Genomic DNA, 57,671 nt, shown 5'->3' with positions numbered 1-57,671 from the left:
TGCTGACCCGTTGGTTGAACCGTCCGCTGCGCGATCTGACTGTATTGCTGGCGCGCCAGACCTCGATCACCTGCCTGCTCGACGGTTACCGCTTCGAAAAGCTGCAACCGCAGCTCAAGGAAATCGGCGACATCGAGCGCATTCTTGCGCGGATCGGTCTGCGCAATGCCCGTCCACGTGACCTCGCGCGGCTGCGTGATGCCCTCGGCGCACTGCCGCAACTGCAAGTGGCAATGACCGATCTGGAAGCGCCGCACTTGCAACGTCTGGCCACCACCACCAGCACCTACCCGGAACTGGCGGCGCTGCTGGAAAAAGCCATTATCGACAACCCGCCTGCGGTGATCCGTGACGGCGGCGTATTGAAAACCGGTTACGACAACGAACTCGACGAACTGCAGTCGTTGAGTGAAAACGCCGGCCAGTTCCTGATCGATCTGGAAGCGCGGGAGAAAGCCCGCACCGGTCTTTCCCACCTGAAAGTCGGCTACAACCGCATTCACGGCTACTTCATCGAGTTGCCGAGCAAACAGGCAGAATCGGCCCCGGCGGACTACATTCGCCGCCAGACACTCAAGGGCGCCGAACGCTTCATCACGCCGGAACTGAAAGAGTTCGAAGACAAGGCGCTGTCGGCCAAGAGCCGTGCCCTGGCCCGCGAAAAGATGCTCTACGAAGCGCTGCTGGAAGATCTGATCAGCCAGTTGCCCCCGTTGCAGGACACCGCCGGTGCGCTAGCCGAACTGGACGTGCTGAGCAACCTCGCCGAACGTGCGCTGAACCTTGACCTGAACTGCCCGCGTTTCGTCAGCGAGCCATGCATGCGCATCACTCAGGGTCGTCACCCGGTGGTCGAGCAAGTGCTGACCACGCCGTTCGTGGCCAACGATCTGAGCCTGGATGACAACACGCGCATGCTGGTGATCACTGGCCCGAACATGGGCGGTAAATCCACCTACATGCGCCAAACCGCATTGATCGTGCTGCTGGCGCATATCGGCAGCTTCGTACCGGCAGCCAGCTGCGAATTGTCACTGGTCGACCGGATCTTCACCCGGATCGGTTCGAGTGATGACCTGGCCGGTGGCCGTTCGACCTTCATGGTGGAAATGAGCGAAACCGCCAACATCTTGCATAACGCCACCGAGCGCAGCCTGGTGCTGATGGACGAAGTCGGTCGCGGCACCAGCACCTTCGACGGTCTGTCGCTGGCGTGGGCGGCGGCCGAGCGTTTGGCGCATCTACGCGCCTATACGTTGTTCGCTACGCACTATTTCGAACTGACCGTTTTACCTGAAGCTGAGCCACTGGTAGCGAATGTGCATCTCAACGCCACCGAGCACAACGAACGCATCGTGTTCCTGCACCACGTCCTGCCTGGACCTGCCAGCCAGAGCTATGGCTTGGCGGTTGCACAACTGGCCGGCGTGCCAAGCGAAGTGATCGTACGTGCCCGTGAACATTTGAGCCGCCTGGAAGACACGGCTTTGCCACATGAAGCGCCGAAACCTGCGGCCAAGGGCAAACCGGCGACGCCACAGCAAAGTGACATGTTCGCCAGCCTGCCGCATCCGGTACTGGATGAGTTGGCTAAACTGGATCTGGATGACCTGACCCCGCGTCGGGCGCTCGAAATGTTATATGCACTGAAGAACCGGATCTAAGCACTAAAGAAGCGGATATAACGCAAACGGCTTCAAGCTGGTAGAATCTCGCGCGGTTTGGGATGCTGCTGGCTAATAGCCTGGCTGGCAGACATCGCTCCCGAACCTGGCGCCCCCTACCGTGAAGGGGCAACGCTGCCGCCGCCTGAGGAGAAAATTAGAAATGACCTTCGTCGTCACCGACAACTGCATCAAGTGCAAGTACACCGACTGCGTAGAAGTGTGTCCGGTGGACTGCTTTTACGAAGGCCCGAACTTCCTGGTGATTCACCCGGACGAGTGCATCGACTGCGCTCTGTGCGAACCAGAATGCCCGGCCGTGGCCATTTTCTCCGAGGACGAAGTTCCGGAAGAGATGCAGGAGTTCATTCAACTGAACGTTGACTTGGCTGAAATCTGGCCGAACATCACCGAGAAGAAAGAATCGATGCCGGATGCCGAAGAGTGGGATGGCGTCAAAGGCAAGATCAAAGACCTCGAACGCTGATCTGTCACGCGCTCGATAAAAAGGCCCCTTGCGGGCCTTTTTGCTTTTCCGGGGTTTGCCTTTTTACAGGCAAAAAAAAGGGGCGGTTTGACCCGCCCACATTTTTTCCCTATTCCCTGTGTTCCTTTTCATCGTCCTGATGAATCGCTTCCTGCGATGTCCGTTCCCCTCATCCTTGAAGGGCGTGTCTGTCCGTCGACACAACCCAGATACTAAAGAGTTCCCTGCCAAGAGCAATTGCCTCTGGACGCTGAAACGGGCTGTCACAAGCACTTCATACTAGAAAATAACCTTATTAATCATGAAGTTAAAAAACACAGGCTCGCTCAATCGACTTCTTCTGCCGTGTAAAAATAGCGAACACTTACGAAACAGTAAGAAATGACTTACAACAGGAGACTACATCGAGCCGAGTAGCCCCGTGTTAATCCACAAAACAAAAAGCCCCGAACCAGTCGGGGCTTTTCGCGGGCGGTCTATTGAGTGGCTTACTGGAACAGCGATTCGCTCGACAGACCATTCTTTTCAAGGATTTCGCGAAGGCGTTTGAGGCCTTCCACCTGAATTTGCCTGACACGCTCCCGGGTCAGGCCGATCTCCAGGCCTACATCTTCCAGCGTGCTGCTTTCGTGGCCGCGCAGGCCGAAGCGGCGAATGACCACCTCACGCTGCTTGTCGGTCAACTCAGACAGCCACTGATCGATGCTCTGTGACAGGTCGTCATCCTGCAGCAGTTCGCATGGATCGGTTGGACGATCATCAGTGAGGGTGTCGAGCAGGGTTTTATCCGAATCCGGACCCAGCGAGACGTCGACCGAAGAAACCCGTTCATTCAGGCCCAGCATACGCTTGACCTCACCTACCGGTTTTTCCAGCAGGTTGGCGATTTCTTCGGGTGAGGGTTCGTGATCGAGTTTTTGCGTCAGCTCCCGTGCAGCCCGCAGGTACACATTGAGCTCCTTGACCACGTGAATCGGTAACCGGATGGTCCGGGTCTGATTCATGATTGCGCGCTCGATGGTCTGACGAATCCACCAGGTCGCGTAGGTCGAGAAGCGGAAGCCGCGCTCGGGATCGAACTTTTCCACCGCCCGGATGAGCCCGAGGTTGCCCTCTTCGATCAGATCCAGCAGTGACAGCCCCCGATTGACGTAACGCCGGGCGATTTTGACCACCAGCCGCAGGTTACTTTCAATCATGCGCTTACGCCCGGCCGGATCGCCACTCTGCGACAAGCGCGCAAAATGAACTTCTTCCTCCGGGGAGAGCAATGGGGAAAAGCCGATTTCGTTGAGATACAACTGCGTGGCATCGAGTGCCCGCGTGTAGTCGATGTACTTGTGTTGTTTAAGTGAAGCGGAGTGTTTGGATTTGGAACGAACGGAAGGTGGAGCAGCCCCTTCATCATTCGACATCGAATCCGAATCAATGACGGTTTCCATAAGGAGAACCTCATCGTCGATGTCAAACTCCGGCACTTCTTTACTGAGAGCCATTGTTATAGTCCTTTGGTGAGTTCGACCCCAAGCTCAAGCGACGCCTTTATCCTTGGCAGCGCTGGAGCCTGTCCCCTCTACGCGACGGAACAGGCTGGCTTACAAATCAACGTCTTGGCAGGAACTGCAGCGGATCTACAGGTTTACCTTGTCGGCGAATCTCAAAATGCAGTTTCACCCGGTCTGTACCCGTTGACCCCATTTCGGCAATTGTCTGTCCGACCTTGACCTGCTGTCCCTCCCGAACCAACAGCCGACGGTTGTGACCGTAAGCACTTACGTAGGTTTCGCTGTGTTTGATGATGACTAATTCGCCGTAGCCCCTTAAGCCACTCCCGGCGTATACAACCGTCCCATCAGACGCAGCTAAAACAGGCTGTCCCAAATCCCCGGCGATATCAATTCCTTTATTCAAACTACCGTTTGAAGAGAATTTTCCAATCAAGATGCCATTAGATGGCCACCCCCAGCCGGTAGGGGCCGGACCCGCTGGAGGCAGTGGAGCGGGCGCTGACTTACTGGCGACGGACGGTACAGCGCCCGTAGAACCGGTGGTTGTAGTGGTTGTCGTGCCATTTGCCTGGCGCCGGATTACCGTGGTTTTACTCGACGATGAAGGCGAAGAACTGGAGCTGCTCACCACCGCCGTGGACGTTGAACCGGTGCGGCCATCAAAGCGAATTGTCTGACCTGGGTGGATCGTGTACGGCGTAGGAATATTGTTCCGAGCCGCGAGGGCTTTGTAGTCCCAGCCGTAGCGAAACGCGATGGAGAACAAGGTGTCCCCCTTTCGGACTACATACTGCCCAGTCGTCACTGTAGGACGCTGAGCGACCGCGTTGCGATCAACGACTCGAACATTGCTCGATTTGGTGCTGGAGCAACCCACTAGCAAGGTGCTCAAGACAAGGCCAGTCACCAGGCGCTGAAAGCTCGTGTTACCCATACGCTGCGCAATGACTGTGAGACTCACCCGCCGCTCCCTTTGTGGTGGCTGAAAAATTTGAAATGCCAGCTTTCGGCATGAAGTGTTGCCAGTATAACGGGCCGAATCAGCTTTACCTTTAATGTAGCGAAACGGCTTCGCGCACACGTTTGCAAGCTGACAACCTGCTGCGTTTAAACCCTTGCCGCCGAAGTAAGACCAAAGCGAACGAAAGGAATTCAGCGCCTTTGAATATATGCTCAGGCCAGCGGCCCATTGAGCAAAGGCACGAATCGCACAGCACCCAAAACGTGTCGGGAAAAGCCGTGCTCTTCTCGCACGATCAGCATCAGCTGCTGCACTTCGCCCGAGCCCACCGGGATCACCAGGCGTCCGCCCGGAGCCAACTGATCGAGCAACGCTTGCGGCACGTCGGTGGCCACGGCGGTGACGATGATGCCGTTGTACGGCGCCAGTGCCGGCCAGCCTTCCCAACCATCGCCCCAACGGAACACCACGTTGCGCAAGTTCAGTTCAACCAGACGTTCCTTGGCGCGATCCTGCAAAACCTTGATTCGCTCAACCGAGAACACCCGCTCCACCAGTTGCGACAACACGGCCGTCTGGTAACCGGAGCCGGTGCCAATCTCCAACACCTTGTCCAGCGGCCCGGCCTCCAGCAGCAGCTCGCTCATGCGCGCCACCATGTAAGGCTGGGAGATGGTCTGGTTGTGGCCGATCGGCAGCGCGGTGTCTTCATAAGCGCGGTGCGCCAACGCTTCGTCCACGAACAGATGACGCGGCGTGCGCCGGATCACTTCCAGCACCTTAGCGTTGGACACACCCTCTTCGTACAAGCGTTGAATCAGACGCTCGCGCGTACGCTGGGAAGTCATGCCGATGCCGCTACGCATTCTGTCTTCGTGTTCACGAGCCATCAGCGCAGTCCCTCCAGCCAGCCGTCGAGCCCTCTGAAGGCATCGTTGAAGGTGCGATCAAGCTGCAACGGAGTAATCGAGACATAGCCCTGCATCACTGCATGGAAATCAGTCCCGGGGCCGCCGTCTTCAGCATCGCCGGCGGCGGCAATCCAGTAACCGGACTTGCCGCGCGGATCGACCACTTTCATTGGCGCCGCCGCCCGGGCGCGATGGCCGAGTCGGGTCAACTGAATGCCGCGAATATGATCAATCGGCAGATTGGGAATGTTCACGTTGAGCACCGTGCGCGGCGGCAGATCGAGCCCGGCATGGGCCTCGACCAGCTTGCGCGCAAAGTAGGCCGCCGTAGGAAGATTATCCACCTGACGTGAGACCAGCGAAAAGGCGAACGAAGGGCGCTCGAGGAACCTGCCTTCAAGGGCTGCCGCCACTGTCCCGGAATACAACACGTCATCGCCGAGATTGGCGCCGAGGTTGATACCGGAAACCACCATATCCGGTTCGCGCTCCAGCAAACCATTGAGGCCCAGGTGCACGCAGTCGGTCGGTGTGCCATTGAGGCTGATGAAGCCATTGGCCAGGTATTGCGGATGCAATGGACGGTCGAGCGTCAGCGAACTGCTGGCGCCGCTTTTGTCCTGCTCCGGGGCGATAACCACGCATTCGGTGTAATCCGCCAGCGCAGCATAAAGCGCGGCGAGACCGGGTGCGGTTACCCCATCGTCGTTAGAAATCAGAATACGCATGGGCTGTCCGTCTGCCCCACCGGCACCAGATCAACGAGTTCGCGCACCAATACGGTGGCGAAGCATCCGGCCGGGAGGACGAATTCCAGTTGCAGAATGTCAGACTGGGGATAATGCCACGTCAACCCGCCAATGGGCAGTCGCAGGATGCGACGTTCGTGGCTCATGCCGGCGTGAATCAACCAATCACGCAGTTCTGCTTCACGGGCGGTAATCCCCTGTTCCAGATCATGGACAGCGCCAGCGGTCGGAGCGTCACCTTCGCCCCACTGCGGGCCGGTCGGATGCAGATCGAGAATCGCCAGACGCGGATCGCTGCACTCGGCTTCACCGGCCGGGAAAAAGCTGCGGCTATCGGTGAACGCCAACAGATCGCCGACCAGCGCGCGCTGCCAGGTGCCATCAGCGACCCGCGCCGCCAGCACCTGATTGAACAGAAAACTGCGCGCCGTCGACAGCAGGCGCGAACGCACATTTCGCTGCTCTGGCAAAGCCTTGCGCGCCGCCCATGCACGCGCATCGACGACGTTGCCACCGTCATGGCCGAAACGCTGGGCGCCGAAATAATTGGGGATACCCTGTTGGGCGATCAGTTGCAGGCGCTCTTCAATGGCCGCCTTGTCGCCAGCGAACTGGGTCAGACGCAGCGTGAAACCATTGGCCGAATGCGCACCACGTTGCAGCTTGCGCTTATGGCGGGTGCTCTTGAGGATCTTCAGCGTGTCGTTTTCCGCCGCCGACAGATCCGGGTCAGCCTTGCCCGGCAGTTGCACGCTGAACCACTGACGGGTCAGCGCCTGGCGATCCTTGAGCCCGGCGTAACTGACGGTGCGCAACGGGACGCCGGCAGCCTTGGCGATACGCCGTGCGGCCTCTTCAGTGTTCAGACCACGTTTTTCGACCCAGATCCACAGGTGTTCGCCATCGCCGCTGAACGGGATGTCGAGCACCTCATCGACCTGGAAGTCTTCCGCGATGGCTTTCAGTACCGCAGTGCCGAGGGGTTCGCCATAGGCCCGCGGGCCGAGCAATTGCAGTTCATTCATGCGCGCAGCAACAAGGCAACGGAGTGTACGGCGATGCCTTCTTCGCGACCGACAAAGCCAAGCTTTTCGGTGGTGGTAGCTTTCACGTTCACTTGATCCAACTCAACTTGAAGATCCGCAGCGATCAGCGCGCGCATCGATTCGATATGCGGGGCCATTTTCGGCGCCTGGGCGACGATGGTGTTGTCGACATTGCCGACTTTCCAGCCTTTGGCGTGGATCAGCCCGACCACATGACGCAGCAATGCGCGACTGTCGGCGCCCTTGAACTGCGGGTCGGTGTCCGGAAAGTGTTTGCCGATATCACCCAGCGCAGCTGCGCCGAGCAAGGCATCGCTCAAGGCGTGCAGCAGGACGTCACCGTCGGAATGAGCGAGCAGCCCGAAGCCGTGTGCAATCTGCACGCCGCCCAGAGTAATGAAATCGCCTTCAGCGAAACGGTGCACATCATAGCCGTGGCCAATACGCATAAAAAAACGCCCCGATTTTTGTCAGGGCGTGATTCTACCTGCATTAACCGCGCAGAGCGCGTGCGTGATGCTGCAAGTGGTCGTCTATGAAGCTTGAGATGAAGAAATAACTGTGGTCGTAGCCCGGTTGCAGGCGCAACGTCAGCGGATGGTTCGCTTGTTTTGCCGTTTGTTGCAGGGCTTCGGGTTTAAGCTGGGTGGCAAGGAAGTCATCCCGATCACCTTGATCAACCAGCAGCGGCAGCTTTTCGTTGGCTTCGGCGATCAGTGCGCAGGCATCCCATTCTTTCCACTTCGAACGGTCTTCACCCAAATAGCGCGAAAACGCCTTCTGCCCCCACGGGCAATCCATTGGGTTGTTGATCGGCGAGAACGCCGACACCGATTGATAACGCCCTGGATTGCGCAACGCACATACGAGCGCGCCGTGGCCTCCCATGGAGTGACCGCTGATGCTGCGCTTATCGGACGCCGGAAAATGCGCTTCAACCAGTGAAGGCAATTCCTGCACGACATAGTCATGCATCCGATAGTGCCGCGACCACGGTTCCTGCGTGGCATTGAGATAAAACCCGGCACCGAGGCCGAAGTCCCACGCCCCCTCAGGATCGCCCGGCACATCAGGGCCACGCGGACTGGTGTCTGGCGCCACGATGATCAAACCGAGCTCGGCAGCCATGCGCATGGCGCCGGCCTTGTGCATGAAGTTTTCATCGGTGCAGGTCAGGCCCGACAACCAGTACAGCACCGGCAGCTTGCCGCCCTGCTCGGCCTGCGGCGGCAGATACACGGCAAACACCATCTCACAGCCCAGTACGTCGGAGCGGTGGCGATAGCGCTTGTGCCAGCCACCGAAGCTTTTCTGACAGGAAATGTTTTCCAGACTCATGGGATTCTCCCAGCTGCAAGCGGCAAGCTCCGAGCCTTAAGAAAAGGCAAAAGCCCCCTTTACTTGCGGCTTGAAGCTTGTCGCTTGGGGCTGCTTTTAGAAATGAATGACGGTACGAATGCTCTTGCCTTCATGCATCAGGTCGAATGCCTTGTTGATATCTTCCAGGCCCATGGTGTGGGTGATGAACGTATCCAGCGGAATTTCACCGCTTTGGGCCATGTCAACGTAGCTTGGCAGCTCGGTGCGACCACGCACGCCACCGAACGCCGAACCGCGCCAGACGCGCCCGGTCACCAATTGGAATGGACGAGTGGAGATTTCCTGGCCAGCACCGGCCACGCCGATGATCACCGATTCCCCCCAACCCTTGTGGCAGCATTCAAGCGCTGCGCGCATCAATTGCACGTTGCCGATACATTCGAAAGAGAAATCCACGCCACCGTCGGTCATGTCGACGATCACTTCCTGGATCGGACGATCGAAGTCTCTCGGGTTAACGCAATCGGTGGCGCCCAACTGCTTGGCGATCTCGAACTTGGCCGGGTTGATGTCGATGGCGATGATGCGTGCTGCCTTGGCTTTCACAGCACCGATGACCGCCGACAGCCCAATGCCGCCGAGACCGAAGATCGCTACGGTGTCACCCGGCTTGACCTTGGCGGTGTTGATCACGGCGCCGATACCGGTGGTGACGCCACAGCCCAGCAGGCAAACCTTCTCCAATGGCGCGTCCTTAGCGATCTTGGCCACGGAGATTTCCGGCAGCACGGTGTATTCGGAAAAGGTCGAAGTCCCCATGTAGTGGAAAATCGTTTCGCCTTTGTAGGAAAAGCGCGAAGTGCCGTCCGGCATCAAACCTTTGCCCTGGGTGGCACGAATCGCCTGACACAGGTTGGTCTTGCCCGACTTGCAGAATTTGCACTGGCCGCATTCCGGGGTGTACAGCGGGATCACATGATCGCCAACGGCAACGGAGGTCACACCTTCGCCGATCGCTTCAACGATCGCGCCGCCTTCGTGACCGAGGATCGATGGAAAGATGCCTTCCGGATCGGCACCGGACAGGGTGTAAGCGTCAGTGTGGCAAACACCGGAAGCCACCACGCGCAGCAACACTTCACCCGCCTTGGGCATGGCGACATCGACTTCTACGATTTCCAGCGGCTTCTTGGCCTCGAAGGCAACGGCGGCGCGCGACTTGATCATGCTGACTCTCCAGTGAATAAAAACGAGACACGCAGTGTAGTTCAGCGCCAACTGATGAATAATCCGGACAAAAGCAAAACATTATTGCCACACAGGGATAATCCCGATGACCGATAACCGCTGGGAAGGCATCGATGAATTCGTCGCCGTTGCCGAATGCAGCCAATTCACCGCCGCTGCCGAACGCCTTGGCGTTTCTTCCTCGCACATCAGTCGACAAATCGTACGACTGGAAGAGCGTTTACAGACACGTTTGCTTTACCGCAGCACTCGTCGAGTGGCACTGACCGAGGCTGGCCAAACCTTTCTGCAACACTGCCAACGCTTGCAGGACGGGCGAGAAGAAGCTTTGCGCGCGGTCGGCGATCTGACCAGTGAACCCAAAGGCATGCTGCGCATGACCTGTGCTGTGGCGTACGGCGAACGCTTTATCGTGCCGCTGGTGACGAGATTCATGGGGCATTACCCACAACTGCGCGTCGACATCGAACTGAGCAATCGCCAACTCGATCTGGTGCATGAGGGCTTGGATCTGGCGATTCGTCTGGGCCGGTTGCAGGACTCGCGACTGGTCGCTGCTCGCTTGGCGCCACGGCGCATGTATCTGTGTGCGTCGCCGTCCTACCTGGAAAGGTATGGCCGCCCACACAGTTTGTCGGAACTGAGCCGGCACAATTGCCTGATCGGCAGCTCGGATATCTGGCAACTGGAACAGAACGGTCGGGAATTTTCCCAACGGGTACAGGGAAACTGGCGCTGCAACAGCGGGCAAGCGGTGCTGGATGCGGCGCTGCAAGGGGTCGGTCTGTGTCAATTACCGGACTATTACGTGCTGGAGCATCTGCACAGCGGGGCTTTGATTTCATTGCTGGAGGCCCATCAACCGCCGAATACCGCGGTGTGGGCGCTGTATCCGCAGCAGCGGCACCTATCGCCGAAAGTGCGCAAACTGGTGGATTTCTTGAAGGAGGGGCTGGCCGAGCGGCCTGAGTATCGCAGCTGAGGGACGGGTTGTTTATACGGCCGCCTTCGCGAGCAGCCAGGCTCCACAGGATTCAGCGGCGATTGGCCCAACGCTGACGCAGCCATTCCAGATCTTCCGGCCGGGTAACTTTGAGGTTATCCGCACGCCCCTCGATCAGACGCGGCGCCAGACCAGCCCACTCCATCGCCGAGGCCTCATCGGTAATCACGGCATCAGCGACCAGACTGTCCGCCAACGCCCGGTGCAGCGCACCAAGCCGAAACATCTGTGGCGTATAGGCCTGCCAGATCACACTGCGATCAACGGTTTCGACAACACGACCATGCTTGTCGACCCGTTTGAGCGTGTCGCGCGCAGGCACCGCCAGCAAACCACCCACCGGGTCAGCGGCCAGTTCGGCAAGCAACTTGTCGAGGTCATCACGGCTCAGGTTAGGCCGTGCCGCATCGTGCACCAGCACCCAATCGTCATCGTCGGCACCCTGCGCATTCAGATGCAGCAAGGCATTGAGCACTGAGCCCGAACGCTCGGCCCCGCCGTCTACCCGCTGAATACGCGGATCGTTGACGCAAGCAAGGTTCGGCCAATAAGGATCATCAACAGCAAGACTGACCACCAACCCCATGAGGCTCGGGTGATCAAGGAAACAGCCGAGGCTGTGTTCGAGAATTGTGCGCCCGTCCAGTTGCAGGTATTGCTTGGGACGGTCCGCGGCCATTCGGGCACCCACGCCCGCGGCAGGAATCACGGCCCAGAAGGCCGGCAGGGAATCGCTCATTGGGCCAACTGATAAAGGGTTTCGCCGTCCTTGACCATGCCCAGTTCATGGCGAGCTCGTTCCTCAACGGTCTCCATGCCTTTTTTCAGCTCACTGACCTCAGCGTCCATCACCCGGTTGCGCTCCAGCAGGCCTTCGTTCTCGGCGTGCTGATCAGCAATCTGCTGATTCAGTTCGGCGACCTGCGCCAGACTGCCATCGCCCACCCACAGACGGTACTGCAGACCGGCCAGTAGCAAGAGCAACACTAGAAACAACCAGTAGGGACTGCGCATCGAATATCAGGTATCCAGTGAAAAAAGACAGCCATGCAAAATTTGAAACGTCTGATAGCACGAAGCCTGGAAGAACCAGGCTTGTGCTTTCAAGGCATCAGATTAGTGGCAAATCCATCGCTGTCACGACTTTTCCGACACAATCCGGTGTCCTTCTATCAGTTTTCGCTTAACCGCGGAATTCGCTACGACCGTTGTACTTGGCTTTGCCATTCAACTGCTCTTCGATACGCAGCAGTTGGTTGTACTTGGAAACCCGGTCGGAACGGCACAGCGAACCGGTCTTGATCTGGCCAGCCGAGGTGCCCACAGCCAGGTCGGCAATGGTCGAATCTTCGGTTTCGCCCGAGCGGTGCGAGATCACGGCGGTGTAACCGGCAGCCTTGGCCATCTGGATGGCTTCCAGGGTTTCGGTCAGCGTGCCGATCTGGTTGAACTTGATCAGGATCGAGTTGGCGATCTTTTTATCGATGCCTTCTTTCAGGATCTTGGTATTGGTCACAAACAGGTCGTCGCCAACCAGTTGAACCTTCTCGCCGATCTTGTCGGTGAGGATCTTCCAGCCAGCCCAGTCGGACTCGTCCAGACCGTCTTCGATCGAGATGATCGGGTAACGTTCGCTCAGACCTTTGAGGTAGTCGGCGAAACCTTCCGCGGTGAACACCTGACCTTCGCCGGACAGGTTGTACTTGCCGTCTTCGTAGAACTCGCTGGCCGCGCAGTCCAGTGCCAGGGTCACGTCGGTGCCCAGCTTGTAACCGGCGTTGGCCACTGCTTCGGAGATCACTTTCAAAGCGTCTTCGTTGGAAGCCAGGTTCGGAGCGAAACCGCCTTCGTCGCCAACGGCAGTGCTCAGGCCACGGGCCTTCAGCACAGCTTTGAGGTGATGGAAAATCTCGGTGCCCATGCGCAGGCCTTCCGAGAAAGACTTGGCGCCAACCGGCTGTACCATGAATTCCTGGATGTCGACGTTGTTATCGGCGTGTTCGCCACCGTTGATGATGTTCATCATCGGCACTGGCATCGAGTAAACACCCGGGGTGCCGTTCAGGTTGGCGATGTGCGCGTACAGCGGCAGGTCCTGATCCTGTGCAGCAGCCTTGGCCGCAGCCAGGGACACAGCGAGGATGGCGTTGGCGCCCAGGGTCGCTTTGTTTTCGGTACCGTCAAGCTTGATCATCGCGTGATCCAGGGCTTTCTGGTCGCTTGGGTCGGTGCCCAGCAGCAGATCGCGGATCGGACCGTTGATGTTGGCTACCGCTTTGAGCACGCCCTTGCCCAGGTAACGGCTCTTGTCGCCATCACGCAGCTCGAGTGCTTCACGCGAGCCAGTGGATGCACCGGACGGCGCGCAAGCGCTGCCGATGATGCCGTTGTCGAGAAGCACGTCCGCTTCCACGGTGGGATTGCCACGGGAGTCGAGAACTTCACGACCTTTGATGTCGACGATTTTTGCCATTGTTGTAAACACTCCAAAGTTGACGAAAACGACGCAGCTAGAGGAAATCTTTTTACCGTCGGCAAGGGGTGTGCAGCGGGCAGACTTGCAGACGATAACGCTCATGCCCGAGGGCATGAGCGACAAATCGTGCGGTACTTTACCGGAGAATTGAGCTTTACGCGGTTTCTACCGTCGGAAAACTCTTCACCAGTTCGTCCAGGGCTTTGAGCTGGGCCAGAAATGGCTCCAGTTTGTCCAGACGCAAGGCGCAAGGGCCATCGCACTTGGCGTTGTCAGGATCCGGGTGGGCTTCGAGGAACAATCCCGCCAAACCCTGGCTCATGCCAGCCTTGGCCAGATCGAGAACCTGTGCGCGGCGACCGCCGGCGGAGTCGGAACGACCGCCTGGCATTTGCAGCGAGTGGGTCACATCGAAGAATACCGGGTATTCGAACTGCTTCATGATGCCGAAGCCGAGCATGTCGACCACGAGGTTGTTGTAGCCGAAGCTCGAACCACGTTCGCAGAGGATCAATTGATCGTTACCCGCTTCCACACACTTGTTCAGGATGTGTTTCATTTCCTGAGGCGCGAGGAACTGGGCTTTCTTGATGTTGATCACCGCGTTGGTCTTGGCCATCGCGACAACCAGATCGGTCTGGCGCGACAGGAAAGCTGGCAGCTGGATGATGTCGCAGACCTCAGCAACGACCGCGGCCTGTTCAGGCTCGTGGACGTCGGTGATGATCGGCACACCAAAGGCTTGTTTGATGTCCTGGAAGATGCGCATGCCCTCTTCCAGGCCAGGGCCGCGATACGAGGCCACAGAAGAACGGTTGGCTTTATCGAAGCTGGCCTTGAACACGTAAGGGATACCGAGTTTCTCGGTGATCTTTACGTACTCTTCGCAAACCTGCATAGCCATGTCACGGCTTTCCAGCACGTTCATGCCGCCGAACAGCACCATGGGTTTGTCGTTGGCAATCTCGATGTCGCCGACGCGGATGATCTTCTGTGCCATCGGGGTTACGCCTTCTTCTGGTGTTGAGCCAACGCTGCTTTGACAAAACCGCTGAACAGCGGATGGCCATCACGAGGTGTCGAGGTGAACTCAGGGTGGAACTGGCAAGCGACGAACCATGGATGATCCGGTGCTTCGACCACTTCAACCAGTGCAGCATCAGCGGAACGACCGGAGATTTTCAGGCCGGCTTCGATGATTTGCGGCAGCAGGTTGTTGTTCACTTCGTAACGGTGACGGTGACGCTCGACAATCACGTCCTTGCCGTAGCAATCGTGTACTTTGGAGCCGGCTTCGAGCAGGCAGTCCTGAGCGCCGAGGCGCATGGTGCCGCCCAGATCGGAAGCTTCGGTACGCACTTCAACGGCACCGGTCGCATCTTCCCACTCGGTGATCAGACCCACGACCGGGTGACCGCTGGCGCGATCGAACTCAGTGGAGTTGGCGTCTTTCCAGCCCATTACGTTACGGGCGAACTCGATGACCGCCACTTGCATACCCAGGCAGATACCCAGGTACGGAACCTTGTTTTCGCGAGCGTACTGAACAGCGGTGATCTTGCCTTCCACACCACGCAGACCGAAGCCGCCCGGCACCAGAATCGCGTCAACACCTTCGAGCAGCGCAGTGCCCTGGTTTTCGATGTCTTCGGAGTCGATGTAGCGCAGGTTAACCTTGGTGCGGTTGCTGATGCCGGCGTGACTCATCGCTTCGATCAGCGACTTGTAGGCGTCCAGCAGCTCCATGTACTTGCCGACCATCGCGATGGTGACTTCGTGTTCCGGGTTCAGCTTGGCATCAACCACTGCTTCCCACTCGGACAGATCAGCGCTGCCGCATTGCAGGCCAAAACGCTCGACAACGAAATCATCCAGGCCCTGGGAGTGCAGGATGCCCGGGATCTTGTAGATGGTGTCGGCGTCTTCCAGAGCGATCACCGCACGTTCTTCAACGTTGGTGAATTGCGCGATCTTGCGGCGCGAGGACACATCGATCGGGTGATCGGAACGGCACACCAGCACGTCTGGCTGCAGGCCGATCGAGCGCAGTTCCTTGACCGAGTGCTGGGTTGGCTTGGTTTTGGTTTCGCCGGCCGTGGCGATGTACGGCACCAAGGTCAGGTGCATCAGCATCGCGCGCTTGGCGCCGACTTCGAAACGCAATTGACGGATGGCTTCGAGGAACGGTTGCGACTCGATGTCACCCACGGTGCCACCGATCTCGACCATGGCCACGTCAGCGTCGCCGGCACCTTTGATGATGCGGCGCTTGATTTCGTCGGTGATGTGCGGGATCACCTGGATGGTTGCACCCAGGTAGTCACCGCGGCGCTCTTTGCGCAGAACGTGCTCGTAGACACGGCCGGTGGTGAAGTTGTTGTTCTGGGTCATGGTCGTGCGGATGAACCGCTCGTAATGGCCCAGGTCCAGGTCGGTCTCGGCGCCGTCATGGGTGACGAACACTTCACCGTGCTGGAACGGGCTCATCGTGCCCGGGTCAACGTTGATGTACGGATCCAGCTTAAGCATGGTGACCTTAAGCCCCCGCGCCTCCAGGATAGCCGCCAATGAAGCCGAGGCAATGCCTTTCCCCAATGAAGAAACAACACCGCCCGTGACGAATATGTAGCGCGTCATGAAAAACCCTAGAAGTCTGCGTTAAAGCGGTACGAGCCGCCGGGGAAAGCGAAGGAAGGCCGAAGCCCCCGATCACCTGCATTAATCACAGTGCACCTTTCAAAAAAACCGCTGCGTTGGGACAGACCGGCAGATGAAACACCGGTACGTTGTTCGCTACACATTTTTTGGAATCGCCCAGCAAAGACTGCTTGGTAATCGGCAACTCCTGCAATTCAGGCGAATCCACAGAAGTTGTATCAAGAAGGGAGCGTAGTCTACCGGAATGCCCCTTTCATCTCAAACCTTGATCTTCGTCTGTTGGCTGCCAATTCATTTTCCAGCCGTCCTGCTCGTGGCCGTCAAGTCCCGGCAGGTTCGCCACCGCGAGCAATTCGTCACCGCGAAAAAGCAGCGGCAATCTGCCACGCACGAAACCCGGCACCGCACGCTCATTGAGCAAACGCTTGAGATCGCGATGGCCGCGATCCGCCAGAGGCATCACTTCGCCGCCCTGCCGATAGGCAATGCGCAACGGCCCGCTGGGAGCCTGACCGCTGAACATGACACACCCGTTATGGGGCAAGCTTAGCGGCGACGCCGGCGCCTGCCACTCGCTGCCGATCACCGGAGCGCGCAGCCAGTTGCCACTGAGCCACCACAGGCGACCGGCACTGCGATGCAACTCGCCATCGGCCAGACGCCAGACCGGCGAAGCATCGTGACCGGCATTGCACAGATCCGCCCAACCCGACCAATGGTCGGTGTCAGGCAAACGCGTCAGCGGTTCGAGCCAATGACTCAGCGCATTTCGCTGCCGGGGGGCGGAGAGCGCGCAAAGTGGCGCCAACGCCAGAGACGGCAAGCGCAGCCATTGGAATCCATGAGGCGTTGCAGCCTGTGCCAGATCGATTTGCGCCAATTCATCGAGCAAACCCTGCGCCTCACGCAGATGCGTAGCGCTGCGCGCCATGCTTGCTTGCGCTTGCGGCCAGCGACTGCTCAGCAGCGGCATGACCTGATGGCGCAGGTAATTGCGCGAGAACTGACGATCCTGATTCGAAGGGTCTTCGATCCAGTGCAATTGATGAGCTTGTGCATAGGCCTCCAGTTCAGCCCGAGTGACATCAAGCAAAGGTCGAATCAGAACACCCTGCCCCAGCTCTCGCTGGCTCGGCATGCCCGATAATCCTCTGACGCCTGCGCCACGCAACAGACGAAACAGTAAGGTTTCCGCCTGATCATCCCGATGCTGGCCGGTCAGCAGCACATCATTGGCCTGCGTCAGCGCACTGAACACCGCATAACGCGCATCCCGCGCAGCCCGCTCCAGACTCGCACCCGGTTGCACCGTGACCCGCTCTACTTGCAATGGAACACCGAGCGCATCGCAGACAGACTGGCAATGCGCCGGCCACGCATCGGCCGCAGACTGAAGACCATGATGGATGTGGATCGCGCTTAGCGCCGGAAGGGATTGGTCTTTTGCGAGATTGGCGAGCAGATGTAGCAGGACGGTCGAGTCGAGACCACCGGAGAAAGCGACGCGCCAGTTCCTGGCATTGCGCCAGGCTGCAAGATTAAGCAAAAGCCGGGAAGGCAAATCAATCATGGACTGCCCCATATCGCTCTCTTTGCCTCAACCAAATGTGGGAGCGAGCCTGCTCGCGAAGACGGTTTAACATTCAACACATTCGTCGACTGTCATACCGCTTTCGCGAGCAGGCTCGCTCCCACATCAGGTATCGCGTTTCGACTTAGAGACCGTAGCTCATCAGTCGATCGTAACGGCGCTTGAGCAGCGCTTCGTTATCGAACTTCTTCAGCATCGCCAGTTGCGAGCTGAGCTCGGCGCGGATCGACGCCGCAGCGGCGGCCGGATCACGGTGAGCGCCGCCCAATGGCTCGCCGATCACCTTGTCGACAATACCCAGGCCTTTCAGACGCTCGGCAGTAATGCCCATCGCCTCGGCGGCATCCGGTGCTTTTTCCGCGGTTTTCCACAAAATCGAAGCACAACCTTCCGGCGAGATCACCGCGTAGGTCGAGTACTGCAGCATGTTCAACTGATCGCAAACACCGATGGCCAGAGCACCGCCAGAACCACCCTCACCGATAACGGTGGCGATGATCGGGGTCTTCAGGCGCGACATCACACGCAGGTTCCAGGCGATGGCTTCGCTCTGGTTACGCTCTTCGGCGTCGATACCTGGATAGGCGCCCGGGGTGTCGATGAAGGTCAGGATCGGCATTTTGAAACGCTCGGCCATTTCCATCAGACGGCAAGCCTTGCGGTAGCCTTCCGGACGCGGCATACCGAAGTTGCGGCGTACTTTTTCACGGACTTCGCGGCCCTTCTGGTGACCGATGATCATCACTGGCTGGTCTTCCAGACGAGCAATGCCACCCACGATCGCAGCGTCGTCGGAGAAGTGACGGTCGCCGTGCAGTTCATCGAACTCGGTGAAGATGTGTTCGATGTAGTCCAGGGTATACGGGCGTTTCGGGTGACGCGCCAGGCGTGCGATCTGCCAGCTGGTCAGCTTGCCGAAGATGTCCTCGGTCAGCGTTTTGCTCTTGTCCTGCAGGCGGGAGATCTCATCGCCGATATTCAGCGAATTGTCATTACCGACCAAGCGCAACTCTTCGATCTTGGCTTGCAGGTCGGCGATCGGCTGTTCGAAATCTAGAAAATTCGGGTTCATAGGCGTCCGTCTTGGGTCGTATCCCAAATGAGCTTGGGTCGGCCGGTTGTCTATTCGCGCCCTACCTTAAGGGAGAGGCGCGCTAAGGTCGAGATTAAAAATTCAGGTTTCGGGCAAGCGCAATGATGGCACCTGCCGGTCAACGGTATTGGAGGAAGACGTTGTCTCGCCCGAACTGGTCACGCAGGGCTTGAATCAACGCATCCGCCGGGTCAATCCGCCAGGTCTCGCCAAACTGCAGCAAGGTCTTCGCATCGGGGCTGGTGTACTCCATGGTGATCGGACACGCCCCGCGATGACGCTTGAGCAAATCACCCAACCAGCGTAGCTGATCGCCTTTCAGGTCCTGAGTTTGCAGCTTCAGGCGCAGGCTTTCGGCAAGGTTGGTGCGCGCATCTTCCATGCTCATCACGCGCTTGACCCGCAGGCGCAGGCCGCCGGAGAAGTCATCGTTGCTGACCTCGCCTTCAACCACCACCATCGCATCGGTCTGCAACAGCGACTGCGCGGAATGGAACGCTTCGGCAAACAGCGACGCTTCGATCCGCCCGGAGCGGTCGTCGAGGGTGATGAAGCCCATCTTGTCGCCCTTTTTGTTCTTCATTACCCGCAGGGCAATGATCATCCCGGCCACGGTTTGCGTATCGCGCGCCGGTTTCAGATCGATGATGCGCTGACGGGCGAAACGGCGGATCTCACCTTCGTATTCGTCAATCGGGTGACCGGTCAGGTACAGGCCCAGGGTGTCTTTTTCACCCTTGAGGCGTTCCTTGAGGGTCAGCTCCTTGGCTTTGCGATGACTGGCATAAACGTCGGCATCTTCCTCGACGAACAGCCCGCCAAACAGGTCGGCGTGGCCACTGTCGTGGGTGCGCGCGGTTTGCTCGGCAGCCTTGATCGCCTCTTCCATCGCGGCCAGCAACACAGCGCGGTTACGGTCGATATTGGCCTGATAAGCCTTTTGTTCGTCGTGAAAATAAGGCCCCAGACGATCCAGCGCACCGCTGCGAATCAAACCGTCGAGCGTGCGCTTGTTGATGCGCTTGAGGTCGACACGGGCGCAGAAATCGAACAGATCCTTGAACGGGCCTTCCTGACGCGCCTCAGTGATTGCTTCTACCGGGCCTTCACCGACACCTTTGATCGCGCCGAGGCCATACACAATGCGGCCATCGTCGTTCACCGTGAACTTGAATTCCGAATTATTCACGTCCGGCGCGTCGAGACGCAGCTTCATCGTGCGAATTTCTTCGATCAAGGTCACGACCTTGTCGGTGTTGTGCATATCCGCCGACAGTACCGCCGCCATGAACGGCGCCGGGTAATGGGTTTTCAGCCAGGCAGTCTGATACGAAACCAGACCGTAAGCGGCGGAGTGAGACTTGTTGAAGCCGTAACCGGCGAATTTTTCCACCAGGTCGAAAATGTTACCGGCGAGGTCGGCGTCGATATTGTTGGTCTTGCAACCTTCAATGAAACCGCCGCGCTGTTTGGCCATCTCTTCGGGTTTTTTCTTACCCATCGCCCGACGCAGCATGTCCGCACCGCCGAGGGTGTAACCGGCCATGACCTGGGCAATCTGCATCACCTGTTCCTGATACAGGATGATGCCGTAAGTCGGTGCCAATACTGGCTTGAGGCCCTCGTACTGGTAGTCCGAGTGCGGGTACGCCAGTTCGGCGCGACCGTGCTTACGGTTGATGAAGTCATCCACCATGCCGGACTGCAGCGGGCCCGGACGGAACAACGCCACCAGTGCGATCAAGTCTTCCAGGCAGTCGGGCTTGAGCTTTTTGATCAGCTCTTTCATGCCTCGGGATTCAAGCTGGAACACCGCTGTGGTTTCAGCTTTTTGCAGCAACTGGTAGGTCGGTTTGTCGTCCAGCGGGATGAACGCGATATCCAGCGGCGGCTCGTCGACCTTGGCGCGGTCACGGTTGATGGTCTTTAGCGCCCAGTCAATAACCGTCAACGTCCGCAGACCAAGGAAGTCGAACTTCACCAGACCGGCCGCCTCAACATCGTCCTTGTCGAACTGGGTTACCAGACCGTCACCGGCCTCGTCACAATAGATCGGCGAGAAATCGGTCAGTTTGGTCGGCGCGATAACCACACCACCAGCGTGCTTGCCGACGTTACGCACAACGCCTTCGAGCTTGCGCGCCATCTCCCAGATTTCTGCGGCCTCTTCATCGACCTTGATGAAGTCGCGCAGGATTTCTTCCTGCTCGTAGGCTTTTTCCAGCGTCATGCCGACTTCAAACGGAATCATCTTCGACAGACGATCCGCCAGGCCGTAGGACTTGCCCTGCACCCGCGCCACGTCACGCACCACAGCTTTTGCCGCCATGGAACCGAAGGTGATGATCTGGCTTACCGCGTTGCGCCCGTATTTCTCGGCCACGTAGTCGATGACCCGATCACGACCGTCCATGCAGAAGTCGACGTCGAAGTCGGGCATCGATACCCGTTCCGGGTTAAGGAAACGTTCGAACAGCAGGTCGTATTCCAGCGGGTCGAGGTCGGTGATTTTCTGCACATAGGCCACCAGCGATCCGGCACCCGACCCACGGCCAGGCCCTACCGGTACGCCGTTGCTCTTGGCCCACTGGATAAAGTCCATCACGATCAGGAAGTAACCGGGGAAGCCCATCTGGATGATGATATCCAGTTCGAAATTCAAGCGGTCGACGTACACCTGACGCTTGGCTTCGTAGTCTTCGGTGGTGTCTTTGGGCAGCAGAACCGACAGCCGCTCCTCCAGACCGTCGAAGGACACCTTGCGGAAATACTCATCGATGGTCATGCCATCGGGAATCGGGAAGTTGGGCAGGAAGTGCGTGCCCAGTTTCACATCGATGTTGCAGCGCTTGGCGATCTCGACGGTGTTTTCGATGGCATCGGGAATGTCACTGAACAGCTCGGCCATTTCCTCCGCACTTTTGAGATATTGCTGATCGCTGTAATTCTTCGAACGCCGCGGATCGTCGAGGGCGCGGCCCTCACCGATGCAAACGCGGGTTTCGTGGGCGGCGAAGTCTTCCTGCTTGATGAAACGCACATCGTTGCTCGCCACCAGTGGCGCGCCCAGCTTGTCGGCCAAGGCCACAGCACCATGCAGTTGTTCTTCATCGTTGGGACGGTTGGTCCGCTGGATTTCCAGATAGAAACGATCCGGAAACACCGCCATCCATTCACGCGTCAGAACCTCAGCTTCAGCCGGGTTACCGCCGATGAGGGCCATGCCGATCTCGCCTTCTTTGGCGGCAGACAGCATGATCAGGCCTTCGTTGGCCTCGGCGACCCACTCGCGCTCGACGATGATCATGCCATTGCGCTGCCCCTCGATGAAGCCACGGGAAATCAGCTCGGTGAGATTGCGATAGCCCTTGGCGTTCATGACCAACAGGCTGATCCGGCTCAGCGGCGCATCAGGATCCTTGTTCGACAGCCACAGATCAGCGCCGCAGATCGGCTTGATCCCTGCGCCCATGGTGTTTTTATAGAATTTGACCAAGGAACACATGTTGTTCTGATCGGTGACCGCGACGGCCGGCATGTTCATGCCAGTCAGGGCCTTGACCAGTGGCTTGATCCGCACCAGCCCATCGACCAGGGAGTACTCAGTGTGCAGGCGTAGGTGAACGAATGAAGCCGGCATAGTGATCCTGTCCAGTTACATAGAGACAACAAGGCGCGGATTGTACCGGGCCTCGAACAAAACATCAGCCTTGCGACTAAACCTGCTTCAGACCTTCCAGTGCCTCATAAGCCTGGCGCACCGGGGCGAACGAGCGCCGGTGAATCGGGGTCGGCCCGAGCCGGGCCAACGCTTCCAGATGAACGGGCGTCGGATAGCCTTTGTGGCCGCCAATGCCATAACCCGGGTAAATCAGTTCGAACGCAGCCATTTCGCGGTCACGACTGACCTTGGCCAGAATCGATGCCGCAGCAATGGCAGGCACCTTGCTATCGCCCTTCACAACCGCTTCGGAGCGCATCGGCAGTTTCGGGCAGCGGTTGCCATCAATCATCGCCAGTTTCGGCTGGATGTGCAGCCCGGACACGGCGCGCTGCATGGCCAGCATGGTCGCGTGCAAAATATTCAATTCGTCGATTTCTTCGACCTCGGCGCGAGCGATGCACCAGCTCAGCGACTTTTCGATGATCTCGTCGTAAAGCTTTTCGCGCTTGGCTTCGGTGAGTTTCTTCGAGTCGTTGAGCCCGACGATAGGGCGGTTCGGATCGAGAATCACCGCCGCCGTCACCACTGCACCGCACAACGGGCCGCGACCGACTTCATCGACGCCGGCGACCAGCGCTTCAACTTCGGCGACCAAAGTGAAATCCAGGCCCATTTGCATGCTTGTCTTGCTCATCGTGATTGACCGATCAGGTTAAGGACGGCATGCGCCGCCTGATTGGATGCATCCAGACGCAGCGTGCGGTGAATCTCGTCGAAGCCGCGAGTCTGCTCTTCACCGCCCTCGATCAGGGGCGACAGGGTCTGGGCAAGCGCCTCGACAGTTGCATCATCCTGCAACAACTCCGGAACCAGCAGACGCTGGGCCAACAGATTTGGCAGCGATACATACGGGCTCTTGACCATGCGTTTCAGAATCCAGAACGTCAGCGGCGCCAGACGATAGGCGACCACCATCGGCCTCTTGTACAGCAACGCTTCGAGGGTTGCCGTACCGGAGGCGATCAATACGGCGTTACAGGCAGCCAAGGCCAGATGAGACTTGCCATCGAGCAAGGTCACCGGCAAATCGCGGCCGGCGAGCAGTTCTTCAAGCTGCGAACGGCGCTCCGGGCTGGCGCACGGCATGACAAAGCGCACACCCGGACGCATCGCGCGCAGGCGCTGGGCGGTATCGAAGAACAGTGCGCCGAGGCGACCGACCTCACCGCCACGACTACCAGGCATCAGCGCGATCAGCGGCCCATCAGGCAATCCCAACTCGGCACGCGCAACCGCACGATCAGCCTCCAGCGGAATGGCATCGGCCAGCGAGTGACCGACGAAGCGCACCGGCACGCCTTTCTCTTCGTAGAATCTGGCTTCGAACGGGAAAAGCGTGAGCATCAAATCGCAACCTTCGCGAATCTTCAGCACGCGCTTCTGCCGCCACGCCCAGACCGACGGACTGACGTAATGCACGGTTTTGATCCCGGCCTGACGCAGCTTGAGTTCGATATTGAGGTTGAAGTCGGGCGCGTCGATACCGATGAACGCGTCCGGTTTTTCGGCAATCAGCGTGGCAATCAGCGCTTTGCGACGCTTGAGCAACTCGCGCAAACGACCGAGGACCTCAACCAGCCCCATGACCGACAACCGCTCCATGGGGAAGTATGAAGTCAGGCCTTCCGCTTGCATCAACGGACCGCCGACGCCGATGAACTCGACCGACGGATGCTGTGCCTTGAGGGCACGCATGAGGCCGGCGCCCAAAATATCACCGGAAGCCTCACCCGCCACCAGCGCAATACGCAAATTGGCCATGATCAGCGGGTGATGCCGCGTGTCGACGACTGGATGGAATCGCGAAACACCGCGACTTCCGGGAACTGGGCAGCAGGCTCGGCCAGTTGAGCCAGTGCCTGCTCGACTGTCAGCCCTTGGCGATAAACGGTCTTATAGGCGCGACGCAATGCGTGGATAGCGTCTTCGCTGAAACCTCGACGGCGCATGCCTTCGAAGTTCATGCTGCGCGCCTCGGCCGGGTTGCCAAACACGGTGACAAACGCCGGAACGTCTTTACCGATCGCAGTACCCATGCCTGAAAAGCTGTGGGCGCCAATGTGGCAATACTGGTGAACCAGGGTGAACCCGGAGAGGATCGCCCAGTCGTCAACATGCACATGGCCGGCCAATGCCGTGTTGTTGACCAGGATGCAGTTATTGCCGATGACACTGTCGTGACCGATGTGGGCATAGGCCATGATCAGGTTATGATCGCCCAGCGTGGTTTCCGAACGGTCCTGCACGGTGCCACGGTGAATCGTCACGCCTTCGCGGATGACGTTGTGGTCACCTATCACCAGCCGGGTCTCTTCACCTTTGTACTTCAGATCGGGCGTGTCTTCGCCTACCGAGGAAAACTGGTAGATGCGATTGTGCTTGCCGATGCGTGTCGGGCCTTTGAGGATCACATGCGGCCCGATCACGGTACCCTCGCCGATTTCCACACCTGCGCCGATGACCGACCAAGGGCCGACCTCGACGCCGTCTGCCAGAACGGCCGACGGATCGATGATTGCGCGAGGGTCAATCAAACTCATACCTTTTGTTCCGCGCAGATGATCTCGGCCGAGCAGACCGGCTTGCCATCGACCGAAGCCTGGCATTCAAACTTCCAGATCTTGCGTTTACAGCTAATGAACGTGGCTTCAAGGATCAACTGGTCGCCAGGCTTGACCGGCTGGCGGAAACGCAGCTTGTCGGAACCAACGAAGTAATAAAGGGTACCGTCCGCCGGTTTGACGTCGAGCATTTTGAAACCGAGGATCCCGGCAGCCTGAGCCATCGCTTCGATGATCAGCACGCCTGGCATGATTGGATGCGCCGGGAAGTGACCATTGAAGAAAGGTTCATTGATGCTGACATTCTTGTAGGCGCGAATGCGCTTGCCTTCAGTGTCCAGATCCACCACCCGGTCCACCAGCAGGAACGGGTAACGGTGAGGCAGGTATTCGCGAATCTCGTTGATGTCCATCATTTCGGGGGGAAGCCTATGTAAAGATTGGGAGCGCGACTGACGCGCACTCCTCTAGCAAATCAAGGAGGCAGTCTAGAGGCTGTGCACACTTGATATGGAAATGGTATCAGCCATCTGATGAAGCATTGCCGTCAGGGGTCACTTCCCCTACGCGCTTTTCCAGCTGTTTAAAACGTCGCGCGATGTCATCGAGCTGACGGATGCGTGCCGCACTTTTGCGCCATTCTGCAGCCGGTTGCATGGCTGTGCCGGAAGAATAGGCGCCTGGCTCGGTAATCGAGTGCGTCACCATGGTCATCCCGGTCAGGAAAACGTTGTCACAAATATCAATGTGGCCGACCAGACCGACACCCCCGGCCAGCATGCAGTGCTTGCCGATTTTGGTGCTGCCGGAGATCCCGACGCACGCGGCCATGGCAGTGTGATCACCGACCTGGACGTTGTGGGCAATCTGGATCTGGTTGTCGAGTTTCACGCCATTGCCGATCACGGTATCGGCCAACGCGCCGCGGTCGATGGCGGTATTCACCCCGATCTCCACATCGTCGCCGATGGTCACACCACCGATCTGGGCAATTTTCTGCCAGATACCTTTCTCATTGGCGAAGCCGAAGCCTTCACCACCGAGCACGGCACCGGACTGGATAACCACACGCTTGCCGATGTGCACATCGTGATACAGCGTGACACGCGGAGCGAGCCAACCGCCCTCGCCGATTTCACTGCGGGCACCGACGACGCAATGGGCGCCCAGCGTGACTCGCGAACCAATCCGTGCACCCGCCTCAATCACCACGAAGGGACCGATGCTGGCGGTTGGATCAACCACAGCGTCGTCAGCGATGACTGCCGAGGGATGGATACCCGCGGTAGCTTTCGGTTTGGGATCGAACAAGTGAGAGATACGTGCATAAGCCAGATAAGGATCTGGCACCACCACTGCATTACCGGCAAAACCTTCTGCGTCGGCTTCTTTGAGCAACAAGGCTGCTGCCTGAGAACCCGCCAGGTATTTTCGATATTGAGGATTTGCCAGAAAGCTCAACTGAGCTGGGCCAGCCTCTTGTAAAGTGGCTAGCCCAGTAATTTGCTTCTCCGGATCGCCACGCAGAGTGGCGCCGAGGAACTCGGCCAACTGGCCGAGCTTGATAGTCACGGTCATGGGTTACTTCAGCTGATTCATGCGCTCGATAACCTGGCGCGTGATGTCGTACTGAGGCTTGACATCGATCACTGCGCCACGCTCGAACACCAGGTCAAAACCACCTTTCTTGATGACGCCTTCCACTGCGCTATCCAGTTTCGGCTTCAGTTGCTTGAGCATTTCGCGGTCAGCAACAGCTTTGGCTTCGTTCAGTTCCTTGGACTGGAACTGGAAATCACGGGCCTTTTGCTTGAATTCCAGCTCCAGACGCTCACGCTCGCCCTGCTGCATCTTGTCGCCACCGGCCATCAGACGATCCTGAATGCCCTTGGCGCTGCTTTCCAGAGTTTTCAGCTTGGTCAGTTGAGGACCGAACTTCTTCTCCGCATCGACAGCGTATTTCTTGGCCGCGTCCGATTCCAGCAAGGCCATCTGATAGTTCAGAACGGCAATTTTCATGTCGGCGAATGCCGGGCCTGCCACCAGTACGGAGGCCAGGAGAACCAATTGAGTCAACTTACGCACGATGCACTCCTACAAAATCCATTGTCGTTATCTTGGGTCAGACGCTTAGAACGTCTGGCCGAGGGAGAATTGGAACACTTGAGTTTCAGCGTTATCCGGTTTTTTGACCGGCATGGCCAGAGCAAAACTCAGAGGACCCAGCGCGGTAACCCAGGTCACGCCAACACCGACGGAACTGGCCATGTTGCTCAGACTGATGTCGTTGCACTTGGTGTTAGACGAAGTGCCGTTTGCGTTGGTGGTGTCCTTGCACTGCGAATCGAAAACGTTACCCACGTCCCAGAATACCGAAGTACGCAGGGAACGCTGATCCTTGACGAATGGCAGCGGGAACAGAACCTCCACACCACCCTGGATCAAGACATTGCCACCGAACGGCAGCGGGTCTTGGTCCGGATCTTTCGCAGTACCCGGGTTGTTACCCGAACTTGGTGTACTACGCGGGCCGAGGGTGCTGTCCTTGAAGCCACGAACTGAGTTGAAACCACCAGCATAGTAGTTTTCATAGAACGGCAAGCCATCTGTGGAACCATAACCGTCGCCATAACCCAGTTCGGTGTGCAGACGCAAAGTGTAGTTTTCGCTGATCGGCTGGAACAGCTGACCACGGTAGTCAAGCTTGTAGAATGCAAGGTCGCTGCCCGGAATGGTGGTTTCCAGGGTGAGGCTCTGGGAACGGCCACGGGTTGGCAGTACACCTTTGTTCAGGGTCGACTCGGACCAGCCGGCCGACGCCTTGAAGTTCAGGTAGTTGTCGCCTTCCTTGTTAACGAAGTCGAAAATTTCGTCAACGGTGTATTTGCCGGTCTTGATCTTGTCTTGCTGGGCAGACAGACCGAAGGTCAGTCGCGAAGTCTCGCTGATCGGGTAACCAACGTTAACACCCGCACCCAGGCTGTCTACGGAATAGCTAGAAATATCGGCATCGAGTTCAGCGTAGTCGGTTGTGCGATAGAACGCGTTGTAACCCAGGCTCACGCCATCGGCGGTCCAGTAGGGGTCAACGTAGCCGAAGTTGTAGCGGCTCTGGTATTCGCTTCGAGTCAGACCGACGCTGACGCGGTTACCGGTACCGAGGAAGTTGTTCTGGGTAATCGAACCACCGAGGATCAAACCGGCGCTCTGGGCGAAACCGACGCTGGCGGTAATCGAACCGGAAGCCTGCTCTTCAACGCTGTAGTTCACGTCAACCTGGTCGTCGACACCCGGAACAGCCGGAGTTTCGACGTTGACTTCCTTGAAGAAGCCCAGACGCTCAAGACGGGTCTTGGATTGGTCGATCAGGTAGGTCGAAGCCCAGCCACCTTCCATTTGACGCATTTCGCGACGCAGCACTTCATCTTCGGACTTGGTGTTGCCACGGAAGTTGATGCGGTTGACGTAGGCACGCTTGCCCGGATCGACAGCAAACAGGATGTCTACGGTGTGATCATCGTCGTGCGGCTGAGGCACGCCGTTGACGTTGGCGAAGGTATAACCCTCGTTACCCAGACGACGCGTGATCAGTTCAGAAGTAGTGGTCATCAGCTTGCGCGAGAACACCTGGCCCTTCTGCACCAGCAACAAGGACTTGATCTGATCTTCAGGTACTTTGAGATCACCGCTGAGTTTGACGTCACGAACGGTGTATTTCTCGCCTTCAGTCACGTTGACCGTGATGTAGACATGCTTCTTGTCCGGAGTGATGGACACCTGGGTCGAAGCAATATCCATATTGATATAGCCGCGATCCAGGTAGTAGGAACGCAGACGCTCCAGGTCACCAGACAGCTTTTCACGGGCATACTTGTCATCGTTCTTGAAGAACGACAGCCAGTTGGTGGTTTTCAGCTCGAACAGGTCGGTCAGGTCTTCCTCGGGGAAAACCGTGTTGCCTACCACGTTGATGTGCTGAATGGCAGCAACGGTGCCTTCGTTGATGTTCACCTTCAGGCCGACACGGTTACGCGGCTGCGATACCACTTCGGTATCGACGGTAGCCGAGTAACGGCCTTGCGCGACGTACTGGCGTTGCAGTTCGTTACGGACACCTTCGAGGGTGGCACGCTGGAAGATCTCGCCTTCGGCCAGACCGGATTGCTTGAGGCCTTTCATCAAGTCTTCAGTAGAGATCGCTTTGTTACCTTCGATCTCGATACTGGCGACAGATGGACGCTCAACAACCGTGATTACCAGAACGTTGCCTTCGCGGCCCAGCTGGATATCTTGAAAGAAACCGGTTTTGAACAACGCACGAGTGGATTCCACCAGGCGACGATCATCCGCCTGCTCGCCGACGTTCAACGGCAAGGCACCAAAGACGCTACCCGCGGAGACCCGCTGGAGGCCATTGACGCGAATATCAGAGATAGTGAAGGACTCGGCGTGAACTTCGGCGATCATCAATACGGTGAGAACCGCAGTTAGCAGCAGACGTTTCATGAAGTCCTTTCTTATTCCAACTGGCAATAAACAAACTGCCGCAAAATGCGGCAGATTCGCAATTCAGCGAAGCGTTACAGTCGACCCAGATCGTTGACCAGAGCAAGCAACATCACCCCGACCACCAAACTGATACCGATCTGTATCCCCCAACCTTGCACCCGATCCGACAAGGGACGACCACGCGCCCACTCGATCAGATAAAACAACAAATGCCCCCCATCCAGTACAGGGATGGGCAGCAAATTCAGAACTCCCAGGCTAATACTCAGATAAGCAAGGAAATTCAGGAAATCAGCGACGCCCGACTGGGCAGAAGCGCCCGCCACTTTAGCAATGGTTATCGGTCCACTCAAGTTTTTTACCGAGAGCTCGCCGAACAGCATTTTCTTGAGTGAGTCCAGCGTCAGAATGCTCATGGTCCAAGTACGATGGGCGCCCTCGCCAATCGCGGCCAGCGGCCCATAACTGACTTCACGGATCATTTCCGGTGGCCAGTCGACTGCTTTCACACCCGCCCCCAGATAACCGCTTGGCGACTTGCTTTCACCGCGCGCCGCCAAGGTGACCGGGACGTCGATTTGAGCACCATCGCGCTCGATACGCAGCATGATTTTGGTATCAGGACGCGTACGAACGGTATCAACCACTTGCTGCCAGTCATTAAGCGCCTGACCATCCAGAGACAGAAGGCGATCACCGGTTTTCAGGCCAGCCGCCTGAGCAGGACCTTTTGGATCAAGCTCGGCAAGCACAGGCGCCAAGGCCGGACGCCACGGACGAATACCCAACGAGCGAATCGGATCCGGCTCATCAGCACCCTGCAGCCAGTGATCCAGCATCAACTCGCGTGGAGAGTCCGCGGTAGAGCCCTGCTCACGCACCAGCAACTGCAACGAACCGCTTTCACCCAGCCGACGCACCAACTGCAAGTTGACGGCTGCCCAACCGGTGGTCGGCTCACCATCAATGGCGACGATCTCCTGACCCGCACCCAGACCAGCCTTGGCGGCGATGCTGCCGGACTCGACCGCACCGATGACTGGGCGTACCTGCTCGCTACCGAGCATGGCCAACACCCAGAAAAACACCAGGGCCAAAAGGAAGTTGGCGATAGGGCCGGCGGCAACAATGGCGATACGCTGACGAACCGATTTGCGGTTAAACGAGTGATCCAGTTGATCAACCGGCACTTCGCCCTCACGCTCGTCGAGCATCTTGACGTAGCCACCCAGTGGAATCGCGGCGATGACGAACTCAGTACCCTGCTTGTCGTGCCAGCGCAGCAGAGGCATGCCGAAGCCTACGGAAAAGCGCAGAACCTTGACGCCACAGCGACGCGCGACCCAGAAGTGGCCGAATTCGTGAAAGGTGACCAGCACACCCAAGGCGATCAGGGTGCCGGCAATCATATAGAGCGCGCTCATCTATTTTCTCCGCAATCCTGTTCAGTGCCGCGTGACGCCATTGTGTTTCAAATTCTATCGATCGTGACGCTTCAACCACTGCTCAGTCAGAACTCGCGCCCTGGCGTCTGCCGTAAACACGGCGTCGAGATCATCCAGTGCTACGACCGGTTCGAGGTTCAACACCTGTTCGATGATACTCGCGATTTCCAGGTAACGGATTCGTCCGTCGAGAAACGCCGCCACCGCCACTTCGTTGGCCGCATTGAGCATCGCCGGTGCGCTGTCGCCTGCTTCGGCCGCTTGACGCGCCAGACGCAGACAAGGGAAGCGCTGCTCATCCGGCGCCTCGAAGTCCAGGCGCGCAACTGCAAACAGATCCAGCGGCGCCACACCGGAGTCAATGCGTTCCGGCCAGGCCAGAGCATTGGCGATCGGTGTGCGCATGTCGGGGTTACCCAATTGCGCCAGTACCGAGCCATCAACATAGTCGACCAGCGAGTGAATCACGCTCTGCGGGTGGATCACCACCTCGACTTGCGACGGCTTTGCATCAAACAGCCAGCAAGCCTCGATCAGCTCAAGGCCTTTATTCATCATGCTGGCCGAGTCTACTGAGATCTTGCGCCCCATGGACCAGTTCGGGTGGGCACACGCTTGCTCAGGTGAAACGTGCGCCAATTCACTCATCGGCGTCTGTCGGAACGGACCACCAGAGGCTGTAAGCAAAATCCGGCGAACACCGACAGAGCTCAATCCGCGAGCAAAATCCTGTGGCATACACTGGAAAATCGCGTTGTGCTCGCTGTCGATCGGCAGCAGCACAGAACCGCTTTGGCGTACCGCCTGCATAAACAGGGCGCCGGACATTACCAGCGCCTCTTTATTGGCCAAAAGGATCTTCTTGCCGGCTTCGACTGCCGCCAGAGTCGGACGCAGGCCCGCCGCGCCAACGATCGCCGCCATCACCGCGTCGACTTCCGGAGCAGAAGCGACCTGACACAAGCCCTCCTCCCCCACAAGCACACGCGTCGACAAACCGGCTGCGCGCAAATCGTCCTGCAAACCGCGCGCAGCCGCGACTTCCGGCACCACGGCAAATTGCGGCACATGCCGTATGCACAAGGCCAGCAACTCACTCAGGCGAGTAAAACCGCTCAATGCGAAAACCTGATAGCGCTCAGGGTGACGCGCAATAACATCAAGGGTGCTCAGACCAATCGAGCCGGTCGCCCCCAAAACAGTGATCTGTTGCGGGCGGCTCACGGCGCAGCCATCCACAGCAACACCGCGAAGACTGGAATGGCCGCGGTCAGACTGTCGATGCGATCGAGCACGCCACCATGGCCTGGCAGCAGATTACTGCTGTCCTTGATGCCGGACTGACGCTTGAACATGCTTTCGGTGAGGTCGCCCACAACCGAGATGAAGACGATCAGCGCAGCACCAATCAGCCCCTTGAGCAACTCGGCAACCGTCCAATCACGCACCAGGCCAACAATAGCGGTGATAACCAGACTGAGGACGAGACCGCCGTAGACGCCTTCCCAGCTTTTACCCGGACTGACTTGAGGGGCCAACTTACGCTTGCCGAATGCACGACCGGAGAAGTACGCGCCGATATCTGCACCCCAGACAAGCACCATCACTGCCATGATCAACCAGTTACCCAGTGGGTATTGCTTGATCTGCACCAGGCCTTGCCAGGCCGGCAGCAAAATCAACAGGCCAATCACTAGCTTGCTGGCAGCACTGGACCAATGTTCGCTGGAACGCGGGTAGGTCAGCACCAGATACGTCGCAACCGCCCACCAAAGCACCGAAGCACCCAACACCCAAGGTGCGAGGCTGGGCACCACGTACATGACGAACAGCATCAATGCGACGACGGCAGCAAAGCCAACGCGAAACGATTGTGCGGTGAAGCCCGCCAGACGCGCCCATTCCCAGGCGCCGAGGCTCACGACCAGACCGATGAACAGCGCAAAACCGGAACCTTCGAGCAGGAAAAACCCGCACAAGGCGATCGGCAGCAGGATCAGTGCAGTGATGATTCGTTGTTTAAGCATTAAACCCGGGCTCCAGCTTCGACCTGTTCGCTCGTTTTACCGAAACGACGCTGGCGCGAAGCGAAATCAGCCAGCGCATTGCGCATGGCATCGTGTTTGAAGTCCGGCCAGAACAGGTCGGAGAAGTACAACTCGGCGTAAGCCAGTTGCCACAGCAGGAAGTTGCTGATGCGGTGCTCGCCGCCAGTGCGAATGCACAAGTCCGGCAACGGCAGATCGCCGGTCGCCAGACAGGTTTGCAGCAAATCAGGGGTGATGTCTTCCGGACGCAGATGCCCGGCCTGAACTTCACGCGCCAAACGCTGCGCGGCTTGCGCGATATCCCACTGACCGCCGTAGTTGGCGGCGATCTGCAGGATAAAACGGTTGGAGCCCGCGGTCATGGCCTCGGCTTCGCGCATCGCGGCTTGAAGCTCCGGATGGAAGCGCGAGCGATCACCAATGATGCGCAGGCTAATGTTGTTTTCGTTGAGGCGCTTGGCCTCACGACGCAATGCCTTGAAGAACAGATCCATCAAGGCACTGACCTCATCGGCCGGGCGCTGCCAGTTTTCACTGGAGAAGGCGAACAGGGTCAGCACTTCCACCTTGGCCTCAGCGCACACCTCGATCACGGCCCGAACAGCATCCACACCCGCTTTATGCCCGGCAACACCCGGCATAAAGCGTTTTTTCGCCCAGCGATTGTTGCCATCCATGATGATCGCGACATGGCGCGGCACCGCGGACGGCGCAGTCTGCTTGGTCTTGTCCATTTAAAACTCGACCCTTATACGGCCATCAGGTCCGCTTCTTTCTGCTTGGTGGCCGCATCGATATCAGCCTCAGCCTTGTCAGTCAGCTTCTGAATGTCCGCAGCAGCACGACGCTCTTCGTCTTCGCTGATTTCCTTGTCCTTGACCAGCTTCTTCAGCTCACCCAAGGCATCACGACGAATGTTACGCACGGCAACACGCGCGTCTTCCGCAGCGCTACGCGCCTGCTTGGTGAAACCCTTGCGGGTTTCTTCGGTCAGGGCTGGCATGGAGATCAACAGCAACTCGCCCAGATTGGTCGGGTTGAGGTTAAGGCCGGCACTCTGGATCGCCTTGTCGACGGCCGCGAGCATGTTGCGCTCAAACGCCACGACCTGCAGGGTGCGCGAGTCTTTTACAGTGATGTTGGCCACTTGGGTGATAGAAGTGTCTGCGCCGTAGTACGGCACCATCACGCTACCCAGAATGCTTGGGTGTGCCTTGCCGGTACGAATCTGACCGAATGCATGGGACAGGGAGTCCAGAGACTTCTGCATACGCTCTTGAGCGTCTTTCTTGATTTCGTTGATCATTGTTGACCTTCCTCGATCAGGGTTCCTTCAGCGCCGCCATGTACGATGTTCAGCAGGGCGCCGGGCTTGTTCATGTTGAATACGCGCAGCGGCATCTTATGGTCGCGGCACAGGCAAATAGCCGTCAGGTCCATCACACCCAGCTTGCGATCCAGCACTTCATCATAAGTCAGATGATCGAACTTCTCGGCATGCGGGTCTTTGAACGGATCTGCGGTGTAGACGCCATCAACCTTGGTCGCCTTCAGCACGACGTCGGCATCGATTTCGATTGCACGCAGGCAGGCAGCCGAGTCCGTGGTGAAGAACGGATTGCCGGTACCAGCCGCGAAAATCACGACGTCTTTGGAGTTCAGGTGGCGCATGGCTTTGCGGCGATCATAGTGATCGGTTACGCCAACCATGGAAATGGCCGACATCACGATGGCCGAGATATTGGCACGCTCCAGCGCGTCGCGCATGGCCAGGGCATTCATCACAGTGGCCAGCATGCCCATGTGGTCGCCTGTCACCCGATCCATGCCGGCTTTGCTCAGAGCTTCGCCGCGGAACAGGTTACCACCACCGATCACAAGGCCGACCTGTACGCCGATACCGACCAGTTGACCGACTTCCAGCGCCATCCGATCCAGCACTTTTGGATCGATCCCGAACTCTTCCGAGCCCATCAGGGCCTCGCCGCTAAGCTTGAGTAGAATGCGTTTATAGCGAGCCTGATAACCACTGCCCTGCTGAGCCATTGCGAATCTCTCCTGCGGCGTATTTAAAATTCTTTGCGAGCTGTTTACAGCTGGCGTTCACTCTAGCTTGGCGCTGCTTCAGCGCCATCGGAACATGGCTTTGTAAGTCAGTTCCAAGTGGAAACCAATAAAAAATTGGTTGCCCCATCTGAAAAGAGGCTGCGCGCGTGAGCGGGCAGCCTCTTTCGGGCGACAGTTGAAAAACCGTCTTATTGCTTGGCGGCAGCCAGCTGGGCAGCAACTTCTTCAGCGAAGTTGTCGACCGGCTTCTCGATGCCTTCGCCTACTTTGTAGTAAGTGAAGGAAACGATTTCTGCGCCAGCTTTCTTAGCCAGCTCGCCAACCTTGATTTCAGGGTTCTTGACGAACGCCTGCTCAACCAGGCTCGCTTCAGCCAGGAACTTGCTGATACGGCCTTTGATCATGTTTTCAACGATGTTTTCCGGCTTGCCAGCGATCTTGTCAGCATTGAGGCTCAGGAACACGGCTTTTTCGCGCTCGATAGCTTCAGCAGACACTTCCGACGGCAGCAGGAATTCCGGGTTGCTGGCCGCTACGTGCATAGCGATGTCTTTAGCCAGCTCAACGTCGCCGCCTTTCAGAACAACAGCTACGCCGATTTTGTTGCCGTGCAGGTAACCACCAACAACATCACCTTCTACACGAGTCAGGCGACGGATGTTGACGTTTTCGCCAACCTTGCCGACCAGTACCAGGCGATCAGCTTCTTGAGCTTCGATCAACGGTTCAACGGTAGCCAGCTTCTCGTCGAATGCTTTCTTGACGCTAGAAGCAACGAACGCCTTGAAGTCGTCCTGCAGAGCCAGGAAGTCGGTCTGCGAGTTCACTTCCAGCAGAACGGCAGCCTTACCGTCTTCAACCAGAGCGATTGCGCCTTCAGCGGCAACGTTGCCAGCTTTTTTCGCAGCTTTGATCGCGCCCGAAGCACGCATGTCATCAATGGCTTTTTCGATGTCGCCGCCAGCCTTTTCCAGGGCTTTCTTGCAATCCATCATGCCTTCGCCGGTACGCTCGCGCAGTTCTTTAACCAACGCTGCAGTAATTGCTGCCATTTTCAAATTCCTCTTGGATAGGTTTTCAACCATTCCACCCGATCGAACGGGCGTTCAATTCTTCCCGAACCACCTTTGTATCCGCTGCACGTTACAGATGCAGGGGGAGCGTGCCACACGTGGGCGCCGACAAATGGTTTTCGAGGTGGCAAAAAGGGGGCCAAGCCCCCTTTTTGCTTACTGAGTCAACGCCAGGGCGTCAATTACTCAGCTGCAGCCTGAGTTTCTTCAGCTGCGAATTCTACAGTGCCGCCGCCAACATTGTTGCGACCACGGATAACTGCGTCAGCCATCGAACCCATGTACAGCTGGATAGCGCGGATTGCGTCATCGTTGCCTGGGATGATGTAGTCAACGCCTTCCGGGCTGCTGTTGGTATCGACAACGCCGATGACCGGAATGCCCAGCTTGTTGGCTTCGGTGATCGCGATGCGCTCGTGGTCAACGTCGATCACGAACAGTGCGTCTGGCAGACCGCCCATGTCCTTGATGCCGCCCAGGGAGCGATCCAGCTTCTCAAGATCACGAGTGCGCATCAGCGCTTCTTTCTTGGTCAGCTTGGCGAAGGTACCGTCTTCGGCTTGAACTTCAAGGTCACGCAGACGCTTGATGGAAGCACGAATGGTTTTGAAGTTGGTCAGCATGCCGCCCAACCAGCGGTGATCGACGTACGGCGAACCGCAACGTGCTGCTTCTTCAGCAACGATCTTGCCAGCGGAACGCTTGGTGCCGACGAACAGAATCTTGTTTTTGCCCTGGGCCAGACGCTCTACGAAAGTCAGAGCTTCGTTGAACATTGGCAGGGTTTTTTCAAGGTTGATAATGTGAATCTTGTTACGCGCGCCGAAAATGTACTTACCCATTTTCGGATTCCAGTAACGGGTTTGGTGACCGAAGTGCACACCGGCCTTCAGCATATCGCGCATGTTGACTTGGGACATGATAGTTCCTTAATAAGTCGGGTTTGGCCTCCACGTATCCCAATGACCAACCAGTGGCATAAAGCCAAAAGCACCCAGGTCATCGTGTCGACACGTGTGTGGATTTAAGCTTTTCGGGGCATCCCCGGAAAGCGGCGCATTTTATACCACAGGGTGTGCAGAAACGGAACCTGAAATCTGTAATCACACCAAGGACATGGGCGCAGCCCCCTTGGAATCGGCCCGGCACCCAGCATTGTATAGAGAGAAGCGATACACGCCGGCGCGGAATTGCTCCTTTCGTCTGTTAGAATCGCGTTTTTCAGGGTCGCAAAATCAACAGTTGCCACCCTATCCGTATCAGCAAGCGCCGCCGAGCGCAGAGAGAGCCTGTATGACCGTCAACCTCAAAACCCCCGAGGACATCGCTGGTATGCGTGTCGCCGGCAAACTGGCCGCCGATGTGCTGGAAATGATTGCCGAACATGTAAAACCGGGCATTACCACTGATCAGTTGAACCAGATCTGCCACGACTACATCGTCAATGTGCAGCAAGCCATCCCTGCCCCGCTCAACTACAAGGGCTATCCGAAGTCGATCTGCACCTCGATCAACCATGTGGTCTGCCACGGCATCCCGAACGACAAACCGCTGAAAAACGGCGACACCCTGAACATCGACGTTACCGTGATCAAGGACGGTTACCACGGCGACACCAGCCGCATGTTCCATGTTGGCGAAGTGCCGGTCTGGGCAGAACGCCTGTCGCAGATCACCCAGGAATGCATGTACAAGGCCATCGAGATCGTCAAACCTGGCTGCCGCTTGGGTGACATCGGTGAAGTCATCCAGAAGCATGCGGAAAAGAACGGTTTCTCGGTGGTTCGTGAATTCTGTGGGCACGGCATCGGCAAGGTATTTCACGAAGAGCCACAGATCCTCCACTACGGCCGCGCGGGTACCGGCATGGAACTGAAGGCCGGCATGACCTTCACCATCGAGCCGATGATCAATCAGGGCAAGGCCGACACTAAAGTATTGGGCGACGGCTGGACGGCGATCACCAAGGACCGCAAGCTCTCGGCACAGTGGGAACACACCCTGCTGGTAACCGACACTGGCTACGAGATCTTCACTCTGCGCGCCGACGACACCATCCCGCGCATTTCGGCCTGATCCCCAGCACGTTCCCAGCCTTTTACAGAAGGAAAGCCAATCGATGCCGCAGGTGGATCCCGAACTCTTCGACCGCGGCCAGTTCCAGGCTGAACTGGCCCTGAAAGCGAGCCCTATAGCGGCGTTCAAGAAGGCCATCCGCCAGGCCCGCGACGTGCTCGACGCACGCTTTCGCGGTGGCCGCGACATCCGCCGGCTGATCGAAGACCGCGCCTGGTTCGTCGACAACATCCTGCAAAAGGCCTGGGAGCAGTTCAACTGGAGTGAAGACGCCGATATCGCGCTGGTAGCGGTCGGCGGCTACGGCCGTGGTGAGTTGCACCCCTACTCCGATATCGATCTGCTGATCCTGCTGGACAGCGCCGATCACGAAGTTTTCCGCGATTCCATCGAGCGTTTTCTGACTTTGCTGTGGGACATCGGCCTCGAAGTCGGTCAGAGCGTTCGCTCGGTCGATGAATGCGCCGAAGAAGCCCGCGCCGACCTGACGGTGGTCACCAACCTGATGGAAAGCCGCACCATCTGCGGCCCCGAGCGTTTGCGCCAGCGCATGCTGGACGTCACCAGTACCGCGCACATGTGGCCGGCCAAAGAATTCTTTTTGGCCAAGCGCGCCGAACAGAAGACTCGCCACCACAAGTACAACGACACCGAATACAACCTGGAACCCAACGTCAAAGGCTCGCCCGGCGGACTGCGGGACATTCAGACGATTCTTTGGGTTGCCCGTCGTCAATACGGCACCCTCAACCTGCGCGCACTGGCCGGTGAAGGCTTCCTGGTCGAGAGCGAAAACGCCTTGCTCGCCTCTTCGCAGGAGTTTTTGTGGAAGGTGCGTTACGCCCTGCACATGCTGGCCGGACGTTCTGAAGACCGTCTGCTGTTCGATTATCAACGCACCATTGCCGGGTTACTGGGTTTTGAAGGTGACGACGCCAAGCAGGCCGTCGAAAACTTCATGCAACAGTACTTTCGCGTAGTGATGAGCATCGCCCAGCTCAGCGACTTGATCATCCAGCACTTCGAAGAGGTCATTCTCGCACCGGAGGACGAAGCACCGCCGCAACCGATCAACTCGCGCTTCCAACTGCACGACGGTTATATCGAGGCGCGCAGTGACAACGTGTTCCGCCGCACGCCGTTCGCCATGCTCGAAATTTTCGTGTTAATGGCTCAGCAGCCTGAAATCAAAGGCGTGCGTGCCGACACCATTCGCCTGCTGCGCGAGTACCGTCACCTGATCGACGACAACTTCCGCAACGATATCCGCAATACCAGCCTATTCATCGAGCTGTTCAAGTGCAAGGTCGGCATCCACCGCAACCTGCGGCGGATGAACCGTTACGGCATTCTCGGGCGCTACCTGCCGGAGTTCGGCTTTATCGTCGGGCAGATGCAACACGACCTGTTCCACATCTATACGGTCGACGCACACACCCTGAACCTGATCAAACACCTGCGTAAGTTGCAGTACACCCAGGTGTCGGAAAAATTCCCGCTGGCCAGCAAGCTCATGGGCAAGTTGCCCAAACCGGAGCTGATCTACCTCGCCGGCCTGTACCACGACATCGGCAAGGGCCGGCATGGCGATCACTCGGAAATCGGCGCGGTCGATGCCGAGGCGTTCTGCCAGCGTCATCAGTTACCGGTATGGGACAGCCGCCTGATCGTCTGGCTGGTGCAAAACCATCTGGTGATGTCGACCACGGCCCAACGCAAGGACTTGTCCGACCCACAGGTGATCCACGACTTCGCTCAAGCCGTCGGCGACGAAACCCGCCTCGACTACCTATATGTGCTGACGGTCGCCGATATCAACGCGACCAACCCGACGCTTTGGAATTCCTGGCGCGCCAGCCTGTTGCGCCAGCTCTATACCGAGACCAAACGCGCCCTGCGCCGTGGCCTCGAGAACCCAGTGGATCGCGAAGAGCAGATCCGCCAGACCCAGAGCGCTGCCCTGGACATCCTGGTGCGCGGCGGTACCGATCCGGACGATGTCGAGCAATTGTGGGCGCAGTTGGGCGATGACTACTTCCTGCGTCACACAGCAGGCGATGTGGCCTGGCACAGCGATGCAATTCTCCAGCAGCCCGCCGATGGTGGCCCACTGGTGCTGGTCAAGGAAACCACCCAGCGCGAGTTCGAGGGCGGAACGCAGATTTTCATTTACGCGCCCGATCAGCACGATTTCTTCGCCGTGACCGTGGCCGCAATGGACCAGCTCAACCTGAACATTCATGATGCCCGGGTCATCACCTCGAGCAGCCAGTTCACCCTCGACACCTACATCGTGCTCGACACCGATGGCGACTCGATCGGCGACAACCCGGCACGGGTCAAGCAGATCCGCGAAGGCCTGACCGAAGCCTTGCGCAACCCGGACGACTACCCGACGATCATCCAGCGTCGGGTACCACGCCAGCTCAAGCACTTTGCCTTTGCGCCGCAGGTGACGATCCACAACGACGCCCAGCGACCGGTGACGGTGCTGGAACTCACCGCGCCCGACCGGCCAGGATTGCTGGCGCGCGTTGGCGGGATATTCCTCGAGTTCGACCTGTCACTTCAGAACGCCAAGATCGCCACGCTGGGCGAACGGGTGGAAGACGTGTTCTTCATCACCGACGCGCACAATCAGCCGTTATCCGATCCGCTGCTGTGCAGCCGTTTGCAGGATGCGATCGTCGAACATCTGAGCGTCAATCAGGAACCCGATTTCAAACTGTCGCGCATCAGCATCTGACTGCGCACCCGGATTAATCTGCTTTGCATTGAGACCCTGCACGAATGAACAACGCTCTGAACCAGCTCCAGCCCTACCCTTTCGAAAAGCTGCGCGCCCTGCTCGGCACCGTCACGCCGAATCCGGACAAGCGCCCGATCGCGCTGTCCATCGGTGAGCCGAAGCATCGCTCGCCAAGCTTCGTCGCCGAGGCGTTGGCCAACAATCTGGATCAGATGGCGGTGTACCCGACCACGCTCGGCATTGCGGCGCTGCGCGAAGCCATTGCTGGCTGGTGCGAGCGCCGCTTCGGCGTGCCAACCGGCTGGATCGACCCGGCGCGCAACGTGCTGCCGGTCAACGGAACCCGTGAGGCGCTGTTCGCCTTCACACAAACCGTGGTCAACCGTGGTGATGACGCACTGGTGGTCAGCCCGAACCCGTTCTATCAGATCTACGAAGGCGCCGCCTTCCTCGCCGGTGCCAAGCCGCATTACCTGCCGTGCCTCGACGAGAACGGTTTCAACCCGGACTTCGATGCCGTCTCGCCGGACATCTGGAAGCGCTGCCAGATTCTGTTCCTGTGCTCGCCGGGCAACCCGACCGGCGCGTTGATCCCGGTCGAGACCCTGAAAAAACTCATCGCCCTGGCCGACGAATATGATTTCGTGATTGCCGCCGACGAGTGCTACAGCGAACTGTACTTCGACGAACAGACGCCGCCGCCCGGCCTGCTCACTGCCTGCGTCGAACTGGGCCGCAAGGATTTCAAACGCTGCGTGGTGTTCCACAGCCTGTCCAAGCGCTCCAATCTGCCGGGCCTGCGTTCCGGGTTTGTGGCCGGCGACGCCGACATTCTCAAAGGCTTCCTGCTGTATCGCACCTACCATGGCTGCGCAATGCCGGTTCAAACCCAACTGGCCAGCGTCGCCGCGTGGAACGACGAAGTGCATGTGCGCGCCAACCGTGCGCTGTATCGCGAGAAGTTTGATGCGGTGCTGGAAGTCCTCAGCCCGGTGATGGATGTGCAACGTCCCGATGGCAGCTTCTACCTGTGGCCAAGTGTGCAAGGTGACGATGCTGCGTTTTGCCGTGATCTGTTTGCCGAAGAACACGTGACCGTGGTGCCGGGCTCCTATCTCTCCCGGGAAGTGGATGGCGTCAACCCTGGGGCTGGCCGCGTGCGCATGGCGCTGGTAGCACCCTTGGCGGAATGCGTTGAAGCGGCTGAGCGGATTCGCGCTTTTATTACTCGCAAGCAGTAACTTCCGAAGTCTTGCGCCAGGCAACCTGGCGCAACGGCCTGATTAAAAGTTACACATTCATCCCATCAACAGTCTCCTGTCCGGCCGCCCTGAGTTATCCCTGTGCGCCAATACTCCAACCCCTAAAAACAAATGCAACAACGGGACATTGCTCCAGCATAAAGTTACAACATCTGCACCCAAAGAATGCCCAACCAGATTATCTTCGCATCCGCTTTAACAGGTTTGTCCAATGGATCAGGACAGACATTCACAACCCACACGGATGTTGATCATGCAACTATTCCACTATGTAGAACTGAAGCTGCAGAATAAAAGCAACTGCACTGACTCGATCAATGAAGAACATACCGAAGACCGAGTACAACCGTTATCTCAAGGACGTCACAAGCGCTCAGTCGCTTATGCCGACTATTTATGGGAAAACGCCAGCACCCTTAAAATATCCTTCACCCACGATGTTCCTTTGGACCTGAGAGACCGAATTGAACGGATCATTCGCCAATGGGAGCCTTACGTCAGTCTGGCCTTCGAAATCGTAGCGGATGACAAAGGTGAAATTCGCATCGCTGTGGGCGGCAAGGATAGCTACTCGACCATGGGGACAGAAGCACTCACCATCGACGCTGACCTTGCGACCCTGTGCATCGGGGTAGAACCGGACAACTTCGATTTTGAGCGCACACTGCTTCATGAGTTTGGTCATGCCTTGGGTTTCCATCATGCGCACCTGCACCCCCAAGCCAATATTCCATGGAACAAACCGGTAGTTTATAACTTCTTCAAAACCAACTTCGGATGGACCAAAGCACAAGTCAACCTTAATCTTTTTGATGTTGATCCGACCCAAACACTGTCTTTTGGCAAGTACGATAAAGACTCCGTCATGCACTACCACGTACCAGCCTTCATGACCTTGTCGAACTGGCAGACGAAAATAAATACAACGCTCAGCGAGGGGGACAAGTTGTTTGCAAGTCAGACCTATCCCCCCATCAACTATCGCGAACTGCCTATTTGATCTTTCCCAGATTCGCCTCGCTCAAGTCCAGGTCAGCCAGCACTTCCCTGAGCACGTCATCGCCGATCTGGTGATGGCGACTCAGGCTATAGAGTTCAAGGCGCTGCGCCCGCAGTGCCTTCACACGCAAATGACGTTCCAGCAGATCCATCTGGAACGCCAGCGCCTGCGCTTCGGCGGAATCATTGAACACGTCCAATTGATGGCGATACTCGGACATGATCCGGGCCTTGAGCTCGGCCGCCAACGCCGCTTGCGCAGCGTCCTGCGGGGGGAACTCTTCGGTTTCAAGCGCATGAATGGCCGCTTCAGCGGTTTGGCGCCAGGCATCGCGGACTTCCTGACGGCGTTTGTCGTCTGGACTCTTCTGGATTCCATGCAGCAACAGCGGCAGCACAATGCATGCCGATATCAACGACAGCAGGATCACGCCGGCAGCGATGAAGATCAGCAGATCACGTTCGGGAAATGCGTCCGCCCCTATCAACATCGGTACCGACATCACGCCCGCCAGTGTGACCGCCCCGCGCACACCGCCGACGGTCAACAACCAGCAGGAACGGGCGGTGGGCACTTGTGTCAGCTCACCTTTGCCACGCAAACGCCGCAGCAGCACGGACAACCGCCAGATGCTTTGTACCCAGATAAACCGCAGCAACACCAACGCCAGGAAAATCGCCACCACATCGAGGCAGCGATAAAGCAACGTTGGCCACAGCGTTGGCTCATGGCTGACCACAGCCTTGATAATGTCCGGCAACTGCAAGCCCAATAGCAGAAAGATCAGGCCGTTGAAGGCAAACTCCAGCAGCGACCAGACGCTGCGATTGAGCAGTCGGGTGCTGGTCTGGCGCGGCAGCAGGTCGAGCCAGCTCTGCATCATCCCCGCCGCCACCGCCGAAAGAATGCCCGACACACCCAGGCGCTCAGCCAAAACGTACGCGGCGAACGGCAGCAACAACATAAACACCACATGGGTGGCCGGATCATCCCAACCACGGGCGATCATCCAAGCGCGCCCGCGCCCGACCAACCAGCTCAATGCCACCCCAACGGCCAGCCCGCCGATTGCCACCACAACAAAGTCCAGGCTCGCATTGGTCAGCGAAAACACCCCGGTGACGGCTGCCGCCAAGGCGAACTTGAACGTCACCAGGCCCGACGCATCATTCATCAGCGCCTCGCCTTGCAATATGTGCATCAGCGGCGTCGGCAGGCGATTTTGCGAAATAGCCGAGACGGCCACGGCGTCGGTTGGTGACAAAACGGCTGCCAAAGCAAAAGCCACGGGCAACGCAATCGTCGGCAACAGCCAATGAATGAAGTACCCGGCGCCGACCACGGTGAACAGCACAAGCCCCACCGCCAGCGTCAGGATGGGCCCCCGCAGATGCCAGAGCTCGCGTTTGGGCATGCGCCAACCGTCGGAGAACAGCAGCGGCGGCAGAAACAGAAACAGGAACAATTCAGGGTCGAGCGCCACATGCAGACCGAGCGTAGGCCAGGCCAGCAAGGCACCGGCGGCGATTTGCACCAGAGGCAATGGCAACGGGATGACCCGTCCGACCAAACGCGAGACGCTGACCAGCATCAGCAGGATCAGAACGGTGTAGGCAGTTTGCATAAAGCGCAAATCTCAGGAGATCGACAGCGTTGAACTGCCATATTAGCCGCTTAGGATGCGCGTGACCGTTGCACCTACGTCGCAGCCTCGCAAACTCGCGCCCACAGGTTTTGCGCTTTACCCGAAGGGGCATGGCATAATCCCAGACCATTTTTTTCCAGCACCTGTAAAGGGGGCAATTCCTTGACCGTTTCAAGTAAAACGTTGCACCTTTTCGGCATCAAAGCCTGCGACACCATGAAAAAGGCGCGCACCTGGCTCGATGAACACGCTGTCAGCTACGACTTCCATGATTACAAAACCGCCGGTATCGACCGTGAACACCTGACCCAATGGTGTGACGAGCACGGCTGGCAAACGGTGTTGAACCGCGCAGGCACGACCTTTCGCAAACTCGACGACGAACGCAAAGCCGATCTCGACCAATCGAAAGCCATCGAACTGATGCTCGCTCAACCCTCGATGATCAAGCGCCCGGTGCTCGATCTCGGTGACAGAACCCTGATTGGCTTCAAGCCAGACATCTACGCGGCCGCGCTCAAGTAAGCAGCCCGTCACTTTTTGCAGAGGTATTCACATGTCCAATTCCCTGTTCAGCATCGCCTTCGGCGTCGGCACACAAAACCGTCAAGGCGCATGGCTGGAAGTGTTCTATGCACAGCCACTGCTCAACCCGTCGGCTGAACTGGTCGCTGCTGTTGCGCCGATCCTCGGTTACACCCAAGGCAACCAGGCCATCACCTTCACCACCGCGCAGGCTGCGCAACTGGCTGAAGCGGTGAAAGGCATCGACGCCGTTCAAGGCAAACTGCTGACCCGTCTGGCCGAGAGCCACAAGCCGCTGGTCGCCACCGTACTGGCCGAAGATACACAACTGACGTCGACGCCAGAGGCTTACCTCAAGCTGCACCTGCTGTCCCACCGCTTGGTCAAGCCGCACGGTGTGAGCCTGGCCGGGATCTTCCCGCTGCTGCCAAACGTTGCCTGGACCAGCCAGGGCGCGATCGACCAGAGCGAACTGGCCGAAATGCAACTCGAAGCCCGTCTGCGTGGCGAACTGCTGGAAGTGTTCTCGGTAGACAAGTTCCCGAAAATGACCGACTACGTGGTGCCGGCCGGCGTGCGTATCGCTGATGCCGCGCGTCTGCGTCTGGGTGCTTACGTCGGTGAAGGCACCACCGTGATGCACGAAGGCTTCATCAACTTCAATGCCGGCACCGAAGGCCCAGGCATGATCGAAGGCCGTGTATCCGCTGGCGTCTTTGTTGGCAAGGGTTCGGACCTGGGCGGCGGTTGCTCGACCATGGGCACCCTGTCGGGCGGCGGCAACATCGTGATCAAGGTCGGCGAAGGCTGCCTGATCGGCGCCAACGCCGGTATCGGTATTCCATTGGGCGACCGCAACACCGTAGAGTCGGGCCTGTACGTGACCGCGGGTACCAAGGTTGCGCTGCTGGATGAAAACAACAACTTGGTCAAAGTCGTGAAAGCGCGTGAACTGGCGGGCCAGACCGACCTGCTGTTCCGCCGCAATTCGCAAACCGGTGCCGTGGAGTGCAAAACCCACAAGTCGGCCATCGAGCTGAACGAAGCGCTGCACGCTCACAACTAAGCAGCCACACGATCCCCTGTGGGAGTGGGCTTGCTCGCGAAAGCATCCTGTCAGTCAACGACTTTGCTGAATGACACAACGCCTTCGCCAGCAAGCCTGCTCCCACAGGGTCTGGCGTAAACCCCGCCCAAGTTCACAGGGCTTAACAGATGATGATTCCCTCTCCCTGGCGCGCCGACTTCCCGGCCATCGCCGCTCTGCAACGGCAAGACCAGACCTATCTGGATAACGCCGCCACCACGCAAAAACCCCAGGCCCTGCTCGACGCATTGGCGCATTACTACGCCAACGGTGCGGCGAATGTGCATCGTGCGCAGCACTTGCCCGGCGCCCATGCCACGCAAGCGTTCGAAGACAGTCGCCTCAAGGTTGCCCAGTGGCTCAATGCCGGTGACAGCGGGCAGATCATCTTCACCCACGGCGCCACCAGTGCGCTGAATCTCCTGGCTTATGGCCTGGAACATCTTTTCCATCCGGGCGATGAAATTGTCATCAGCGCCCTGGAGCATCACGCCAACCTGCTGCCGTGGCAGCAACTGGCGCAACGTCGTGACTTGAAACTGGTGATCCTGCCACTGGATGACGACGGCTTGATCGACCTCGCGGCGGCGGTGCGTTTGATCACCCCGCGCACCCGATTGCTGGCGGTCAGTCAGTTGTCCAACGTGCTCGGCGCCTGGCAACCACTGCCCGCGTTGCTGGCCATGGCCAAGGCGCAAAACGCCCTGACCGTGGTCGATGGCGCCCAGGGCGTGGTACATGGTCGGCATGACGTGCAGGCCCTCGGTTGCGACTTCTATGTGTTTTCCAGCCATAAGCTGTACGGCCCTGATGGCCTCGGCGTGTTGTTCGGGCGCAACAAGGCGCTTGAACACCTGAAGCCGTGGCAGTTCGGCGGCGAAATGGTGCTGGAAGCCAATTATCACGACGCGCGCTTCCGCCCTGCTCCGCTGGGCTTCGAGGCTGGCACGCCGCCGATTGCCAGTGTGATCGGCCTCGGGGCGACCCTCGATTATCTGGCAGGGCTGGATCAGGACGCGGTGTCTGCTCACGAAGCGGCGCTGCATGATTATCTGCTGTGCGGCCTCGCCGCTCGCAACGGCATTCGCGTGCTGGGCTCGCCGCAACTGGCGCTGGCCAGTTTTGTCGTCGAAGGCGTGCACAACGCCGATCTGGCGCACTTGCTCACCGAGCAAGGCATTGCCGTGCGCGCCGGGCATCACTGCGCCATGCCACTGCTCAAAAGCTTCGAGCTCGCTGGGGCGATTCGCGTATCGCTGGCGCTGTACAACGACTCCGAGGATCTGGAGCGCTTTTTTGAAGCGCTGGATCAGGCACTGGAGTTGTTGCGATGAGCCTGCCGATCGCCGCCGCGCAAGCGCTGCAAACCTTTCAGAATGCTGCCGGCTGGGAACAACGAGCGCGTTTGCTGATGCAGTTCGGTGATTGTCTGCCGCCGCTGGGCGATGCGGATAAAAACGACGCCAACCGGGTGCATGGTTGTGAAAGCCAAGTGTGGCTGGTGGGCAAATTGCAGGACGGTCACTGGCAATTCAGCGCCAGCAGTGATGCGCGGATGATTCGTGGGTTGGTGGCGTTGCTGCTGGCGAGGGTCAACGGGTTGACCGCTGATGAGTTGCAGCAGGTGGATTTGCCGGACTGGTTCAATCAGTTGGGGCTTTCGCGCCAGCTTTCACCGTCGCGCAGTAACGGCTTGAATGCCGTGCTCAAGCGGATGAATGAGTTGGCTGTTTGATCGCCTTCGCGAGCAAGTTCGCCCCCACAGGGGAACGCACTCCAATGCGGGCTAGCTCGCGAAGGGCCATCAGCCCCAGCATCAAACCTGAGGTTTGACTCGGTCAGCCGGGCGCCGAACACCCGCCACAATCTTGTCCACAGCCTTGGTCGCCGCGACCATGCCAAACGTCGCCGTCACCATCATCACCGCGCCAAATCCACCGGCACAGTCCAATTTGACGCCGTCGCCGACAAAGCTCTTCTGCAAACAAATGCTGCCGTCAGGCTTCGGATAGCGCAGTTGTTCGGTGGAGAACACACACGGCACACTGTAGTGACGGGTCACGGTGCGCGAAAAACCGTAATCGCGGCGCAACGTAGAGCGCACTTTCGAGGCCAACGGATCATTGAACGTGCGGTTCAGGTCGCAGACCTGAATCAGCGTCGGGTCAATCTGCCCGCCCGCGCCGCCCGTGGTGATGATCTGGATCTTGCGGCGTTTGCACCAGGCGATCAGCGCAGCCTTGGCGTTGACCGCGTCGATGCAGTCAATCACGCAGTCGATGTTTGGCGTGATGTATTCGGCCATCGTGTCACGGGTGACGAAATCCGCCACCGCGTGCACGGTGCAGTCGGGATTGATCCCGCGCAGGCGCTCGGCCATGACCTCGACTTTGGGTTTGCCGACGGTGCTGTCCAGCGCATGCAACTGCCGGTTGGCGTTGCTGACGCAGACGTCGTCCAGGTCGAACAGCGAGATTTCACCCACGCCGCAACGGGCCATGGCTTCCGCCGCCCAGGAACCGACGCCACCGACGCCGACGATCGCCACATGGGCGGCGCGCAGACGCTCCAGGCCTTCGATGCCATACAAACGGGCGATGCCTGCAAACCGTGGATCTTCTGTACTCATGACCATTACCCCAAAAACCGGCGCGCATTATAGGGCTACGCAGCGACAAGTTTTAAGCTTCAAGCTAAAAGTGTAAGAACTTAAGTCAACGTGGATTGCCCAACGTAAGTCATTTCCCTGTCCGATGTACGACTGGCGAACTGCCGGTGTAGGATGCGCGCCCCTCTGGCGTACAGCCGACCGATCCTCCGTTCCACAGCCTTTGGAACCCGAAACAGCTATGTCATCGCGTAAATTTGGACTCAACCTGGTGGTGGTTCTGGCAATCGCCGCCCTGTTCACCGGTTTCTGGGCGCTGATCAATCGCCCGGTTTCCGCACCGAACTGGCCGGAGCAGATCGCCGGTTTCTCCTATTCACCGTTCCAGCAGGGACAATACCCACAGAAGGATCAGTATCCGTCTGATGAGGAGATGCGCCGCGACCTGGAGATCATGAGCAAGCTGACGGACAACATCCGCATCTACTCGGTCGACGGCTCCCTGCAAGACATCCCCAAACTGGCTGAAGAATTCGGTTTACGCGTGACCCTCGGGATCTGGATAAGCCCCGACCAGGAACGTAACGAGCGGGAGATCACTCGCGCTATCGAACTGGCCAATACCTCGCGCAGCGTGGTTCGGGTGGTGGTCGGTAACGAGGCGATTTTCCGTAAGGAAATCACTGCCGAGCAACTGAGCGTCTTGCTTGATCGCGTACGCGCAGCCGTGAAAGTGCCGGTGACCACCTCCGAGCAATGGCACGTTTGGGAAGAACACCCGGAACTGGCCAAGCACGTTGATCTGATCGCCGCGCACGTTCTGCCGTACTGGGAATTCATTCCCGTCGACAAGGCCGGACAGTTCGTTTTCGACCGTGCCCGCGACCTGAAAAAGATGTTCCCGAAAAAACCGCTGCTGCTGTCCGAAGTGGGCTGGCCGAGCAACGGTCGTATGCGCGGTGGCGCAGACGCGTCGCCGGCGGATCAGGCGATCTACCTGCGCACGCTGGTCAACAAACTCAACCGCCAGGGCTTCAACTACTTCGTGATCGAAGCCTTCGATCAGCCGTGGAAAGCCAGTGACGAAGGTTCGGTCGGCGCGTACTGGGGCGTGTTCAACGCGGCGCGTCAGCAAAAATTCAACTTTGAAGGCCCAGTGGTGGCGATTCCGCAATGGCGCGTGCTGGCCATCGGTTCGGTGGTGCTGGCGCTGCTCTCGCTGACTCTGCTGATGATCGACGGCTCGGCCCTGCGCCAGCGTGGCCGTACCTTCCTGACCTTTATCGCGTTCCTTTGCGGTTCGGTATTGGTGTGGATCGGTTACGACTACAGCCAGCAATACAGCACCTGGTTCAGCCTGACGGTGGGCTTGCTGTTGGCGCTCGGTGCGCTCGGGGTGTTCATCGTATTGCTGACCGAGGCCCATGAACTGGCCGAAGCGGTGTGGATTCACAAGCGTCGACGAGAATTTCTGCCGGTTGAGGGCGATTCCAGCTACCGGCCAAAAGTGTCGATCCACGTGCCTTGCTACAACGAGCCACCGGAGATGGTCAAACAGACCCTCGACGCCCTGGCCGCTCTCGATTACCCGGACTACGAAGTCCTGATCATCGACAACAACACCAAGGACCCAGCCGTTTGGGAACCGGTGCGCGACTATTGCGAAACCCTCGGCCCGCGCTTCAAGTTCTTCCACGTTGCGCCATTGGCAGGCTTCAAGGGCGGCGCGTTGAACTACCTGATTCCGCACACCGCCAAAGACGCCGAAGTGATTGCGGTGATCGACTCCGATTACTGCGTACACCCGAACTGGCTCAAGCACATGGTGCCGCACTTCGCCGATCCGAAAATCGCCGTGGTGCAGTCGCCGCAGGATTATCGCGACCAAAACGAAAGCACCTTCAAGAAGCTCTGCTACGCCGAGTACAAAGGTTTCTTCCACATCGGCATGGTCACCCGTAATGACCGTGACGCGATCATCCAGCACGGCACCATGACCATGACCCGTCGCTCGGTTCTCGAGGAACTGGGCTGGGCTGACTGGTGCATCTGTGAAGACGCCGAACTGGGTCTGCGCGTGTTCGAAAAAGGCCTGTCGGCGGCGTATTACCACGACAGCTATGGCAAAGGTCTGATGCCGGACACCTTCATCGACTTCAAGAAGCAGCGTTTTCGCTGGGCCTACGGCGCCATCCAGATCATCAAGCGCCATACCCGCAGCCTGCTGCGCGGCCAGGACACCGAACTGACTCGCGGCCAGCGCTACCACTTCCTCGCGGGTTGGTTGCCGTGGGTCGCGGACGGGATGAACATTTTCTTCACCATCGGCGCATTGTTGTGGTCGGCGGCGATGATCATCGTCCCGCAACGGGTCGACCCGCCGCTGCTGATTTTCGCAATACCGCCGCTGGCGCTGTTCGTGTTCAAGGTCGGCAAGATCATCTTCCTGTATCGCCGCGCGGTGGGCGTGAACCTGAAGGATGCGTTCTGCGCGGCATTGGCCGGGTTGGCGTTGTCGCACACCATCGCCAAAGCAGTGCTGTACGGCTTCTTCACCAGCAGCATTCCGTTCTTCCGCACACCGAAAAACGCCGACAACCACGGCTTCTGGGTGGCGATTTCCGAGGCACGGGAAGAATTGTTCATCATGCTGCTGTTGTGGGGCGCGGCGCTGGGGATCTTCCTGGTGCAAGGCATTCCGAGCAACGACATGCGCTTCTGGGTGGCGATGCTGCTGGTGCAGTCGCTGCCGTATCTGGCGGCGCTGATCATGGCGTTCCTGTCGTCACTGCCAAAACCTGCCGCGACGCCTGAGCCGGCACCGGTCGTCTAAATACTCATCGATGCACTAAACGGCGGCCAATGGTCGCCGTTTTGCTTTAAGATAACCGCCATTTTGCGGGGCTTGGCGTGATACGCGGTCTGACTGACCGGACTGTATCCCTGTGGGAGCGGGCTTGCTCGCGAATGCGGTGTGTCATTAAAAGTTGATGTTGACTGGCACAATGCATTCGCGAGCAAGCCCGCTCCCACATTTAGTCCGCGCCCACATTCATGATCTCCGGAGTTCTCCATGACGGCCCACGCCGACCTTTCGCCGACCCTCCAACTCGCCATCGACCTGATCCGCCGTCCGTCCGTGACGCCGGTCGACGCCGATTGCCAGAAGCAGATGATGCAGCGCCTGGGCGATGCCGGTTTCGCTCTGGAGCCAATGCGTATCGAAGATGTGGATAACTTCTGGGCCACCCACGGCCAGAATGACGGCCCGGTGCTGTGCTTTGCCGGTCACACCGACGTGGTGCCGACCGGCCCGGTCACCGCGTGGCAGATCGATCCGTTCAATGCGGTGATCGATGAACACGGCATGCTCTGCGGCCGGGGCGCGGCAGACATGAAAGGCAGCCTCGCGTCGATGACCGTGGCCGCTGAGCGTTTCGTTGCCGATTACCCGAATCACAAGGGCAAGGTCGCGTTTCTGATCACCAGCGACGAAGAAGGCCCGGCGCACCACGGCACCAAGGCTGTGATTGAGCGTCTGGCGGCGCGCAAAGAGCGTCTGGACTGGTGCATCGTCGGCGAACCGTCGAGCACCAGTTTGGTCGGTGACGTGGTGAAAAACGGTCGCCGTGGCTCGCTAGGCGCCAAGCTCACCGTTCGCGGTATTCAGGGCCACGTGGCCTATCCGCATCTGGCGAAAAACCCGATCCACCTCGCGGCGCCGGCCCTGGCTGAACTGGCCGCCGAGCACTGGGACCACGGTAACGATTTCTTCCCGCCGACCAGTTTCCAGATTTCCAACGTCAACTCCGGCACCGGCGCGACCAACGTGATCCCGGGCGACCTGGTGGCGGTGTTCAACTTCCGCTTCTCCACCGAATCGACCGTTGAAGGCCTGCAGAAACGCGTGGCCGACATCCTCGACAAACACGGGCTGGACTGGCACATCGACTGGGCGCTGTCCGGCCTGCCGTTCCTCACCGAGCCGGGCGCACTGCTCGACGCGGTGTCGTCGAGCATCAAGGACATCACCGGCCGCGAGACCAAGGCGTCGACCAGCGGCGGCACGTCCGATGGCCGTTTCATTGCGACCATGGGCACGCAAGTGGTTGAACTGGGCCCGGTCAACGCGACCATTCACCAGGTCAACGAGCGCGTACTGGCCGCCGATCTCGACGTGCTGACCGAGATCTACTACCAGACCCTGATCAAGTTGCTCGCCTGATGCTGGCGTGCCCGATCTGCAGTGAGCCGCTGAACGCGGTGGATAACGGCGTGGTTTGCCCCGCCGGGCATCGCTTCGACCGTGCGCGCCAGGGTTACTTGAACCTGTTGCCGGTGCAGCACAAAAACAGCCGCGATCCCGGTGACAACCAGGCGATGGTCGAGGCCCGCCGGGACTTCCTCAATGCCGGCCACTACGCACCGGTGGCCAAACGTCTGGCTGAGCTGGCGGCGAGTTACGCGCCGGCGCGCTGGGTCGATATCGGTTGCGGCGAGGGTTACTACACCGCGCAAATCGCTGCCGCCCTGCCGGATGCCGATGGCTATGCGCTGGATATCTCCCGCGAAGCCGTCAAGCGCGCCTGCAAGCGCAATCCGCAACTGACGTGGTTGATCGCCAGCATGGCCCGGGTGCCACTGGCGGCGGGCAGTTGCCAGTTTCTCGCCAGTGTTTTCAGTCCTTTGGATTGGGAAGAAGCCAAACGCCTGCTCAGCGTCGGTGGTGGCCTGATGAAAGTCGGCCCGACCAGCGGCCATCTGATGGAACTGCGCGAACGTCTCTACGACGAGGTTCGCGAATACACCGACGACAAGCATCTGGCTCTGGTGCCGTCAGGCATGGCGCTGGCACACAGTGAGACTTTGGAGTTCAAGCTGACGCTGGAAAAACCCGAGGATCGCGCCAACCTCCTGGCGATGACACCCCACGGCTGGCGCGCCAGTGCCGAACGCCGCACGGCTGTGATCGAACAGCCCGAGCCGTTCGTGACCACCGTGTCGATGCGCTACGATTATTTCGTTCTTCAATAACTTTTGGTCTCGGGCAAATGCCCGGGGCCGGCTAAATCCGCGAATGGATTTTTCAGACCCGCAGTGAGGACATCCATGCGCCAACCGGATATCGAGATTTACCTGAAAGACGCCGACGTCGACCACAAAGCCATTTCCGCCTGGCTCGGTGAAGCGTTGGGCCCGTGCAGCGACTGGGTACAGAAAGGTCAGACCTACAAGTGCAAGGCCGGCAACGTGCCGGTGACCTGGCTGCCGAAAGCCGTGGGCAAGTGGAACAGCCTGTACCTGGAAAGCGATGCGACGCCATGGGACGACGACATCGCCTGCGCCCGCGCCGCGTTTGCTGCGCTGAACGTCGAAGTGCGTTGTGCGCCGGGGACGTGGGTCGAGGAAGAAGGCGAGGAAACGGCGGATCGCTGGATTCGCATCAGCACCGATGGTGAAGAAGAGATCACCTGGAAAACCGCGTAACACCAGCAATACAGCCCCCAATGTGGGAGCGGGCTTGCTCGCTCCCACAATGGTTTTAGCGTTCTGAAGGTTTGCGTTACAGACCCACAACATCCTCAGCCTGCAACCCCTTCTCGCCGGTGATCACCGCATACTCGACCTGCTGGCCTTCGGTCAGCGACCGATGCCCTTCGCCGCGAATCGCGCGGTAGTGCACGAACACGTCCACCCCGTCTTCGCGCTGAATGAAGCCGTAGCCCTTGGCGTCGTTGAACCACTTCACGTTTCCGGTTTCACGTGTTGCCATCTGTTCATACTCCTTTTTTATTATTGAACAGGCTTTTCGCAGGAAAGCCTTTGAGGAACGTCAGCCTGCATCCGACGTCCATAAAAGGGCCCCGGCGACAGACCGCCGAGTATATGACAGGTGCGAAAAGTCTCAACCGGAGATTACTTCGCCGCTTTTTTGCCGATTTTCAGCGAATCCGGCACACTAGCCACCGCCCGAGCAAACGCTCGGTTTTATTCACTCACGCAGAAGCCGTATGACCCGCTCCCCGTTCCGCCGTCTTGTGTTTGGCACCTTGCGCCGACTGTTGTACCTCTGGGTTCGCTCCGAGACGATCAATCAGTCGTCGTTCACCCTCAACCTCGACCGCAGTCGTCCGGTGTTCTACGTCCTGCAAAACCCATCGCTCACCGACTTGGCAGTGGTCGATACCGAGTGCACCAAGGCCGGCCTGCCTCGCCCGGTGCTGCCGGTGTCGATCGGTTCGTTGATCGAACCGGCGGCGTTCTTTTACCTGACGCCAGACCCGGACTGGCTCGGCCGTCAGGACAAACGCGGCGCGCCGCCGACCCTGACCCGCTTGGTCAGCGCCCTCACCCAGAACGCCGCCGAAGATGCGCAAATCATCCCGGTCAGCGTGTTCTGGGGGCAGTCGCCGGACAGCGAGTCGAGCCCGTGGAAGTTGTTGTTCGCCGACAGTTGGGCGGTCACCGGACGTCTGCGCCGGCTGCTGAGCATCATCGTGCTGGGGCGTAAAACCCGTGTGCAATTCTCTGCGCCGATCCACTTGCGCGAGCTGATCGAACACAACAAGGGCCACGAGCGCACCGTACGCATGGCCCAGCGCATCCTGCGCGTGCACTTTCGCAACCTCAAAGCGGCGGTGATCGGCCCGGACATTTCCCACCGCCGCAACCTCGTCAAAGGCCTGCTCAATCAGCCGCTGGTCAAGCAAGCGATCCTTGATGAGGCCGAGCGCGAAAACATCTCTCCGGAAAAAGCCAAGGCCCAGGCCTTGCGCTACGGCAACGAGATCGCCTCGGACTACACCTACACCGCGATCCGCTTCCTCGAAGTGGTGCTGAGCTGGTTCTGGAACAAGATCTACGACGGCATCAAGGTCAACCACATCGAAGGCGTGCAGAAGGTCGCCCAGGGTCACGAAGTGATCTACGTGCCGTGCCACCGCAGTCACATCGACTACCTGCTGCTCTCGTACTTGCTGTTCCGCAACGGCCTGACCCCACCGCACATCGCCGCCGGGATCAACCTGAACATGCCGGTGATCGGTAGCCTGCTGCGCCGTGGCGGCGCGTTCTTCATGCGCCGCACGTTCAAGGGCAATCCGCTGTACACCTCGGTGTTCAACGAATACCTGCACACCCTGTTCACCAAAGGTTTCCCGGTCGAGTACTTCGTCGAAGGCGGCCGCTCGCGCACCGGGCGCATGCTGCAACCGAAAACCGGGATGCTCGCGATTACGATGCGCAGCTTCCTGCGCTCCTCGCGCATGCCGATCGTGTTTGTGCCGGTGTACATCGGTTATGAACGCGTGCTGGAGGGTCGCACCTACCTGGGCGAACTGCGGGGTGCGAGCAAGAAGAAAGAGTCGATCTTCGACATCTTCAAAGTCATCGGCGCGCTCAAGCAACGTTTCGGTCAGGTCGCCGTCAACTTCGGCGAACCGATCAAACTGGCGCAATTCCTCGATGCCGAGCAACCGGGCTGGCGCCAACAGGAACTTGGCCCGCAGTACAAACCCGAGTGGCTCAACGCGACCACCCATCGTCTCGGTGAGAAAGTCGCACAGCACCTGAATGAAGCGGCGGCGATCAACCCGGTCAACCTGGTGGCACTGGCGCTTCTGTCGACCAGCCGCCTGGCACTGGACGATCGGGCCATGGCGCGCGTGCTGGATCTGTATCTGGCCCTGCTGCGCAAAGTCCCGTACTCGCCACACACCACCCTGCCGGAAGGTGATGGCCGTGCGCTGATCGAGCATGTGAAGGACATGGATCTGCTGTCCGAGCAAAGCGATGCACTGGGCAAGATTCTTTATCTGGACGAGCAAAACGCCGTCCTGATGACCTACTACCGCAACAACGTGCTGCACATTTTTGCCCTGCCGGCGTTACTGGCGAGCTTCTTCCAGAGCACCTCGCGCATGAGCCGCGAACAGATCCTGCGCTACACCCGCGCGCTGTATCCGTACCTGCAGTCGGAACTGTTTATCCGTTGGACGCTGGACGAACTCGATGCAGTGGTCGATCAGTGGCTGGAAGCATTTGTCGAGCAGGGTCTGCTGCGTTTCGAGAAAGACGTCTACCTGCGTCCGGCGCCAAGCTCGCGGCATTTCGTGCTGCTGACCTTGCTGTCCAAAAGCATCGCCCAGACGTTGCAACGTTTCTACATGACCGTCTCGCTGCTGCTCAACGCCGGCCAGAACACCGTCAGCGCCGAAGAGCTGGAAGACCTCTGCACGGTCATGGCTCAGCGCCTGTCGATCCTGCATGGCCTCAACGCCCCGGAGTTCTTCGACAAGAGCCTGTTCCGCCACTTCATCCAGACCCTGCTCGACCTCGACGTGCTGCGCCGCGACGAAGCGGGCAAGTTGAGCTACCACGAACTGCTCGGCGAACTGGCCGAAGGCGCGGCCAAACGCGTGTTGCCGGCGGACATTCGTTTGTCGATCCGTCAGGTGGCGCTGCATCGCAGTGAAGATGCCGCTGAGCAAGTCGCCACACCGCCCGAGACCTGATGAAAACCCTGTGGGAGCGGGCTTGCTCGCGAAGGCGGTGTGACACCCAACAGCGATGTTGAAT

At 58.6% G+C, this 57,671-nt stretch carries 50 protein-coding genes (1 of these 50 running past the window's edge); 16 read left to right on the top strand and 34 right to left on the bottom strand.

Translation table 11 applies throughout. The features are described from left to right. Together mutS and fdxA are read left to right on the top strand one after the other, a co-directional pair. Positions 1–1,664: the 3' portion of a DNA mismatch repair protein MutS gene (mutS, locus tag K5E40_RS21360; protein WP_221732468.1), read on the top strand. It extends 919 nt beyond the left edge of the window; the window shows 1,664 of its 2,583 coding nt (coding positions 920–2,583); the start codon falls outside the window, past its left edge; the stop codon is at positions 1,662–1,664. 163 nt (positions 1,665–1,827) lie between these two features. Continuing rightward, complete coding sequence (gene fdxA / locus K5E40_RS21355; protein ID WP_201195485.1) at positions 1,828–2,151, top strand: ferredoxin FdxA; 324 nt, start codon at positions 1,828–1,830, stop codon at positions 2,149–2,151. Positions 2,152–2,639: 488 nt separating this feature from the next. Here fdxA and rpoS read toward each other — a convergent pair whose 3' ends face one another. The 8 genes from rpoS to K5E40_RS21315 form a co-directional block, all read right to left on the bottom strand. After that, complete coding sequence (gene rpoS / locus K5E40_RS21350; RefSeq protein WP_221732467.1) at positions 2,640–3,647, bottom strand: RNA polymerase sigma factor RpoS; 1,008 nt, start codon at positions 3,645–3,647, stop codon at positions 2,640–2,642. 106 nt (positions 3,648–3,753) lie between these two features. Next, complete coding sequence (locus tag K5E40_RS21345; protein ID WP_221732466.1) at positions 3,754–4,620, bottom strand: peptidoglycan DD-metalloendopeptidase family protein; 867 nt, start codon at positions 4,618–4,620, stop codon at positions 3,754–3,756. Positions 4,621–4,832: 212 nt separating this feature from the next. Beyond that, positions 4,833–5,468 (bottom strand): protein-L-isoaspartate(D-aspartate) O-methyltransferase, encoded by a 636-nt coding sequence (locus tag K5E40_RS21340; RefSeq protein WP_221732520.1) that lies wholly within the window; start codon positions 5,466–5,468, stop codon positions 4,833–4,835. A 41-nt stretch (positions 5,469–5,509) separates the two neighbouring features. Beyond that, a complete protein-coding gene (gene surE, locus K5E40_RS21335; protein WP_221732465.1) occupies positions 5,510–6,259 on the bottom strand; it encodes a 5'/3'-nucleotidase SurE in 750 nt (249 codons plus the stop codon). Next, positions 6,247–7,305 carry a tRNA pseudouridine(13) synthase TruD gene (gene truD / locus K5E40_RS21330; protein ID WP_221732464.1) on the bottom strand — a complete coding sequence of 353 codons (1,059 nt, stop codon included), beginning with the start codon at positions 7,303–7,305 and terminating at the stop codon, positions 6,247–6,249. Before truD ends, surE begins: the two co-directional genes overlap by 13 nt. Then, positions 7,302–7,775: a 2-C-methyl-D-erythritol 2,4-cyclodiphosphate synthase gene (gene ispF, locus K5E40_RS21325; RefSeq protein ID WP_221732463.1), complete on the bottom strand. Its 474-nt coding sequence runs from the start codon at positions 7,773–7,775 to the stop codon at positions 7,302–7,304. Before ispF ends, truD begins: the two co-directional genes overlap by 4 nt. A 43-nt stretch (positions 7,776–7,818) precedes the next feature. Further along, entirely contained in the window at positions 7,819–8,664 is an 846-nt protein-coding gene (gene fghA / locus K5E40_RS21320) for an S-formylglutathione hydrolase (RefSeq protein ID WP_221732462.1), read from the bottom strand. Between the two features lie 96 nt (positions 8,665–8,760). Further along, a complete protein-coding gene (locus K5E40_RS21315; RefSeq protein WP_221732461.1) occupies positions 8,761–9,873 on the bottom strand; it encodes an S-(hydroxymethyl)glutathione dehydrogenase/class III alcohol dehydrogenase in 1,113 nt (370 codons plus the stop codon). Positions 9,874–9,979: 106 nt separating this feature from the next. Here K5E40_RS21315 and K5E40_RS21310 point away from each other — a divergent pair, with 106 nt between their 5' ends. After that, positions 9,980–10,876 (top strand): LysR substrate-binding domain-containing protein, encoded by an 897-nt coding sequence (locus K5E40_RS21310; RefSeq protein ID WP_221732460.1) that lies wholly within the window; start codon positions 9,980–9,982, stop codon positions 10,874–10,876. A gap of 52 nt (positions 10,877–10,928) precedes the next feature. Here the strand turns inward: K5E40_RS21310 and ispD are convergent, their stop codons facing one another. The 23 genes from ispD to rpsB form a co-directional block, all read right to left on the bottom strand. Then, positions 10,929–11,636, bottom strand: coding sequence for a 2-C-methyl-D-erythritol 4-phosphate cytidylyltransferase (gene ispD, locus K5E40_RS21305; protein ID WP_221732459.1), 708 nt, complete (start codon positions 11,634–11,636; stop codon positions 10,929–10,931). Further along, on the bottom strand, positions 11,633–11,911 hold the full coding sequence (ftsB, locus tag K5E40_RS21300; RefSeq protein ID WP_221732458.1) for a cell division protein FtsB: 279 nt from the start codon (positions 11,909–11,911) through the stop codon (positions 11,633–11,635). The genes ispD and ftsB overlap by 4 nt, the downstream gene beginning before the upstream one ends. 169 nt (positions 11,912–12,080) lie before the next feature. Next, complete coding sequence (eno, locus tag K5E40_RS21295; RefSeq protein WP_221732457.1) at positions 12,081–13,370, bottom strand: phosphopyruvate hydratase; 1,290 nt, start codon at positions 13,368–13,370, stop codon at positions 12,081–12,083. A 157-nt stretch (positions 13,371–13,527) separates the two neighbouring features. After that, the gene (gene kdsA / locus K5E40_RS21290; RefSeq protein ID WP_221732456.1) at positions 13,528–14,373 is read right to left on the bottom strand and encodes a 3-deoxy-8-phosphooctulonate synthase; all 846 of its coding nucleotides are present in this window, start codon (positions 14,371–14,373) and stop codon (positions 13,528–13,530) included. A gap of 5 nt (positions 14,374–14,378) precedes the next feature. Continuing rightward, positions 14,379–16,010: a CTP synthase gene (locus K5E40_RS21285; RefSeq protein WP_221732455.1), complete on the bottom strand. Its 1,632-nt coding sequence runs from the start codon at positions 16,008–16,010 to the stop codon at positions 14,379–14,381. Positions 16,011–16,284: 274 nt separating this feature from the next. Further along, positions 16,285–17,613, bottom strand: a complete 1,329-nt coding sequence (gene tilS, locus K5E40_RS21280) for a tRNA lysidine(34) synthetase TilS (protein ID WP_221732454.1) — start codon at positions 17,611–17,613, stop codon at positions 16,285–16,287. 133 nt (positions 17,614–17,746) lie between these two features. Next, positions 17,747–18,694 (bottom strand): acetyl-CoA carboxylase carboxyltransferase subunit alpha, encoded by a 948-nt coding sequence (locus tag K5E40_RS21275; protein WP_038357918.1) that lies wholly within the window; start codon positions 18,692–18,694, stop codon positions 17,747–17,749. A gap of 139 nt (positions 18,695–18,833) precedes the next feature. Then, entirely contained in the window at positions 18,834–22,355 is a 3,522-nt protein-coding gene (dnaE, locus tag K5E40_RS21270; RefSeq protein WP_221732453.1) for a DNA polymerase III subunit alpha, read from the bottom strand. 76 nt (positions 22,356–22,431) lie between these two features. Then, entirely contained in the window at positions 22,432–23,058 is a 627-nt protein-coding gene (rnhB, locus tag K5E40_RS21265; protein ID WP_221732519.1) for a ribonuclease HII, read from the bottom strand. Between the two features lie 11 nt (positions 23,059–23,069). Then, positions 23,070–24,200 carry a lipid-A-disaccharide synthase gene (lpxB, locus tag K5E40_RS21260; protein ID WP_221732452.1) on the bottom strand — a complete coding sequence of 377 codons (1,131 nt, stop codon included), beginning with the start codon at positions 24,198–24,200 and terminating at the stop codon, positions 23,070–23,072. 2 nt (positions 24,201–24,202) lie between these two features. After that, positions 24,203–24,979, bottom strand: coding sequence for an acyl-ACP--UDP-N-acetylglucosamine O-acyltransferase (lpxA, locus tag K5E40_RS21255; RefSeq protein ID WP_221732451.1), 777 nt, complete (start codon positions 24,977–24,979; stop codon positions 24,203–24,205). Then, positions 24,976–25,416 carry a 3-hydroxyacyl-ACP dehydratase FabZ gene (gene fabZ / locus K5E40_RS21250; RefSeq protein WP_042557884.1) on the bottom strand — a complete coding sequence of 147 codons (441 nt, stop codon included), beginning with the start codon at positions 25,414–25,416 and terminating at the stop codon, positions 24,976–24,978. Before fabZ ends, lpxA begins: the two co-directional genes overlap by 4 nt. Positions 25,417–25,522: 106 nt before the next feature. Further along, positions 25,523–26,578, bottom strand: coding sequence for a UDP-3-O-(3-hydroxymyristoyl)glucosamine N-acyltransferase (gene lpxD / locus K5E40_RS21245; protein ID WP_221732450.1), 1,056 nt, complete (start codon positions 26,576–26,578; stop codon positions 25,523–25,525). A 3-nt stretch (positions 26,579–26,581) separates the two neighbouring features. Continuing rightward, positions 26,582–27,085 (bottom strand): OmpH family outer membrane protein, encoded by a 504-nt coding sequence (locus K5E40_RS21240; RefSeq protein ID WP_221732449.1) that lies wholly within the window; start codon positions 27,083–27,085, stop codon positions 26,582–26,584. A gap of 45 nt (positions 27,086–27,130) precedes the next feature. Further along, positions 27,131–29,506, bottom strand: a complete 2,376-nt coding sequence (gene bamA / locus K5E40_RS21235) for an outer membrane protein assembly factor BamA (protein WP_221732448.1) — start codon at positions 29,504–29,506, stop codon at positions 27,131–27,133. 74 nt (positions 29,507–29,580) lie between these two features. Next, on the bottom strand, positions 29,581–30,933 hold the full coding sequence (gene rseP / locus K5E40_RS21230; protein ID WP_221732447.1) for a sigma E protease regulator RseP: 1,353 nt from the start codon (positions 30,931–30,933) through the stop codon (positions 29,581–29,583). Positions 30,934–30,987: 54 nt separating this feature from the next. Continuing rightward, complete coding sequence (ispC, locus tag K5E40_RS21225) at positions 30,988–32,178, bottom strand: 1-deoxy-D-xylulose-5-phosphate reductoisomerase (protein ID WP_221732446.1); 1,191 nt, start codon at positions 32,176–32,178, stop codon at positions 30,988–30,990. Next, positions 32,175–32,981 carry a phosphatidate cytidylyltransferase gene (locus tag K5E40_RS21220; RefSeq protein WP_221732445.1) on the bottom strand — a complete coding sequence of 269 codons (807 nt, stop codon included), beginning with the start codon at positions 32,979–32,981 and terminating at the stop codon, positions 32,175–32,177. The genes ispC and K5E40_RS21220 overlap by 4 nt, the downstream gene beginning before the upstream one ends. Further along, positions 32,981–33,736, bottom strand: coding sequence for a polyprenyl diphosphate synthase (uppS, locus tag K5E40_RS21215; RefSeq protein WP_221732444.1), 756 nt, complete (start codon positions 33,734–33,736; stop codon positions 32,981–32,983). Before uppS ends, K5E40_RS21220 begins: the two co-directional genes overlap by 1 nt. A gap of 14 nt (positions 33,737–33,750) precedes the next feature. Beyond that, positions 33,751–34,308 (bottom strand): ribosome recycling factor, encoded by a 558-nt coding sequence (gene frr, locus K5E40_RS21210; RefSeq protein ID WP_187679155.1) that lies wholly within the window; start codon positions 34,306–34,308, stop codon positions 33,751–33,753. Then, on the bottom strand, positions 34,305–35,048 hold the full coding sequence (gene pyrH / locus K5E40_RS21205; protein WP_003222124.1) for a UMP kinase: 744 nt from the start codon (positions 35,046–35,048) through the stop codon (positions 34,305–34,307). The genes frr and pyrH overlap by 4 nt, the downstream gene beginning before the upstream one ends. A gap of 209 nt (positions 35,049–35,257) precedes the next feature. Beyond that, on the bottom strand, positions 35,258–36,121 hold the full coding sequence (gene tsf / locus K5E40_RS21200; RefSeq protein ID WP_221732443.1) for a translation elongation factor Ts: 864 nt from the start codon (positions 36,119–36,121) through the stop codon (positions 35,258–35,260). A 203-nt stretch (positions 36,122–36,324) separates the two neighbouring features. Continuing rightward, the gene (gene rpsB / locus K5E40_RS21195; protein WP_095189367.1) at positions 36,325–37,062 is read right to left on the bottom strand and encodes a 30S ribosomal protein S2; all 738 of its coding nucleotides are present in this window, start codon (positions 37,060–37,062) and stop codon (positions 36,325–36,327) included. Between the two features lie 373 nt (positions 37,063–37,435). On the opposite strand from rpsB, the gene map reads away from it, so the two are divergent. From map to K5E40_RS21175, 4 genes are all read left to right on the top strand, one after another. Continuing rightward, the gene (gene map / locus K5E40_RS21190) at positions 37,436–38,218 is read left to right on the top strand and encodes a type I methionyl aminopeptidase (protein ID WP_221732442.1); all 783 of its coding nucleotides are present in this window, start codon (positions 37,436–37,438) and stop codon (positions 38,216–38,218) included. 43 nt (positions 38,219–38,261) lie between these two features. Next, positions 38,262–40,964: a [protein-PII] uridylyltransferase gene (locus tag K5E40_RS21185; RefSeq protein ID WP_221732441.1), complete on the top strand. Its 2,703-nt coding sequence runs from the start codon at positions 38,262–38,264 to the stop codon at positions 40,962–40,964. Between the two features lie 44 nt (positions 40,965–41,008). Continuing rightward, complete coding sequence (gene dapC, locus K5E40_RS21180) at positions 41,009–42,208, top strand: succinyldiaminopimelate transaminase (RefSeq protein WP_221732440.1); 1,200 nt, start codon at positions 41,009–41,011, stop codon at positions 42,206–42,208. A gap of 274 nt (positions 42,209–42,482) precedes the next feature. Continuing rightward, on the top strand, positions 42,483–43,229 hold the full coding sequence (locus K5E40_RS21175; RefSeq protein ID WP_221732439.1) for a M12 family metallopeptidase: 747 nt from the start codon (positions 42,483–42,485) through the stop codon (positions 43,227–43,229). On the opposite strand, the gene K5E40_RS21170 is transcribed toward K5E40_RS21175, so the two are convergent. Continuing rightward, complete coding sequence (locus K5E40_RS21170) at positions 43,222–44,853, bottom strand: Na+/H+ antiporter (RefSeq protein WP_221732438.1); 1,632 nt, start codon at positions 44,851–44,853, stop codon at positions 43,222–43,224. The genes K5E40_RS21175 and K5E40_RS21170 overlap by 8 nt on opposite strands. A 183-nt stretch (positions 44,854–45,036) precedes the next feature. Here K5E40_RS21170 and K5E40_RS21165 point away from each other — a divergent pair, with 183 nt between their 5' ends. The 4 genes from K5E40_RS21165 (at position 45,037) to K5E40_RS21150 (ending at position 48,221) form a co-directional block, all read left to right on the top strand. Then, positions 45,037–45,399 (top strand): ArsC family reductase, encoded by a 363-nt coding sequence (locus K5E40_RS21165; RefSeq protein WP_003222107.1) that lies wholly within the window; start codon positions 45,037–45,039, stop codon positions 45,397–45,399. A 31-nt stretch (positions 45,400–45,430) separates the two neighbouring features. Then, the gene (dapD, locus tag K5E40_RS21160; RefSeq protein ID WP_221732437.1) at positions 45,431–46,465 is read left to right on the top strand and encodes a 2,3,4,5-tetrahydropyridine-2,6-dicarboxylate N-succinyltransferase; all 1,035 of its coding nucleotides are present in this window, start codon (positions 45,431–45,433) and stop codon (positions 46,463–46,465) included. 149 nt (positions 46,466–46,614) lie between these two features. Continuing rightward, positions 46,615–47,820 carry an aminotransferase class V-fold PLP-dependent enzyme gene (locus K5E40_RS21155; protein ID WP_221732436.1) on the top strand — a complete coding sequence of 402 codons (1,206 nt, stop codon included), beginning with the start codon at positions 46,615–46,617 and terminating at the stop codon, positions 47,818–47,820. Continuing rightward, positions 47,817–48,221 carry a SufE family protein gene (locus K5E40_RS21150; protein WP_221732435.1) on the top strand — a complete coding sequence of 135 codons (405 nt, stop codon included), beginning with the start codon at positions 47,817–47,819 and terminating at the stop codon, positions 48,219–48,221. The genes K5E40_RS21155 and K5E40_RS21150 overlap by 4 nt, the downstream gene beginning before the upstream one ends. A gap of 81 nt (positions 48,222–48,302) precedes the next feature. Here K5E40_RS21150 and tcdA read toward each other — a convergent pair whose 3' ends face one another. Then, a complete protein-coding gene (gene tcdA / locus K5E40_RS21145; RefSeq protein ID WP_003222099.1) occupies positions 48,303–49,121 on the bottom strand; it encodes a tRNA cyclic N6-threonylcarbamoyladenosine(37) synthase TcdA in 819 nt (272 codons plus the stop codon). 214 nt (positions 49,122–49,335) lie between these two features. Here tcdA and K5E40_RS21140 point away from each other — a divergent pair, with 214 nt between their 5' ends. The 4 genes from K5E40_RS21140 to K5E40_RS21125 all read left to right on the top strand — a co-directional run bounded on the left by K5E40_RS21140 (position 49,336) and on the right by K5E40_RS21125 (position 54,581). Beyond that, positions 49,336–51,927 carry a glycosyltransferase gene (locus K5E40_RS21140; RefSeq protein WP_221732434.1) on the top strand — a complete coding sequence of 864 codons (2,592 nt, stop codon included), beginning with the start codon at positions 49,336–49,338 and terminating at the stop codon, positions 51,925–51,927. Positions 51,928–52,167: 240 nt separating this feature from the next. Continuing rightward, positions 52,168–53,319, top strand: a complete 1,152-nt coding sequence (gene dapE, locus K5E40_RS21135; protein WP_221732433.1) for a succinyl-diaminopimelate desuccinylase — start codon at positions 52,168–52,170, stop codon at positions 53,317–53,319. Then, positions 53,319–54,128: a putative RNA methyltransferase gene (locus tag K5E40_RS21130; protein ID WP_221732432.1), complete on the top strand. Its 810-nt coding sequence runs from the start codon at positions 53,319–53,321 to the stop codon at positions 54,126–54,128. The genes dapE and K5E40_RS21130 overlap by 1 nt, the downstream gene beginning before the upstream one ends. A 75-nt stretch (positions 54,129–54,203) precedes the next feature. Then, on the top strand, positions 54,204–54,581 hold the full coding sequence (locus tag K5E40_RS21125) for a hypothetical protein (protein WP_221732431.1): 378 nt from the start codon (positions 54,204–54,206) through the stop codon (positions 54,579–54,581). A 76-nt stretch (positions 54,582–54,657) separates the two neighbouring features. Here K5E40_RS21125 and K5E40_RS21120 read toward each other — a convergent pair whose 3' ends face one another. Further along, complete coding sequence (locus K5E40_RS21120; RefSeq protein WP_007908870.1) at positions 54,658–54,867, bottom strand: cold-shock protein; 210 nt, start codon at positions 54,865–54,867, stop codon at positions 54,658–54,660. A gap of 238 nt (positions 54,868–55,105) precedes the next feature. On the opposite strand from K5E40_RS21120, the gene plsB reads away from it, so the two are divergent. Continuing rightward, complete coding sequence (gene plsB / locus K5E40_RS21115) at positions 55,106–57,607, top strand: glycerol-3-phosphate 1-O-acyltransferase PlsB (RefSeq protein ID WP_221732430.1); 2,502 nt, start codon at positions 55,106–55,108, stop codon at positions 57,605–57,607. The last annotated feature ends 64 nt before the right edge of the window (positions 57,608–57,671 follow it).

It is taken from the genome of Pseudomonas baetica (assembly GCF_019733355.1).
GTDB classification, from domain to species: Bacteria; Pseudomonadota; Gammaproteobacteria; order Pseudomonadales; family Pseudomonadaceae; genus Aquipseudomonas; species Aquipseudomonas baetica_A.
The sequence above is the reverse complement of the archived record's forward strand: the minus strand, read 5'-3'. Positions and strand labels throughout refer to the sequence as shown.

What these genes read in the sequence shown, in the direction of transcription:
- pyrH (WP_003222124.1), bottom strand. Translation starts at nt 35,048, where the DNA reads ATGGCTCAGCAGGGCAGTGGTTATCAGGCTCGCTATAAACGCATTCTA.
- dnaE (WP_221732453.1), bottom strand. Translation starts at nt 22,355, where the DNA reads ATGCCGGCTTCATTCGTTCACCTACGCCTGCACACTGAGTACTCCCTG.
- dapE (WP_221732433.1), top strand. Translation starts at nt 52,168, where the DNA reads ATGACGGCCCACGCCGACCTTTCGCCGACCCTCCAACTCGCCATCGAC.
- rseP (WP_221732447.1), bottom strand. Translation starts at nt 30,933, where the DNA reads ATGAGCGCGCTCTATATGATTGCCGGCACCCTGATCGCCTTGGGTGTG.
- fabZ (WP_042557884.1), bottom strand. Translation starts at nt 25,416, where the DNA reads ATGATGGACATCAACGAGATTCGCGAATACCTGCCTCACCGTTACCCG.
- lpxA (WP_221732451.1), bottom strand. Translation starts at nt 24,979, where the DNA reads ATGAGTTTGATTGACCCTCGCGCAATCATCGATCCGTCGGCCGTTCTG.
- K5E40_RS21125 (WP_221732431.1), top strand. Translation starts at nt 54,204, where the DNA reads ATGCGCCAACCGGATATCGAGATTTACCTGAAAGACGCCGACGTCGAC.
- rpsB (WP_095189367.1), bottom strand. Translation starts at nt 37,062, where the DNA reads ATGTCCCAAGTCAACATGCGCGATATGCTGAAGGCCGGTGTGCACTTC.
- lpxD (WP_221732450.1), bottom strand. Translation starts at nt 26,578, where the DNA reads ATGACCGTGACTATCAAGCTCGGCCAGTTGGCCGAGTTCCTCGGCGCC.
- truD (WP_221732464.1), bottom strand. Translation starts at nt 7,305, where the DNA reads ATGAATGAACTGCAATTGCTCGGCCCGCGGGCCTATGGCGAACCCCTC.
- fdxA (WP_201195485.1), top strand. Translation starts at nt 1,828, where the DNA reads ATGACCTTCGTCGTCACCGACAACTGCATCAAGTGCAAGTACACCGAC.
- K5E40_RS21310 (WP_221732460.1), top strand. Translation starts at nt 9,980, where the DNA reads ATGACCGATAACCGCTGGGAAGGCATCGATGAATTCGTCGCCGTTGCC.
- bamA (WP_221732448.1), bottom strand. Translation starts at nt 29,506, where the DNA reads ATGAAACGTCTGCTGCTAACTGCGGTTCTCACCGTATTGATGATCGCC.
- K5E40_RS21175 (WP_221732439.1), top strand. Translation starts at nt 42,483, where the DNA reads ATGCAACTATTCCACTATGTAGAACTGAAGCTGCAGAATAAAAGCAAC.
- ispF (WP_221732463.1), bottom strand. Translation starts at nt 7,775, where the DNA reads ATGCGTATTGGCCACGGCTATGATGTGCACCGTTTCGCTGAAGGCGAT.
- K5E40_RS21155 (WP_221732436.1), top strand. Translation starts at nt 46,615, where the DNA reads ATGATGATTCCCTCTCCCTGGCGCGCCGACTTCCCGGCCATCGCCGCT.
- dapD (WP_221732437.1), top strand. Translation starts at nt 45,431, where the DNA reads ATGTCCAATTCCCTGTTCAGCATCGCCTTCGGCGTCGGCACACAAAAC.
- tcdA (WP_003222099.1), bottom strand. Translation starts at nt 49,121, where the DNA reads ATGGTCATGAGTACAGAAGATCCACGGTTTGCAGGCATCGCCCGTTTG.
- tilS (WP_221732454.1), bottom strand. Translation starts at nt 17,613, where the DNA reads ATGGGGCAGTCCATGATTGATTTGCCTTCCCGGCTTTTGCTTAATCTT.
- plsB (WP_221732430.1), top strand. Translation starts at nt 55,106, where the DNA reads ATGACCCGCTCCCCGTTCCGCCGTCTTGTGTTTGGCACCTTGCGCCGA.
- K5E40_RS21340 (WP_221732520.1), bottom strand. Translation starts at nt 5,468, where the DNA reads ATGACTTCCCAGCGTACGCGCGAGCGTCTGATTCAACGCTTGTACGAA.
- ftsB (WP_221732458.1), bottom strand. Translation starts at nt 11,911, where the DNA reads ATGCGCAGTCCCTACTGGTTGTTTCTAGTGTTGCTCTTGCTACTGGCC.
- kdsA (WP_221732456.1), bottom strand. Translation starts at nt 14,373, where the DNA reads ATGGCACAGAAGATCATCCGCGTCGGCGACATCGAGATTGCCAACGAC.
- K5E40_RS21185 (WP_221732441.1), top strand. Translation starts at nt 38,262, where the DNA reads ATGCCGCAGGTGGATCCCGAACTCTTCGACCGCGGCCAGTTCCAGGCT.
- K5E40_RS21130 (WP_221732432.1), top strand. Translation starts at nt 53,319, where the DNA reads ATGCTGGCGTGCCCGATCTGCAGTGAGCCGCTGAACGCGGTGGATAAC.
- lpxB (WP_221732452.1), bottom strand. Translation starts at nt 24,200, where the DNA reads ATGGCCAATTTGCGTATTGCGCTGGTGGCGGGTGAGGCTTCCGGTGAT.
- rpoS (WP_221732467.1), bottom strand. Translation starts at nt 3,647, where the DNA reads ATGGCTCTCAGTAAAGAAGTGCCGGAGTTTGACATCGACGATGAGGTT.
- K5E40_RS21150 (WP_221732435.1), top strand. Translation starts at nt 47,817, where the DNA reads ATGAGCCTGCCGATCGCCGCCGCGCAAGCGCTGCAAACCTTTCAGAAT.
- rnhB (WP_221732519.1), bottom strand. Translation starts at nt 23,058, where the DNA reads ATGCAAATGGGCCTGGATTTCACTTTGGTCGCCGAAGTTGAAGCGCTG.
- K5E40_RS21120 (WP_007908870.1), bottom strand. Translation starts at nt 54,867, where the DNA reads ATGGCAACACGTGAAACCGGAAACGTGAAGTGGTTCAACGACGCCAAG.
- uppS (WP_221732444.1), bottom strand. Translation starts at nt 33,736, where the DNA reads ATGGACAAGACCAAGCAGACTGCGCCGTCCGCGGTGCCGCGCCATGTC.
- dapC (WP_221732440.1), top strand. Translation starts at nt 41,009, where the DNA reads ATGAACAACGCTCTGAACCAGCTCCAGCCCTACCCTTTCGAAAAGCTG.
- K5E40_RS21220 (WP_221732445.1), bottom strand. Translation starts at nt 32,981, where the DNA reads ATGCTTAAACAACGAATCATCACTGCACTGATCCTGCTGCCGATCGCC.
- K5E40_RS21315 (WP_221732461.1), bottom strand. Translation starts at nt 9,873, where the DNA reads ATGATCAAGTCGCGCGCCGCCGTTGCCTTCGAGGCCAAGAAGCCGCTG.
- ispD (WP_221732459.1), bottom strand. Translation starts at nt 11,636, where the DNA reads ATGAGCGATTCCCTGCCGGCCTTCTGGGCCGTGATTCCTGCCGCGGGC.
- eno (WP_221732457.1), bottom strand. Translation starts at nt 13,370, where the DNA reads ATGGCAAAAATCGTCGACATCAAAGGTCGTGAAGTTCTCGACTCCCGT.
- map (WP_221732442.1), top strand. Translation starts at nt 37,436, where the DNA reads ATGACCGTCAACCTCAAAACCCCCGAGGACATCGCTGGTATGCGTGTC.
- surE (WP_221732465.1), bottom strand. Translation starts at nt 6,259, where the DNA reads ATGCGTATTCTGATTTCTAACGACGATGGGGTAACCGCACCCGGTCTC.
- K5E40_RS21275 (WP_038357918.1), bottom strand. Translation starts at nt 18,694, where the DNA reads ATGAACCCGAATTTTCTAGATTTCGAACAGCCGATCGCCGACCTGCAA.
- K5E40_RS21140 (WP_221732434.1), top strand. Translation starts at nt 49,336, where the DNA reads ATGTCATCGCGTAAATTTGGACTCAACCTGGTGGTGGTTCTGGCAATC.
- frr (WP_187679155.1), bottom strand. Translation starts at nt 34,308, where the DNA reads ATGATCAACGAAATCAAGAAAGACGCTCAAGAGCGTATGCAGAAGTCT.
- tsf (WP_221732443.1), bottom strand. Translation starts at nt 36,121, where the DNA reads ATGGCAGCAATTACTGCAGCGTTGGTTAAAGAACTGCGCGAGCGTACC.
- K5E40_RS21285 (WP_221732455.1), bottom strand. Translation starts at nt 16,010, where the DNA reads ATGACGCGCTACATATTCGTCACGGGCGGTGTTGTTTCTTCATTGGGG.
- K5E40_RS21170 (WP_221732438.1), bottom strand. Translation starts at nt 44,853, where the DNA reads ATGCAAACTGCCTACACCGTTCTGATCCTGCTGATGCTGGTCAGCGTC.
- fghA (WP_221732462.1), bottom strand. Translation starts at nt 8,664, where the DNA reads ATGAGTCTGGAAAACATTTCCTGTCAGAAAAGCTTCGGTGGCTGGCAC.